The following is a 57,671-nucleotide window of genomic DNA, read 5'->3' as shown; positions in this document are numbered from 1 at the left end:
GCATTGGTATCTCCACGAACACTTGGGGCACACATACGAAGAAGGCATCGCCCTTCCCTACCGGTGCGATGCCTTCTATTTTCGAGCTGCCTAAATTTTCGAGCTGCCTAGTCGCGCTAGTTACTTTTCTTTCTTCGGCTTAGGGTGAGCCACGCGCTTGAATGCATTCTTAGTCTGTCCGGCAAGCTTCTTCGGCGCAGTGGCTGTGGCCTCGCCTGGGAAGGAGTCCCTCGCGGTCTCGCGAGGATTGTCATCATCGGAGGCTTCCTCGATTTCGGAAAGCTTCTCCAGGCGCTCATTATCCTTTTCTACGATGCGCTCGGCGTCATCCTCGGTGAATTCAACATTATCGTCGCTGACCAGTTCCTCGACGATGTCGTCGCGGACGCTCTCCTGAAGATCGACGTTGGAAATGTTGGAGTTGGCCAAAGCGCGGTCGAGCTTCTTCTGATCGGCGGTGGTGAACTTCTTGTTCGGGTGCATCTTCCGGCGTGCGAGCTTACGGATACGGCCGCGACGCTTCGACTCCTCCATCAGCTTGTTACGTCCAGCCAGGTACGCACCACACAGAATCACGATAAGAGCGATACCGACGTAGCCAAGGGCCGGGTAGATGGAGCCAACCAGGGCCTTGAACCCAAAGAAACTTAGGCCAAAACCAATCAGCACCGTCACGATGAATACCAGGCGGAAACGCTGCGGGGTATTGCGTGTTAGGCGGCGGCCCAGCGCGTAGAACATGCCAATGGCCGTGTTGAAAATCATGGCGTAGATGATGATTGCCATCACGGTACCCAGGACCGGGTGGATGTCATTGACGATTGCCAGGGTCGGCATATCTTCGTGGCCAACATCCTTGACCTTGAAGAAGAGGGCAAAGGTCACCAGCGTCAGCAGACCTGCATAGATGCTCCCGCCCATGAGACCACCGATGCCAGCTTCACGCGGGTTCAGGTAGCTACCGCCGATGACAATCGACATCGATACGGCCACCATCACACAGAAACCGACATAGTTCAGGGCAGAAATAGACCAGTGTGGCAGCGATGTCGACAGTTCATTGGTGTACTGCGCGGCCTCCGACATCGACGTGTCGGTGGTGAACAAAGTGTAGATACCGGCTCCAAGCAGGAACACGATAATGAATGGAGTGATCATGCCAATCACGCGGCTGACCTTGTCGGCATCCAGCATGCCTACACCCAAAGTCAGGGCAACCATGATGACGGCGCCAATCCACACCTCAAGTCCGAACTGCTGGTTCAAGTTCGCACCGGCACCGGCGAACATGACGAAGCCGGTACAGAACAGCGTGATCATCACGGCGATATCCAAAATCTTCGAAACCCAACTGCGGGTGATTACGTCGAAGACCTCGGAGTGCTCATCAGCCTGCAAGTAGCTGGCAATTGACAGCACTGCCAGGCCACTGGCAATCATCACGACGGAGGCAAGTACCACGCCCCACAAGCCGTTAGTGCCAAATGCCACGAAGTACTGCATCATTTCCTGGCCGGATGCGAATCCGGCACCGACAGTTAGGCCGACAAAGGCCATCGCGATTGTTGTGGCTCTTTTCCACATAACGAGAAAATCCTAAATATAAGTCTATTTTTCAAAAACCGGAACCTTACAAAGCATACTGCCCGAGCTGGTGATTGATACACCAGCTCGGGCAGTATGCCTATTTTGTTACGAAGATGTGCCTAAATGTTTAGCAACGCGTGCTTAACCGACGCGTTTAACCAAACAGCGCAGCAGCTGCGCGGTAACGGCCATCCGGCACAACCTTCAACTCAGCAACCGCATCGTCGATGTCGATACGTTCGATGTTCTCACCGTGCAGAGCGACGATCTTGCCGAAGTCCCCCTCGTGTACTGCTCGGGTGGCGTGGACACCGTAGCGGGTAGCAAGCACGCGGTCGTACGCAGTCGGCGTACCGCCACGCTGAATGTGACCCAGCACCGTGGTGCGAACGTCGTACCCGGTGCGCTTCTTAATCTCCGCACCAATAACCTGACCAATGCCGTTGAAGGTTTGGTGGCCGAACTGGTCGACACCGCCCTCTTCGTACTCCATGGTGCCCGGCTTCGGGGTGGCGCCCTCAGCGACGACGATAATGCCGTACTTCTCACCCATCTGGAAACGGCGCTCCATCGACTTCACAATCTCGTTGATGTCGAATGGCTTTTCCGGAATGACAATGTGGTGAGCACCGCCGGCCATACCCGCATGCAAAGCGATCCAGCCCACGTGTCGACCCATGACCTCAACAATCATGACGCGCTGGTGGGATTCCGCAGTGGTGTGCAGACGGTCAACCGCGTCGGTGGCAACAGCCACAGCCGTGTCGAAACCGAAGGTGTAGTCCGTACCGTTGACGTCATTATCAATAGTCTTCGGAACACCGACGACCGGCACCCCATTGTCCGAAAGCCACTTGCCGGCCTTCAGCGTACCTTCGCCACCGATTGGGATCAGGGCATCGATGCCCGCATCAGAGAGATTTTCCTTGATGCGGTCGAGGTTAGACATGAGAATGTCCGGATGCACGCGGCCGGTGCCCAGCATCGTGCCGCCACGCAGCAGCATACGGTCAATCCGCTCATCGTCGTAAAGCTGGACCCTACGGTCTTCCATAAGACCAATCCAACCGTCCTCAAAACCGACGACGGTTGAGCCGTACTCGCTCGAGCTGGTACGGACAATTGCACGGATAACGGCATTCAGACCGGGACAATCTCCACCGGAGGTAAGGGTCGCAATTCGCATGATGCCCACCTTAGTCGCGTTAGTCAGTTCGTGCTTGACGGCCTTGGTCGAAACTACTTCTGCAGGTACTCCTGCCCTGGTAGCTCAGACGGTAGCTCCATCTTCGTCGTCACCTCCGACGCCGGCACAAGACCATATTCCTCGAGCGCCTTGCGCACGTACTCTGCGGCATCGACGTTCAGCGGAGACTCCGTCCACAATGCAATCGGCAGGTTAATAAAGCGGTTCTCCTTGACCGCCTCGAGATCCTTCGTTGCCGGATTCGTGCGCAAAACCTTGGTTTTCTCTTCGAAGGTCTGACCTGGGTAGTCCACAAGCGCGATGAAGTCAGGATTCATCTCCGCGACATGCTCCCAGGAGGTCGTAGTCCAAGTGTCCTTAATCGACTCGGTCGCATTGATTGCACCGGCCTTTTCCAGGATGCCCTGCGGTGCGCCAAAGGAACCCGAGGTAATTGGTGCTTCACCGACAGAATCAAAGAGGAAGCCCACTGGCTTCTTATCTCCCTTTGGCGCGGCATCCAGGGCTTGCAGTCGGTTATCAATATCTGCAATAACCTTGTCGCCCTCACCGTCGTGTCCGGTCAAGGTAGCGATATTCTTCAAATCAATTTTGACAGCTTCCCACGGATCCACCAGACCACGAGTATGCCCCGGGTCGCCACTGCCTTCCTTGCCCGCCGAGGCTGCGTCACCAGTACGGCAAGATTCCGTCAGGGTGTAGGCACCGATACCGTGCTCGGAAAGCGATTCCGGGGTAATGCCCTTGTCTTCACTAAAGCCATAGCCCCAGCCCGCCAGCATCACATCCGGTTCGGCCGCAATGACCTGCTCCAGATTCGGGTATTCCTTCGCAACTTCTGGCTTCTGCGCAATTGCATCGCCATAAGCTGCGGTCAACACCGGCAGATGCGAGGCCATAGAGCTCACCGCTGTGATCTCATCCGCAGCACCGACAGCCAGCGCCAGCGAAGCAATATTGCCGTCATTAATCAGCAGCTTTTTAGCTACACCCGGGTAGCTGACTTCTTCACCGCAGTTGGTGAGGGTAAGGCCTGACGACGAGGCCTGCGTTCCCTCATCAGAGCCACAGGCGGCGGCTCCGAATGCCAGAGCAGCCACAGCGATACCAGCTGCTGAGGCACGAAGGGGACGTCGGAAAGCATGTGCGTTATTCAAGGGAGTACTCCTAGTTGATGGTGGCAGCATCCAGCTCGCTATCGATTGCGAGGTGGCGGCGGCCAGCGGGGGAATTGAGCTGACAGGATTCAACCTGAAAGATTTGGGCGACAAAGTCGCGGGTAAGCACTTCTGCGGGAATGCCGTCGGCCGCGATACCGCCGTCCGCGACCACGATGACGCGGTCGAAGTGGTTCATCACCAGGTCCAAGTCGTGGATCGCGGCAATGACACACGCTCCGCTGGAGCGGGCCAGACGGAGGACGGATTGTTGATGGCGCACGTCGAGGTGGTTAGTGGGCTCGTCGAGAAGCATGATTGGCGAGTCCTGGGCGATGGCACGCGCCAGACACACGCGACGACGTTGCCCACCCGAGAGTTGCCCACACAGGCGTTGCGCAACCGCTTCCAACCCCACGAGCTCCAGCGCACGGTCGACGTGGGAATTGTCCTCGGCGGTGTTGCCACCAAAAAGGCGCTGGTAGGGCAAGCGCCCCAGGGAGACAAAGTCGCGCACGCGCATTTCGGCGGGTGGAACCTCGTTTTGCGCGACGAAAGCCAGATCGCGGGCGCGGTGCTTCGAGCTGATTGAGCTCATCGATTTGCCGTTAATCTCGACCTCGCCCGTGGCCGGTTTCGTGATTCCACCGAGCGCACGCAGCAACGTGGATTTACCCGCGCCGTTAACACCAATGATGGCGGTCATGGGTTCTGCACCGAAGTTGAGGTTGACTCCGCTGACAATGGTGCGCCCAGCGATATCACAGCGCATATCTTTAGCGGCGAGTACAGATTTTGGTAGAGCGCTCATTTACTCAGCACCTCCGTAGCTGTAGTGCGAGCGGCTCATGAGGTAGAGGAAAAGTGGTGCGCCAACCAATCCCGTGACTACTCCCAGCGGCATTTCCTGGCTTCCGCCCACTACGCGCGCGATGATGTCCACCCAGATGAGAAACAGTCCACCCATGAGGGCAGCAACCGGTAGGACAACGCGGTGCGTGGCCCCTACCAAGATGCGGGTCAAGTGTGGAATCACCAGGCCGACAAACCCGATGCCGCCAGAGACCGCAACGAGCGTGCCAACGAGGACAGCCTGGAGCACAAATACCTGTGTGCGTAGCCGAGAAACATCAATACCTACGGCCGCTGCGGTGCTCTCACCAGTTGCCAGCGCATCCAGATGACGGGCTTTGACCAGGAAAAACAACAGTACTGCGATGAGGACAATGAGCGGGAAGAGCGTCTTCAGCCATGTCGCACCGGCAACAGAGCCCAGCATCCAAAACATCACGGACTGCGCGGCCCTCGGGTCTGGCCCAGCGAAGACCATGAAGCTACTCAGCGCGGAAAACGCAGCGGAGAGCACAACGCCGGAGAGCACCAAACGCAGCGGAGTCAGCCCACCGCCTGCAGTGGCGAAAGCACCGACCGCGAGGGTGGCCATTACTGCACCGAGGAGTGCACCGAATGTCAGCGGCGCGATGGGGCTACCGGAGAAAGCACCAAAGATAATCACCGCGGTCGCACCGGCACCGGCGCCGGCGGAAATACCTAGCAGATATGGGTCTGCCAACGGGTTACGGACCAATGTCTGCATAGCCACACCGGAGACAGCTAGCCCCGCCCCTACAATCGCTGCGAGAATACCCCGGGGAGCGCGGAGATTCCAGACGATGGTGTCCGAACTGGCGGGCACAGATTCATCGAGCTCAATGCCGAAGATGTGATGCGAAATGACCTGTGTCGTGGTGGACCAGGTGATATCCGCCGAGCCGAAGACCACCGCAGCGACCAGACTGACGGCAATGGCTATGACAATGACCAGCCCATAGATCCAAGGCATAAACCGCGGTGGGTTTTTAAATCTAACTCTCTCCATGTTTGCGTTCCTGCGTATGTATGAAACTCTCCCCGACACGACAACAACCGCCGCTCTCCCACTTCAGTGAGAAAACGACGGTTGCAGAAAACCGACTAAGGCTTATTGAGCGTCTTTATGCAATCGAGCCGCGAACCTTTTCGTAGGCAGCGCCGACCTTGTACAGACGATCGTCACCGTGGCGCGGAGCCATAATCTGCAGGCCTACCGGCAGGCCGGTGTCTTCAGCCAGGCCCGACGGCACGGACATGCCACACATGCCGGCCAGGTTGAGCGGCAGAGTACACAGGTCGAACATGTACATGCTCAGCGGGTCGTCAACCTTCTCGCCCAACTTAAACGCAGTGGTCGGAGTGGTCGGCGAGATCAGGACATCTACCTGTTCGAAGGCCCGCTCGAAGTCCTGCTGAATCAGGGTACGGACGCGCTGTGCCTGGATGTAGTAGGCATCGTAGTAACCGACCGATAGCGCGTAGGTACCAATGATGATGCGTCGCTTAACCTCATCGCCGAAACCAGCGGCACGGGTCATAGCCATGACCTCATCGGCCGAGTGCGAACCGTCATCACCAACACGCTGGCCGTAACGCATGCCGTCGAAACGAGCCAGGTTGGAGCTGACCTCACACGGCAGAATCAGGTAGTACGCGCTCAGTGCGTGGTCGAAGTTCGGGCAATCGACCTCGACCACCTCTGCGCCAGCTTCCTTAAGCTTGTCGACGGCCTCGTGGAAGCTGTCCAGTACGCCGGCCTGGTAACCCTCGGTGCGGTCGAACTGCTTGACGATGCCGACCTTAACCCCCGTGAGGTCACCGGTAGCACCTTCCTTGGCAGCAGCAACCACATCGGCAATCGGCTGCTCCGTGGAAGTCGAGTCATTCTCGTCGTGACCAGCAATGATTTCGTGCAGCAGCGCGGTGTCCAGAACGGTTCGCGCGGTCGGCCCACCCTGATCCAACGAGGAGGCGCAAGCGACCAGGCCGTAGCGGGATACCGTGCCATAGGTCGGCTTCACGCCGACCGTTGCGGTCAGAGCTGCTGGCTGACGAATCGAGCCACCGGTGTCAGTACCGATAGCCAGCGGAGCCATACCGGAGGCCAGCGCCGCGGAAGAGCCACCACCGGAACCGCCTGCGGTGCGCTCAACATCCCACGGGTTGTGAGTCGGGCCGTAAGCGGAGTTTTCAGTCGACGAGCCCATGGCGAACTCATCCATGTTGGTCTTACCCAGAATTGGGATGCCAGCTGCACGCAGCTTGGCAGTAACCGTTGCGTCGTAAGGGCTCATGTAGCCCTCGAGCATCTTGGAAGCGCAGGTGGTCGGCGCATCGGTGGTAGTGAAGACATCCTTCAGCGCCAGCGGAACACCGGCCAGCGCGGAGGCCGGCTCCTCGCCAGCATCCAGCGACTCATCGACCTTGCGAGCTGCAGCCAGGGCCTCTTCGGCACCGACGTGCAGGAATGCGTGAATGTCCTCATCAATTGCCGCGATACGGTCGAGGAACGCCTGGGTGACCTCTACCGAGGTCAGCTCACGAGCGTGAATCTTCTGTGCGAGCTCAAAAGCGCTCAGCCCCAGAATCGGGTCCTCAGCAACAGCGGCATGCAGGTTCGGGTTAGCTGCAATCATTTCTTCCACGTACTCCTACTCGCCGAGAATCTGGGGAACTTCGAAGCGCTGGCGGTCCTGCGACGGCGCCTGGTCCAGCGCCTGCTCCGCAGTCAGCGTCGGCTTGACGACGTCCTCGCGCATCACACCGGACAGCGAAGAGGGGTGACTCATCGGTTCAACATCATCCGCAGCCACCTTTTGAACGGCCTGGACGTGGTTAATAATGCCGTCGATCTGACCGGCGAACTCGTCGAGTTCCGCGTCAGTCAGAGCCAGACGGGACAATCGCGCTAGGTGGGCGACCTCATCGCGTGAGATAGCTGGCACGCTAGTACCCCTTTCATTTCTTCGTACGAAGCTAGTGCACAGAAGTTTAGTTGAAACTGATTTTGAACCGCGCGAGCGGGCTGTACTTGCCAACAGTAGTCGTTGTCGCCAAGTAGTTGTCCGCAGGGTCTTACATTTCAAAGGTTTACCCTGTAGCCTAAATCACTACTTCTATAGTTACACCGCAAGCATCACTATCAATTATTCGAAAGGTTGTGCACACAGCCATGAGTTACCTCCTTCGCATCCAGCTTCCCGACGAACCAGGCGCACTTGGCTACGTCGCGGCTGCCCTGGGCGAAGTAGAAGGTGATATTCGCAGTGTCGATGTCGTAGATTACGGCGCTAATGGCGTTGTTGTCGACGACATCGTGGTTGACCTGCCCATGGGCCTGCTCCCAGACACACTGATTACGGCGGCTCAGTCCATTAGCGGAGTGGAAGTCGATTCAATTAGGCCTTTTTCCGGCTCGGTCGACCGCCGCGGACAGATTGCGCTGCTGGCCAAGTTCTCACAGCACACGAAGAATTTGGATCGTGCCCTCGGAGATGTCGTCGACGGCCTGCCTCAGACTATGACTGCCGGCTGGGCTATCGTCCTCGGCGAACAGAGCGATGGCCGGTGGGTACGTCGCGCTTCCTCTACCGCTGCTCCAGAGGATAACGGCCGGACTCTGCCGGAAGCCCCGATTGACTCGCCACGAAACCTGGATCCGGACGAAGAAACGTGGCTTCCGGAGGACTGGACGGTTATGGACTCCTCCATTGCCGCTACCCCAATGGGCAAGGGCCTCGTTCTCGTTATTGGCCGGCCCGGCGGGCCAGACTTCCTGCCAAGTGAGGTTGAGCACTTGGGACGTATTGGCACGATTGTCGGTGCGATTATCGACTAGCAGCGGCTAGTGGGCTGCTCCCTTCTGTGGGCTGCTCCCTTCTGCTCGAAGCTCTTACCCTATGGCTCCTCCCCTATGGAGCGCAGTGATTCACGCTTAGCGGTAAAGTCTGGAAATGATACCAGTCAATAAGGAGCTTCTTTGATGTCGAACTTGAGTGACCTCGTCGGATCCCACGTGCGTGCCGAATCCGGCCGTGTCCCCCAGTCGTCCACTGAGATGGAATTCTGGTCCGGTCTGTCACGGGTTGTTGTCGATGACCTAGCGGACAACTGGCAGCGCACCACGGAGGCATACGCTGCTACCCGCCAGCAGCACTACTTCTCCGCCGAGTTCCTCATGGGTCGCGCCCTGCTGAATAACCTGCTCAATGCAGGTCTGGTGGATGAGGCCTCTGCTGCCGTGAAAAAGTACGGCAAGAATCTGACAGACGTGCTCGAGGCTGAACACGACGCCGCTCTCGGTAACGGTGGCCTGGGTCGTCTGGCCGCCTGCTTCCTGGATTCCTGTGCCACGCAGAATCTGCCGGTGACCGGTTATGGCATCCTCTACCGCTACGGTCTGTTCAAGCAGACCTTCGAAGATGGCTTCCAGGATGAGCACCCGGACCCGTGGATGGAAGAGGGCTACCCCTTCGTCATTCGTCGCGAGGAACTGTCCAAGATTGTCACCTTTGATGACTTGGTGGTGCGCGCTGTTCCATATGACATGCCAATTACCGGCTACGGCACCGATAACGTCGGCACGCTGCGCCTGTGGCACTCGGAGCCGATGCGTGAGTTCGACTATGACGCCTTCAACTCGCAGCGCTTCACCGACGCCATTGTCGAACGGGAGCGCGTCCATGACCTGTGCCGCGTGCTCTACCCGAATGACTCGACCTATGACGGCAAGGTCCTGCGTGTCCGCCAGCAGTACTTCTTCGTCTCCGCTTCGCTGCAGACGATGATCGATTCTTACATCGAGAATCACGGCGAGGACCTGCGCGATTTCCACAAGTACAACTCCATTCAGCTCAATGACACCCACCCGGTGCTCGCTATCCCAGAGCTGATGCGTCTGCTCCTGGATGAGCACGATATGAGCTGGGACGACGCCTGGAACGTCGTGTCCAACACCTTCGCCTACACCAACCACACCGTTCTGGCAGAAGCGTTGGAGACCTGGGAATACTCCATTTTTGACCGTCTCTTCGGCCGCGTTCTGGAGATCACCCGCGAGATTGACCGCCGCTTCCGCGAAGACCTGGCGGAGCGCGGCTTCGACCAGGGCAAGATTGACTACATGGCGCCGATTTCTCACGGTCGCATCCACATGGCGTGGATCGCCTGCTACGCCGCGTACTCCATCAACGGTGTTGCTGCCCTGCACACGGAGATTATTAAGCGCGAAACGTTGAAGGACTGGCACGATATCTGGCCGGAGCGCTTCAACAACAAGACCAATGGCGTCACCCCGCGCCGCTGGCTCAACCAGTGCAACCCGCGCCTGTCGGCACTGCTGACTCGCCTGTCGGGTTCGGACGCCTGGGTCACTGACTTGGACAAGCTCGCTGAGCTCGAAAAGTTTGCTGACGACGAGGCCGTGTTGCGTGAGATTCTCGACATCAAGCACGAGAACAAGAAGGACTTCGCCACCTGGCTGGAGCACCGCCAGGGTATTTCGGTGAACCCGGACGCCATCTTCGATACCCAGATTAAGCGTCTGCACGAGTACAAGCGCCAGCTTCTCAACGCGCTCTACATCCTCGATCTCTACTACCGCATCAAGGAAGACCCAGCGCTGGACGTGCCACCGCGCGTGTTCATCTTCGGTGCCAAGGCCGCCCCAGGCTACGTTCGCGCGAAGGCCATCATTAAGTTCATCAACGCTATCGCGGACAAGGTCAATAACGATCCGGACATGGACGGTCGCCTGCAGGTCGCTTTCGTTGAGAATTACAACGTCACCCCGGCAGAGCACATCATCCCGGCCACCGACGTCTCCGAGCAGATTTCCACTGCCGGTAAGGAGGCTTCGGGTACCTCGAACATGAAGTTCATGATGAACGGCGCACTGACGCTGGGCACCATGGACGGCGCAAACGTCGAAATCGTCGACGCCGCCGGCGAAGAGAACGCCTACATCTTCGGTGCGCTGGAAGAGGAGCTGCCGGAGCTGCGTCGCACCTACAGCCCGCGTGGCACTTACGAAACGGTGCCGGGTCTCAAGCGCGCGGTCGATTCGCTTGTCGACGGCACTTTTGCTGACGGTGGCAGCGGAATGTTCCACGACCTGCACTTCTCGCTGCTGGAGTCCAACGGGTACGAGCCAGCCGATGTCTACTACGTCCTCGGCGACTTCGCTGACTACCGCGAGACCCGCGACCGCATGGCCGAGGACTACCGCGACGAGCTGGCGTGGGCCAAGAAGTGCTTCCTGAACATCATCCGTTCGGGCCGCTTCTCCTCCGACCGCACTATCCGCGATTACGCCAATGAGGTCTGGAAGCTGGAAGAGACCAAGATTTAGGCCCGGCTGGGTCAAATCCTGGCTGGGCCAAGCCCCAGCTAGGCCTGACCAGTTTCCAGCAATCGCTTGAACCCATCCTCGTCGAGGATGGGCAAGCCCAGCTCCTCGGCCTTTGTGGCCTTGGAACCGGCGTTTTCGCCAACCACCACGTAGTCGGTCTTCTTCGACACCGACCCTGCGGCCTTACCGCCACGGGAGATAACGGCTTCCTTCGCGCTGTCGCGAGTGAAGTCCTCCAAAGAGCCGGTGACTACCACGGTCAATCCCTCTAGCACCTGATCTGGACGATCGGCGACCTCATCGGCCATACGCACACCGGCAGCTTCCCAGCGCTCGACAACCTCGCGGTGCCAGTCCACCTCGAACCAGTCAGCCACGGAATCGCCGATGATCTCGCCAATGCCATCGATGGCCGAAATCTCCTCGCGGCTCGCAGCGCGCAGCGCCTCCATCGAGCCGAACTTCTGTGCCAAGGTCCGCGCCACTGTTGGACCCACATGACGAATGGACAGGCTGACCAATACGCGCCACAGCTCTTTATCCTTAGCTGCCTCGATGTTGGCCAACAGTTTCTTACCATTGGCGTTCAGGGTTTTCCGCGAAGCCGTAGTGTAGACCTCAGTGCCGAGCAAATCTTCCTCGGTGAGGTCGAAGAGGCGGGACTCGTCGGCAAGCACGCCGCGATGAATCAAATCGGCAGCGCCCCTCTCCCCCAGGTTTTCGATATCGAACCCGGAGCGGGAGGCGAGGAATTCAATTCGACGCCGCAGCTGACCTGGACAGTAGCGGGTATTGGGGCAACGCCAATCGGCATCGCTGTCCTTTGCCGGAGCCAAACGAGTACCGCACTCGGGGCAGAGAGTCGGGTAAATGTACTTTCGCTCGCTACCATCTCGGAGATCGGCTACGGGGCCGAGTACCTCTGGAATCACGTCACCGGCCTTGCGGATGGTCACACGGTCCCCGATGAGCACACCCTTTCGGTGCACCTCGGAAGGGTTGTGTAGCGTCGCCATCTCGACAGTTGACCCGGCCACGAAGACCGGCTTCATCACGGCATATGGCGTCGCACGACCAGTTCGGCCGATGGAGACTCGAATGTCCAGCAGGTCCGTGGTGACCTCTTCTGGCGGATACTTGTAGGCAATCGCCCAGCGCGGCGCCCGCGAGGTCGCGCCCAACGCGCGCTGCTCGGAAAGGGAGTCAACCTTGACCACAAGCCCGTCCATCTCGTGGATGGCGTCGTGGCGGTGCTCGCCCCAGTACTGCATCTGCTTAACGACGTCATCCGCGGAATGAACCTGCTTTGTATACGGCGACACGTGGAAACCCCACTCGTCCAAGGCACGATATGCCTCGTGCTGGGACTGTGGACGCCAGCCCTCGATATGACCAATTCCATGGCAAATCATGGACAACCGGCGCTTGGCCACTTCTGCAACATCCTTCTGTCGCAGGGAACCGGCGGCGGCGTTACGGGGGTTGGCAAACGGCTTCTGACCCGCTTCGACGCGATCGGCGTTGATGCGTTCGAACTCTTCCAACGAGATAAAGACTTCACCACGCACCTCGAGCACGTCGGGGATGTTCTCGCCGCTGATTTCATGCGGAATATCTTCGATAGTGCGCGCATTGGCGGTGACGTTCTCCCCCACGCGGCCGTCTCCGCGGGTGGCCGCCCGGACAAGGCGGCCATTCTCATAGACCAGATCGATAGACAGGCCATCGATTTTCAGCTCGGTCAGATACGTGCTGGCCGGGGTGCGGGCCAGCCAGCCGCGCAACTCCTGCTCATCGAAAACATTGTCCAAGCTGTAAAGGCGTTCGAGGTGCTCAACAGGCTCGAACACTTCCCCGTCGGCAGGCGTGTCGACCTGCGCACCGACCTGCTGCGTGGGGCTGTCCGGCACCACCAGATCGGGCCACTGCTCCTCTAACCGCTGCAGTTGACGGAACATCTCGTCGTATTCAGCATCGGAGATAACCGGCTGCGCGGTGTAGTACAGCGCAGCGTTTTCACGAATGCGAGTTGCTAGATCTTGCCACTTCTCCCGGACGTCCGCCGGCGCTGGCTCGGAGGCGGGGGCGCTGGAAAACGAAGACAAATCGGAGGTTGACAGGTCGGAGTTCTCATCGGTCGAGGAAGTCACGTCGCTCATTCTATGTCATTGCCCGGATGCGCCGGAGGACACGGAAATTCTCTTGACCTTGTTCCTGCCCCTCAGCGAATCCGCACTCTCCGCTACAGTTGAGACATGCATAATTTCGATCCGCGACGCATGCTCGCGTTTGATCTGGAGACTACCGGCACGGATCCTCGCACCTGCAAGATTGTCACTTCCGCACTGGTCCGACTGACTGAGCAGGGCAAAGATTCCACCATCATGCTCGCTAATCCCGGTGTCGAAATTCCACAAGCTGCGTCTGATGTGCATGGCATCACCACTGAAAAAGCTCGCGCGGAGGGGCGCCCGCACGATGAAGTGCTAGCGGATACCATTGCCGGCCTTCGAGCTGCCTGGCGCGATGGTCTGACCGTAGTGGCCTATAACGCGGCTTATGATCTGACGGTACTGCGCTCGCAGGATCCCAGTTTTACTGTTGACGGCCTCGTCGTCGACCCCTTTGTGCTGGATAATTACGTCGACCCAGAACGTCGTGAAAAACGCACTTTGACTGATGTCTCCCGCCATTATCAGGTGCGCCTGGACGGGGCACATGATGCCACCGAAGATGCTCTGGCGGCTGCGCGCATCGCATGGGTGATGGCGCGCCACTACCGGGAGCTAACCGAAAAATCAGGGGAAGAGCTGATGGAGCTGCAGGCCGTCGCGTACTACCAGTACAAGAAGAACCTGCAGCAGTACCTGACCGAAAAGGGTAAGGATACGTCGGACTTCACCTTCGGGTGGCCGATGGACTGAGCAGCGACCCCTTCACCCTCCCCGGCTCTCCCAATATCCAGAGTTTTGTGATTATCCAACGGAAACCGAATATCCAAATTTCGGCGGGATATCCAAGTTATCCAAGTCGATGTGGATTATCCATTGCTATTATTGATGCGTGACCACTCGCAGCGACAAGGCCATCTCCATCCCACGCAATCCTTTCCACCCCACATTCGGCCGATCCCCGGCCATCATCGGTGGGCGCGATGTCGAGCTGGACTCGTTTGAGCTGGCTCTGGCGGAAGGCCCCGGTAATCCCTGGCGAACCGCGCTAATTTCCGGTACCCGCGGAATCGGCAAGACGGTACTTCTCAACGAGTTTGAAGCCGCAGCAAAGCAACTGGGATGGATTGTGCTGCGTGCTCACATCGGCTCTGAAATGATTTCTGAGCTCACCGATGTCACCATTCCGCGCGCTTTCAGTGCCATTGACAGTGCACCGACGGGCAAGGGCCGTCACCTCACCGGCCTGTCCATCGCCGGCATTGGCGGGTTTAAGACGGAAGTCAGCACTTCTCAGCCCGAGCCCGGCAGGAATCTGCTCAGCCAACTTCAGGATCTCTCGGCTCTCCTCATGCCACAGGGATCCGGCATCTTGCTCACTCTCGACGAGGTGCAAAGTGCAGAACCCGCACAGCTCAACGAAATTGCCCATGCAATCCAGGACCTAAATCGCGACGATGCGGAGATTGCCTTTGTCGCAGCCGGGCTGCCCAGCGGTATCGAAGACTTGCTCCAGCTAGAGGGCGCAACATTCTTACGCCGTGCCGAACGCGTGTCTCTGGGCCGATTGGACGTGGAGACCACCAAGGACATCATTCGCAGAACTGCAGAACTCGGCGAACGCGCGATGACCGAGGATGCCGTCGAGCTGGCCGCTGAACTCAGCCACGGCTACCCGTATCTCATACAGACCATTGGCTCAGTCGCTTGGGCGAAGGCCAGGTTGGCCCACTCGGACACCATTACCGCTCAGCATGTCTCGGATGCCGCAGCGGAATCCATCCGCCGCATCGGGCTGCAAGTTCATGCGCCCAGCCTGCGGAAAGTGTCACCTCGCCAGATTGATTTTCTCAAAGCGATGGCGCGCCTCTCCCCCAATGGAAAGCCCGTGGCCACGAGCGTCATCGCAGAGACCATGGGACGCAAACTCTCTGGCATCTCACAGCTTCGCCATGACCTGATTTACCGTGAGCTGATTGTGTCAGCGTCGACGGGATACGTGGAATTCACACTTCCCTACTTCGCGGACTACCTCAATACGCTGGTGGAATAAGGTCGCTATTCGTCGCGAGCCAAGTCACCGGCTGCCCGACGAAGAAGCTCCGTGGCATTGCGGCCTGCGCCGAGTTGCGCCTGTGCTTCTTCATTGGAGCTGGCAGCAAAGCCGCCCATCGGCGCCAGATTCAGGCTCTCAGCAATCTGTAGGCGCGAATAGCCCAGCTCATCCCAGAACAGCGCTGCTTGCTCAGCGAGTGCTCGAGCCGGTGTCGCCACCGGGACGCCCGTGTGCTCTTCTCGCTCCGTGACCGTCACTGGCACAATACCCAGCTCCAGGGACATATCGGCACCGACCACGGCAGCCGCAAAATCCAGTTGCTGCGTGGTGGTCAGTTCTTTGCGAGGTAGCCACACTCCGGCCGCACCGGAATCCGCCAAGGCCTGAACAGCCAGGCCATCGGGGCTCGACAGCGCGATGGTCACTTCGATTTCGTCGTCACGCAGCGGCCCTGTGACTTCGAGGAAGATCTCCGCGATCTCGCGGTGCCCCTGGGCGGGGAGATAACCCGCGTTGCCCATCAGCATGGACGGGGCCTTGATTTTGCCCTGTACGACTGCGCCGAGTGCGGGTTCTGCCAGAAGTACTTCGATGTCGCTGTCGAAACGCCGACGGACATCGGCGATGTGGGAAGCCAATCCCGCGGCCAACGACTGCGCGAAGTACTTCACGGCGCCGCGGTCAACGGCGATGAGATGGCCTGCGGCATTTTCCACCGAAGTCGCCATCGTCCATGGGCCGAGAGCGGTCAGGCGAATTTTCTGCGGGGTGCGTCCCCACGCTTCCTCGCACGCGTCGATGTCTCGGTGGAGATAATCAGTGGCCAAGGCACTCGCGCGACCACGACGGTCGGCGACTTTCCAGGAGCGCGCTCCCCTGTCGACGACGAGGTCAGCCATGAGGGCGGCCGTGCGACCGACGGCATCGGCGCCGAACCCACGGGCGGGCAACGTCGGTAGCGTGAGGTGACCTTCCAGGCATTCGCCAATGACAATCTCTGCCGCCTCGTGTGGATTGCGGCCCGGCATCGGGCCAAGGCCGACAAAGGAGGTCACGACAAGTCCTCTTCACGGGCGGTCGAGACAATCGTGCCGGAGCCCAGCACGTAGTCGCCCGCAGTGTCAGTGTGGTACAAAACAGCGGCCTGACCAGGCGCGACACCACGAAGCGGATCGCTCAGGTGCAGCCGGAAGGCGCCACCGCGTCCGGTGACGTCATCGTCAGGTCCTGCCAGCACTTCAATGCGGCAGTCGATGGGGCGACCGTGCGCACGCACCTGCACCTGCAGCTTGCCGGCCTCCGAGGCAGCGAGTACCTCATCCGGGTTGGCCAGCCAGATGGCACGGTCGGCCTCGAGCACGTTGACATTCAAGTCCGCAGCCGTGCCGATTGTCACCGTGCCGGTCTCTGCATCAATGCCGGTGACATAGCGCGGCTTGCCATCCGGCATCGGCCCCGCCAGGCCAATCCCCTTGCGCTGACCAATGGTGAAACCGTAGACACCGTCGTGCTCAGCGACGGTGTCGCCAGTTTCCTTATCCACAATGGTGCCCGGGCGACGGCCAATCTTCGCGCCCAGGAACGCCTTGGTATTGCCATCCGGGATGAAGCAGATGTCGTAAGAGTCCGGCTTGTTGGCAGTGCCTAGTCCCATCCCGCGGGCTTCTTCACGAATCTCTGGCTTCTCGGTGTTTCCTACCGGGAACATCGAGCGCTGCAGCTGCTCGCGATCCAGCACGCCCAGGACATAGGACTGGTCCTTCTTCGCATCGCGGCCGCGGCGCAACAGGCCGTCGTCGCCAAGCAAAGCGTAGTGCCCCGTGACCACAGCGTCGAAGCCGAGCGCGATGCCGCGCTCTAGTAGAGCGGCGAACTTGATGCGTTCATTGCAGCGCAGGCATGGGTTCGGCGTCTCGCCGCGCTCGTAGGAGTCGTAGAAGTCATCCATGACCTCTTCCTTGAAGCGCTCGGAGAAATCCCAGACGTAGAAAGGAATGCCCAGCTCATCGCAGACGCGGCGGGCATCGCCGGAGTCCTCTAGCGAACAGCAGCCGCGGGATCCAGCGCGAACGGACTGCGGATCTTTCGACAGCGCCAAGTGCACGCCGACGACCTCGTGACCTGCGGCCAATGCACGCGCCGCAGCCACGGAAGAATCCACACCACCGCTCATTGCTGCAAGAACTCGCATTGCGTTGCAACCTTTCCCCTCTAGATTTTGTGCACGTGTCACCGTACCACCACGGGGCAAAAACTAAGCCATGCCCGCACGCCGCGCCCGCTCGACCGTTTCCGGCAGCGCCGAAATGACGGCGTCGACATCCGCCTGCGTCGAGGTGTACCCCAGCGTAAAACGAATCGACGACCGCGCTTCCGGCTCCGAAACGCCCATCGCCATCAGCACGTGCGAGGGACGGTTAACGCCCGCGCTACATGCCGATCCCGTAGAGCAGTCAATTCCCGCCGCATCGAACAGCATGATCAAACTATCGGCCTCCGCGCCCGGGAAGCTAGCGTAGACGTGCCCCGGCAAAGCGAGCTCGCTGGTGTGGATAATCGCACCGTCGATGTGCACGATTGCCCTGATGAGCTGCTGCGTCAGACCGCGGATTCGTTCATTGTCCGTCGCCATCGCGTCCACCGCCGCGCGCAGTCCTGCCGCCATGCCCGCCGCCGACGCCACGTCCTGCGTGCCCGAACGCAGTCCGCGTTCCTGCCCGCCGCCGTTGTTATGCGGGGTAAGTTTCGCTTCACGACGAACAAGCAGCGCCCCAATCCCACGGGGACCGCCGAACTTGTGCGCGGAGATGGCCATTGTAGTGGCGCCACTTGCGTGGAAATCAATTGGCAGATGTCCGGCTGCCTGCACAGCATCGATATGGAAAGGCACGCGAGCCTCCTTCGCCCGCTTGGCAATCTCCTCCACCGGCTGGATGGTGCCGGTCTCATTGTTCGCCCACATGCACGTCACCAGCGCGGTGTTCTGCCGACTAATCTCCGGGAACTGCACCATGTCAACGCGACCATCAGCACCTACAGGAGCCTCAACAATCTTGGCCCAGTGTTCCTTTTCCAGATGGTGACATGTCTTCAACACTGCATCGTGCTCGATTGGTGGAACCACAATGTCCGAGCCAGAGGCCTTGAAGTACAGGCCTGAAATCGCTAGATTGTCGGCCTCAGTTCCACCGGAAGTAAAAACTACCTCGATGGGATCGGCACCGAGCAGCTCTGCAATTTCTTCTCGGGACTCTTCCAGAACCTTTTTCGCAATGCGTGCGGTGGCGTACTGCCCCGAGGGGTTGGCCAGACCTAGGTTCTCGACCATTGCCGTGCGCGCTTCTGGGCGCAATGGTGTAGTCGCGGCATGATCCACAAAGTGACGGGTCTTCGCAGCAGACTTCATTTCACTCTTCTCGTCCGGAGCGGCAACGATGTGGTCATTAAGCATGCAGGCAGTATAACGCTGCGTGCGCCTTATGCTCACTATCCGCCATAGTTAAACCTCACTGTCTGCACGAACAGATGAGTAGGACCAAAAAAATGCTCGGAGCGGGAACAGACAGGAAATCTGTGCCCACCCCGAGCGGGTAGTTGCTAGCCGAGTTGACTCTCGGCCAGCAGCCTTACGCAACTAGCAGCCTTAAGGCAAGTGCGTATTACTTCAGGTTCTCGATAGCCTGCGGGACAACGTCGAACAGGTCACCGACGACACCGAAGTCAGCAATCTCGAACAGCGGAGCCTCTTCGTCCTTGTTGACCACAACGATGGTCTTGGAGGTCTGCATACCTGCCTTGTGCTGGATAGCACCGGAAATACCCAGAGCAACGTAGAGGTCCGGGGAAACGGTCTTACCGGTCTGGCCAACCTGGAACTGACCCGGGTAGTAGCCAGCGTCAACAGCAGCACGGGAAGCACCAACAGCTGCGCCGAGAACGTCTGCCAGCGGCTCAACAACGTTCTTGAAGCCATCCTCGGATGCGACACCGCGGCCACCGGAAACAACCAGCTTAGCCTCGGTCAGCTCCGGACGGTCGCCGCCCTCAGCCGGCGCAAAGGAAACGATCTCGACAGCGTTGTTGCCGATCTCTGGGAATGCAATCTCGGTAACGTCAGCGGAACCGGACTTCTCCTCCGGGTCAACGGAGCCCGGACGCAGAGCGTAGACCGGGGATGCGCCGTAGCCGACACCGTCAACGATGTACTCGCCACCGAAGATGGAGTACTTAACGGAAGCGTCATCGTTGATAGCAACAACGTCGGACAGCAGACCGGAACCGGTCAGCGCAGCGACGCGGCCAGCGATTTCCTTGCCGGTTGCGGAAGCGGAAACCAGCACCGGAACCTCACGCTCGGAGGCCAGGCCGACGAGAACGTCAACCTCAGGGGTGATCAGGTACTTGTCGGCATCGTCGGACTCAGCAGCGAGAATCTCGCCAGCGCCGTAGGAGGCCAGGGTGTCTGCGAAGCCAGCAGCGGTACCCGGGGTACCCACGACAACTGCGGCCGGGGTGCCGAATGCGGAAGCAGCGGTCAGCAGTTCAGCGGTGGTGTTCTTCAGCTCGCCATTTGCGTGCTCGACGAGAACGAGGACGTCGGTCATAGTGATCTTTCTCCTACTTGTATCTCTATTTGTCTTCTATTCGCGTCAAGCGCCTTAGATGAACTTCTGGGCCTTGAGGTACTCGGCCAGCTTGGCGCCGCCGTCTCCCTCATCGTTAATGCGCTCACCAGCGGTCTTAGCCGGCTTCGGAGTGGAGCCAGTGACACCGGTAGCAGCGTTTTCGAGACCAACCTGCTCTGCCTCAGCAGCAACATCGTCCAGAGTCAGCTCGGTGACCGGCTTCTTCTTAGCGGCCATGATGCCCTTGAAGGATGCGAAGCGCGGGCTATTAGCCTTCTCAGTGACGGAGACGACTGCCGGCAGGGATGCCTTGAGCTGGTAGATACCGTCTTCGACCTCACGCTCACCGGTGATGGAGTCACCTTCGATAGCGACAGAGCGCAGGTGAGTCAGAACCGGCAGGTCGCGGTAGACACCGAGGATAGCCGGGACGGAGCCGGTGCCACCGTCAGTGGAGGCATTGCCGGTGACGATGAGGTCAACATCCTCGAGAGTGTCGATGACGTTGGACAGAGCCCATGCGGTCTGAACAGCGTCGGAACCTTCAAGTGCGTCGTCCGAAAGAATGACGGCGTCGTCTGCACCCATGGACAGAGCCTTGCGCAGTGCCTCGATGGCACGATCCGGGCCAACAGTTGCGACGGTAACGTTTCCGCCGTGCTCTTCCTTCAGCTGCAGGGCAGCCTCAACAGCGTTCTCATTAATTTCGTCGAGAACTGCGTCTGCAGACTCACGATCGAGGACAAACTTGTCATCGGTGAGCTTACGCTCGGACCAGGTGTCCGGAACCTGCTTGACCAGAACCACGATGTTCGGCATTTTTCTGTCGTCCTTACTGGTTGATTACTGGTGAACGTTTATCTGACCTTACTTCGCAAGCCGCCTCACAATAAAGTGAACCAGGCCACGCTCTAGGTCGTCTGTGTTGAAGATAACAGAACCTGTCGCCAATGCGAAGGTGATCCAGATAACAATGTCGTTATTTTTTTAAATTTTTTTCTACACCACGAGCACAGCCCGCCCGCCAACATGCTATTTCCGCATGTCAGACGTTAATAGTACGCAATCAACTGCAGCTGTCTCCGCAGTATTCGCCAACAGCAAACACCGATCCCCAACGGGCTACCCCCACCAGTTTTCCGTCGTAAAGCGGTCCTTAACCGATCTCCCGGGGCTGACAGATAAACGCCGTCGCGCTCCTTCCGATGCGCGTGACCACCACCGCCAATGCCCTGGAGCCCTTAAGTTTCCACTGCTTGCGCAACGCGTCGGGGTTGACGTCTACGCCGCGCACGAGAATTTCCACCGATCCGCAATCCAACGCTGCCAGTGCCTTGCGAACCTGCTTCAACCCCACTTGCTCAATAACTTCGAACCCGGCAATCCCCTGCGGCAAAACATCGCCACTGACGTGCGCAATCCGCTCATCGAGCTGCCACAGCCCATGCGCCGCCGCAAAATGCCGCACCAGCCCGGCGCGCACAATCGCCCCATCCGGATCAATGATGTACCGACCGGCAGCGCGCACATCGACGTCGTCAGGCATGGTGTCGTCGTAGGTCTGCACGTCCACCGCCGACAACTCTAACGGCCTGTGCTTATCGACGGTCCGGATAACCATCGCCGATCGCGTTACGGATTGCCCATCGGTAACTCCGGCCAACCCCGGCGTATATAGACATGCCTCCTTGACCGCACCGTCCACCGAAGTGACAGCCACTTCCCCGCTCCACTCGCTGAAGTCGAGGCCCGGCGCACATTTGATAGCTAGTTCTTTGTCGGGCCAGGCGGCTATGAGCGCCGGCAGCGATGGGAGCAAGTCCTCCGGGTTGGTGATCCTGCGACCACCGGAGCGGCGTGCAGGGTCAGCGACAATGACGGGTGCGTCAAAGGTCGGTTGCAAAGCATCGGCCTGCGCGAAAATGTTCTTGCCGACGTTATGCCGCGCCATGGCCAGCCGCGCAAGGTCGAGATCAGACCCGACAACGGTCAGGCCCTCGTGGTCAATTGCTGCCACCTCAGTACCAATGGAGCAGGTCACATCGGCCACTGATTCGACACCGAGATGCGCAAGCCTACGAGCGCGAGCCAGCGCGACGACAAAGGGCGTGGCCTGTTGCGCTGCTTCGGAAGAGAAGATCCAGTCCCCTGGCAGTTTGCTGACCGCAGAACGCCGAGCTGCCGCGACTTCAATGACCGCGCGACCAAACTCGCCACAGTGTTGGCGTAGATGCGCGGAGTCTGCAATCAGAGACTTTTTAGTGAGCGCGAGCTGGTCGGCCTCATCTAGCCACTCCGGGTGAGCAGCAACAGCGGCCACCTCTGCAGCGGACAGGGACACTCGTTATCTCCTTCCAACTAGGGATCAGCCGGTTAACGGGGGTTGAGTAGTCGGCTAACGGTTCATACCTTTGCGCAAATGCCCCATGTGGGTGGCAACGGCAAAGTACTCATCCATAAAAGGTTCCCCGAGGAAGTCACTACTGGTGCGTCGCACCGGAGTGTTTCTGGCCGCCTCGAGAGCCTCCGCCACAGTACTGACACCGTCCAAGCGAGTCAGTTGCGCCCAGGTCGGAGGCATGAGGCCAAGTAGCCCACGGCGCCATCCATCCAAAATCGTAGTCGGTCGGAACCAACCTGAAGATGATGCCTCAGAGGTGTCACCGTCGGCTCTTTGACCGTCGGGAAGCGCGGCGAGGAAGAAATAGGTGTCGTAACGAATGGGGTTGGATTCGGGTGTCACCCAGTTAGCCCAAGGACTGACGAGTTCGGCATCGAGCGCCAGATTTTCATTGCTAAGAAAATCCGTCAATGACAACTCGTGGGCTTCCAACTGTCGTCGCTGACGGTGGAAGCGGTGGGCATCTGCGACAATCTCACCGCCAGCATCGCGAACCAACAGAGTGCCTGTTTCCTCAAAGGTCTCACGCACGGCCGCGCAGGTGAGCGCGTGCGCCCGCACGCGGTCGACGTTAAAAGCCTGCGCGATCCGCGACTCGGGGTCGGCTTCCGACGGCTCGGTCACGGCCATGCCCTCATTCGCGACAGCGGGGAAATCACGCCGGTCTACTCCACCGCCGGGGAACACGGTCATGTTGGCCGCAAAACGCATTGAGGATACGCGTTCTTGAACGTAGACCTCGAGCCCGCAGTGGGTGTCGCGGAGCAGCAACACAGTCGCAGCCAGTTTCGGCGACGCGGGTGTATTCGGGGTTTCAGGTGTCGGAACCGCCATGAGCGTCTACTTCTTCCGGTGCTTTCCAGCAGGCCGTGCCCGGCGCGCAAAGTAGCGATCATCGATGCGATCGACGACGATTTCCTGGTGGAAAGCCTTGGTCAGGTTCTCACTGGTCAGGACGTCGTCAATAAGCCCCTGTGCGATGACATTGCCTTCGTCGAGGAGCATCGCATGGGTGAAGCCGTACGGAATTTCTTCCGGGTGGTGCGTAATCATCACCATCGCCGGCGCATCCGGGTCGAGTGCGAGTTCGCCTAAGTAACCGACGAGGTCCTCGCGACCGCCGAGGTCGAGTCCGGCTCCCGGCTCGTCGAGAAGCAGCAATTCGGGGTTGACCATCATGGCTCGTGCGATGAGTACGCGCTTGCGCTCTCCCTCACTGAGAGTGCCCCAGGTGCGGTCTGCAAGATGCTCAGCACCCATGCGCTCGAGAATCTCGGAGAGCTGTTCGAAATCCATCTCTTCATAGGTCTCACGCCAGCGCCCCAGGACGGAGTAACTGGCGGAAATAACAAGGTCCGCGACCTTTTCGTCATTGGGAATGCGGTGAGCAATCGACGATGATGTCAAACCAATCATGGTGCGCAGATCACGCATGTCGGTGCGCCCAATCTGCTCGCCCATCACATGGGCCACCCCTGAAGACGGGAACTCCTCCGCTGCAGCAATGCGCATCAAAGAAGTTTTGCCTGCACCGTTCGGCCCCATGATGACCCAGCGTTCGTCAAGTTCTACTTGCCAATCGACCGGCCCGACCAGCGTACGGCCACCACGGATGAGGTTTACGTCGCGAAAGTCGAGTAGCAAATCTTCGTTAAAGTCTTCTTCCAATTCAGCCACACATCCATGGTGCCCTAACTTTGCCCAAATGTGCGCTTGGACATTCTCATCTATCCTCGGTAGAGAGCAAATCGAGTTCACTCGAGATGGTTTTGCTTCGATTTTCACCTAGCTCGCCGACAATTAGGAGAACGTCTTTTATGACTGGTCGAATCGGTATTGATGACATCCGTCCTCAAATCAACGGTGGTGCAACTCCATCGAAGGCCGTAGTGGGTGAAGTCGTCCCAACCTTTGCCGTCATTTGGCGAGAAGGCCACGACGCGATGAACGCCACGCTCAACGTCAAGGGGCCGAAGGAATCAGCTTTTGCTTCCCGCTCACAGCGCATCCCAATGCACTTTTCTGACCATGATCCAAATCAGGTCAATGCCACCTTCGTCCCAGATGTTCCCGGGCTGTGGACCATTCGCATTGATGCCTGGTCCGACCCGATGGCAACGTGGCGCAACGCTATCACCAAGAAGTTCGAGGCCGGTCAGAGCGAAGCTGAACTCGCTAATGATCTAGAAATTGGCGCCGCTCTCTTCGACCGCGCCGCCGCTGGTGCCGCTGCTATCCACCGCAACCACCTACGCTCCATCGCCGCAGGTCTGCGCGGCGACGGCGATCTTCGCGCCCGCATTGCAGCCGCGCTTTCCGACGAGACCCGCGCCATTTTGCAGGCGCACCCGGTGCGCGACCTTTTGACCCGCGGAAAGACCCGCAAGATCAAGGTTGACCGCCGCGAAGCCCTGTACTCCTCTTGGTATGAGTTCTTCCCTCGTTCCAACGGTGGTTACGGCGAAAATGGCGAGCTGCTGCACGGCACATTCAAGACTGCGGTTGCACAGCTTGATCGCGCTCAGCGCATGGGCTTCGACACGGTCTATCTGCCCCCGATTCACCCAATCGGTGAAATCAATCGCAAGGGTCGCAACAACACCCTGACCCCGGAACCGGGCGATGTCGGATCTCCGTGGGCTATCGGCTCCGCAGAAGGTGGCCACGACGCCATCCACCCGAGCCTCGGTGACGAAAAGGACTTCAAGGAATTCATCAAGGCTGCTAAGGAGCGCGACCTCGAGGTCGCTATCGACCTAGCGCTCCAGTGTGCACCGGACCACCCCTGGGCTAAGGCTCACCCGGAGTGGTTCACCGTGCTGCCGGACGGCACCATTGCCTACGCCGAGAATCCGCCGAAGAAGTACCAGGACATCTACCCGCTGAATTTCGACAACGATGCCAAGGGCCTGTACGCAGAGGTTCTGCGTGTAGTGAAGTTTTGGGTCAAGCGTGGAGTCAAGGTCTTCCGCGTGGATAACCCCCACACCAAGCCGGGCAACTTCTGGGAATGGCTGATTGAAACCGTTCACGAAACCAACCCGGAGGTCATCTTCCTCGCCGAGGCCTTCACCGCCCCAGCCCGTCTCTACGGTCTGGCCAAGGCTGGCTTCACTCAGTCCTACATCTACTTCCCGTGGAAGACTACGAAGGAAGAGCTGACCGAATTCGGCGAGGAGATTACCCGCCATGCGGACATCGCTCGCCCATCCCTATGGGTCAATACCCCAGATATTCTGCATGACTTCCTGGTCAAGGGCGGCCGTGGAGCCTTCGCCATCCGCGCCGCGCTGGCTTCCACCCTATCTCCGCTGTGGGGCATGTACTCCGGCTTCGAGCTGTTTGAAAACGTTCCGGTCAAGGAGGGCTCCGAGGAGTACCTCGACAGCGAGAAGTACCAGCTCCGCAGCCGCGATTACGACCAGGCACTGGCCACCGGCAACTCGCTGGAGCCGTTCATTGCCACGCTGAACAAGATTCGCCGCGAGCACCCGGCTCTGCAGCAGCTGCGCAACCTGCACTTCCACGACATCGACAATGACAACCTGCTGGCTTACTCGAAGCTCGATCCGGTCACCGGCGATGCCATCCTCGTTGTTCTCAACCTCGATCCGTGGAATGCCCAGGAAGCTACCGTGCACCTCGACATGGATTGCATCGGGCTCCGCAACCACGACCGCATGGATGTCACTGACCTGATTACCGGCAACCAGTTCAACTGGGGCAAGGACAACTACGTCCGCCTGGCACCGTGGGAAAACGTCGCGCACATCATCAAGCTGCCGGAAATCGATGTCAAGCTCCGCCACAAGTTGGCTTGGCGCGACGTCCCCGACTACGAGGGCTAGAACGCTTGCTGGGAACTTTCGGGGTTAGTGGGCCGCTGACCTGACCACTGTCGCAACGATTCGTCGTTAGGCTGGCGGGTGAGTTAGCAGCCCACTGTCCCCTACCTCCCTCTATTTCTTTAGAACTGAACTCAACAACTTCACATTCACCTACCTAGAAACGCTTCGGAAGGACCTTCCATGGGAGCCCACACAGATCCCCGCCTCGCAATTGATTCCGGCGATATGGATCGCCTGCGCTACTGCACCCATCACGATCCGCACAGCATCTACGGCGCACACGTCGTGGACGGTGACACGGTTATTCGCACGAGGGTCTTCGGCGCTCAGGCAGTTACTGTCGTCAGCACGCGCGGCGAGTTTGAAGCGGAGAACCTGGGCGACGGTTTCTTCACCGCCCTCGTCCCAGGCGGCGATGACTTCGACTACCGCCTGCGCATTACGTGGGACTCCGGCGAAACCGTAGAGCGTGCCGACGGCTACCGTTTCCTCCCCACTATTGGCGCTGGTGACCTGCACCTAATCGGCGAAGGACGTCATGAGGAACTGTGGAAGGTTCTCGGTGCTCACCTTCGCAGTTACGACACAGAGCTGGGTACGGTCGAAGGCACCTCGTTTACGGTCTGGGCTCCGAACGCACGTGGCGTAGCCGTGGTCGGTGACTTCTGTATGTGGAACGGCGCGCAGTACCCAATGCGCTCTATGGGTGGTGCAGGTATCTGGGAGCTGTTCATCCCGGGTGTGGGTGAGGGCGAAGTCTACAAGTTCGCCATCACGACACCGGAGGGACAGCGCCGCGATAAGGCCGACCCGATGGCGCGTGCTGCTGAGCTCCCACCGGCTACCGGGTCGATTGTCGCGACCTCCGACTACACCTGGGGTGACCAAGCGTGGATGGAAAAGCGCGCCAACACAGACTGGACCGAAGAGCCCATCTCTATCTACGAGGTCCACTTGGGTTCCTGGAAGCAGGGCCTGAGCTACGAAGTTATGGCGGAGAAGCTGGTGCGCTACGTGGTCGACATGGGCTACACCCACGTGGAGTTCATGCCAGTATGTGAGCACCCGTTCACCGGTTCCTGGGGTTATCAGGTTTCCGGCTACTACGCTCCGACCAGTCGCTTCGGCACCCCAGACCAGTTTCGCGGTCTAGTTGATGCCTTCCACGCCGCTGGCATCGGTGTCATCATGGACTGGGTTCCGGGGCACTTCCCGAAGGACGAGTTCGCACTTGCCCGCTTCGATGGCACGGCTTGCTACGAGCACCCGGACTGGCGTCGCGGCGAGCAGCGCGACTGGGGCACCTACGTTTTCGACTTCGGCCGCAACGAGGTACGCAACTTCCTCTACGCCAACGCACTGTACTGGGCAGAAGAGTTCCACATCGACGGTCTGCGCGTCGACGCAGTGGCTTCCATGCTGTACCTGGACTACTCCCGCAATGAAGGCGAGTGGCTGCCGAACCAGTACGGTGGCCGTGAAAACCTCGATGCTGTTCAGTTCCTGCAGGAATTCAACGCCACTGTACACAAGCACAACCCGGGCTTCCTCACCGTGGCCGAAGAATCCACTTCTTGGCCGGGAGTGACCGCACCTACCGAACACGGTGGCTTGGGCTTCTCTATGAAGTGGAACATGGGCTGGATGAATGACACGCTGGAGTACTTCAGCAAGGAGCCGATTTACCGCTCCTACCACCACCATGAGCTCACTTTCGCTATGGTCTACGCCTACTCGGAAGAGTTCATTCTGCCGATTAGCCACGACGAGGTCGTGCACGGCAAGGGCTCGCTGTGGGAGCGCATGCCGGGCGGCGATTGGGATAAGGCCGCAGGCCTACGTACTTTCCTGACCTTCATGTGGGCGCACCCGGGCAAGCAGCTTCTATTCCAGGGTCAGGATCTTGGCCAGAACCACGAGTGGAACCACGATGAGTCCGTGGCTTGGGACAACCTCGAAGGTTGGAGCGGCGAATTCCACCGCGGCATTCAACTGCTGGTTAAGGACATCAACGCCATCTACAAGGAAAACCCAGCGTTCTACACCCAGGATGACCGCCCAGAGGGCTTCCAGTGGATTAACGCGGATGATTCCACAAACAATGTTGTGTCCTTTGTCCGTTACGGCACCGATGGCTCGGTCGTCGCCTGCGTCTATAACCTGTCGGGAACCACGCAGGAAATCTACAAGATTGGCGTACCGCGCGGTGGCCAATGGACGGAGATTCTGAACACAAACGCATCGCGTTACGAGGGCTCCGGCTACGGTGAAAACGGTACTGTGACCGCGGTCGAGCACGGTTGGAACGGCCAGGCTCACTCGATTGATTTGGTGCTGCCGGCCAACACCGCCGTTTGGCTGAAGTGGCAGGGCTAGTCCCGAATCCAGCCAAACAAAAGACAATCACATAGGAATTGCCCGTGCTGCACGGTTTTCAGTGATCTGAGTTTCAGCCTGAAAACCTGACTCACGGGCAATTTTGTTTTGGGGAGCGTATCCAGGTCCTATCCACGGAACGGATTGAACCAGTCAGGTTCCAAAGATTCGTTGTAATTCGCAGAATCTGAATCATCGATGTACCCGGATCCATCCATGCTGTCGGTTCCGATACGATCAGGAATGCCGTCGCCATCCTCATCCGCGCTCCACGTCGCAGCCTGCTTAGCAGTCAGTGGCTTGCCATCCTTACCAAGGCGATTGTAATCCGGCAGAAGCTGGGCTATTTGGGAACCCAGCTGGCCGAGCAGGCCGTCGGTAAGCTCATTGAGCGGCACCTCATCAAAGCGCGTCGTAATGGCGTAAGCGATGGGGCCGGCTGCGGTGTACAAAATACCGTGGTCATTAACGCCCTCGGCAGTGTCACCGGTCTTCTGGACTGCGGAGCCGACGTACATCACAAACTTCTGCGAACCACCGTAAGTGAGGTAGGTCAATGCAGTTTGTGCCGTGTCCTTGGTAATGAAGTTGTGCTTTGAGGTGCCATCGGCCACTTCCTGGAGACGTGCCATGAACAGCGCAGCTTGAGAGGGAGTAAACCAGGACCGATCACCGCTGGGATTGGGGATGTTGAACTTGTTGCCCAGGTGGTAGCGCTTGTCATCAACACCGGCTTCCTTGATGGTTTTGTTGACCTCGTCGAAACCACCGACAGCGTCAATCAACCCATTCGCCGCGGTGTTGTCCGAATACCGCATCACGTACTGCAACAGCCCGTCGAGCGTGTATTGGCCAGGGCCAATCACGCTTCCGCCAACACCATTGTCCCAATCGACCGTCACCGTCTTGTCTAGGTCATCGCCGAATTTCTTCAGCGCAGTAACCACTAACGGAGCCTTGATGGTCGATGCGGAGTACTCCTTCGTATCCTCGCCTACCGACGCCGTGAGCCCTTTGTATGGACCGTCAATGACACGCAAATAGACACCTAAATCAATGCCATAGTTGTCGGAGAAACTCTTAGCCGCAGTATCGAGGACGTCCTGTGCATCAGACCAGGTGACTTCCTCGGAAGCATCCCAACCGTTATCTGGAGCATTAGGTTTTGTGGTAGCAGTGGTGGCCTTGGACCCGGTGGTGCTTGGGACATCGATGGTGCACCCCGCCAACAGAGTCGAGGCCGAAAGCGCAACAATGACCGAGGCGGAAGTAGCGCGAAGGGCTTTGGGGCGAAGTCGCATGCAAAACTCCTGGCTGCAGAAAACTGAAGACCAAAGGCACCTAGCGCAGTATGAACTGTCTGAGGTGAACAGGTGGATGAGATGCAGTGGTAACTGCTGTAAACCACTGAGAACTGTTGGAAGATTACCACCTTCCGAAAAATCTCGTTGCACTGGGGCGCAGCTTTTGTGCAACAATGGATTAAATATAGACATGATTAAAAGAATCAATGTCCAACGGTACACCCAGGCAGTTGAGCTGCACATTTGATGCTTAATGCTTCAACGATGCCTCGTCCGAGACCGCTGCTAGAAATAGCGCACGGCACCGAAAACCGGAGGAAGTGAATCGCAATGAAGGAAAAGGTACATCGCTTGATGGACCGCATGCAGATTCGCCATGCCCATATGCGCAACACCTGGTATGGGCCGGTACTCTCCCCGGTTCTTCTCGTCGCAGGCTTCGTATTGCTCATTGTTGGCATTATCATTTTGCCAACTCCTGCTCCCGGATGGCTCTGCATCTTTGTTGCACTGGGAATTCTCTCGTTGGTGCATCCGCCGACACGTCGCCTGAACATCTGGTTGGCAGCAAAATTGGACGCCTTTTACGCCTGGTATGCGGAGCGTCATGTGGCAATGAAAGCAACACTTTTCCTGTTGCTAATGGCGTTTATGGCCGCTGTAATGGGCAGCGTCTACTACTTCATGGCTCCGGATGACTGGCCATACACCGACGCTTCAAGCTAGGAGCCTGAGCGCTTTCCAGGCTCCTAGTACAGTGCCCCTAGTCCAGTACTCCTAGTACAGTGCGCTAGCCATCCTCCGGCGTGCATCCAATGCCACTGGATCTGCGGTATCGAATAGCACAAGCAGCTCTAGTAGACGCGACTTGATGGCCTCACGGTCATCGCCAAACACCTGCGGGAGCAACTTCAACAAACGATCGAGCGCCTTCGCTGGATCGTCGACAAGCATCGTGACATCCGCGGCATCGAGGGCGAGCGCGACGTCCTTCGGCGCAGCGTCGGCCTTTGCAATTGGATCTGCGCTGCGATCGATTTTGGCAGCGCGGGCGAAGAAGGACACATTCGCGTGAGCGCGCTTCAGCCCCTGATTTGCGGGCTCGGACTGCAGCATAGCGTCATACAGCTCCAACGCTCCGTCGAAATCGCCCTCCTCGAGCAACTCTTCAGCCTGCTCCAAACGCGGGTCATCGGTGGGTACGGGATTGCCGAAGAAGTCAGTCGGCTCCGGAGCCTCCGGCCCGCTGCCCTCCCCAGCCATACGAGTTCCCGCCGGCAACCCCTTGAGACGACCCCGAGTGGCCTTCATAACCTGCGCCAGCCACTGCTCCAGCCAATCCCTGGTTTTCTCGCCGACAAACATGCCAATGGGACTGCCCATAGCCACAGCCGTGACTGTCGGCACTGCCTGCACACCGAATGCCTGGGCCAGCTGCGGATGCTCCTCAGCATCTGCCCACGCCAGGATCCAGTTCAAATTAGCCTCACGGGCCATGCCTTCTAGCTCAGCCCGAAGACGCAACGAATCAGCTGCTCCAGCCATGCCGATCAAGACAATAACCGGGACCTGCTCCGAGCGCAGAACGACTTCTGCCTCAAGGGTCTGCGGGACAATCTCAACTACAGGAGGAAGCCCATTTCCCTGATCACTGGTTGCCCGCTCGATCTCCTCTCGGCGCTTACGTTCGGCTTCGGCGCGCTGGTGGAGCTGCTCCAAATCAACCGTGCCGGGTGGTGGCGGCGGAGTCGAGCACTCGCGGTGACCGTGTGCTCCATGCGAGTGACCATGAGAATGGCCATGTGCGTGACCATGTCCAGCTGGCATCGTCAAAGGGGTTCCTCTCCAGTGTCGTCGTAAAGCCTATGTAAAGACCTATGTAGAGCCTACGTGTCCAATCCGAACAAGAGACTAGTCGGTGGCTTTCAGCGCATCCTCGACCGCATCCACTTTCGCACGCAGCTGCCCGGTGTATCCGTTGCGAATGTCCGCTTTGATGACCAGAGAAGTACGCGGACTGACACGGCTGACTGCTTCCGTGGCTCGCTTAATGACATCCATCACCTCATCCCATTCGCCTTCAACAAGGGTGAACATGGCATTGGTCTCGTTGGGCAGGCCAGATTCGCGCACAACACGCACGGCTTCAGCAACGGCCTCAGCCATTCCCTGCTCAGGATCGGAGAAAGTGGGGGCAACAGAAAATGCGACAATCATGGCGCCGATAATAGCGAGTACCCTGGAAACTATGAGTGAGACACAGATTCCCGTTCCCCATAAGTACGTAGTCGCTGTTGATCACGTCGGCGTCGCAGTCCCGGATTTTGATGCCGCTATTGAGTGGTACCGCGCAAACCTTGGTTTCATCAACTACCACGATGAAGTCAATGAAGAGCAGGGTGTCCACGAGGCCATGGTCGGCCCGGCCGACAAGGTTGAAGGTGGCACTCTGGTTCAGATTCTCGCGCCACTGAATGACCAGTCCACGATTGCAAAGTACCTGGACAAGAAGGGTCCAGGAATCCAGCAGTACGCAGTTCGTGTCACTGATCTGGAGGCGCTGATGGCGCACCTGAAGGAGCAGGGCACCCGGGTGCTGTACCCGGAGCCGAAGATCGGCACCGCAGGCTCGCGCATCAACTTCATCCACCCGAAGGATGCCGGTGGCGTCCTGCTGGAGCTCGTTGAGCCGGCTAAGTAAATCTATCCCCAGCGGCGCGTGATAGTGCGGTGAGCTCTATTGCGCCAGCAGTTGGTGTGCCAATGGCGCCGGTCATCGGCGCCTGCACCATAATCCTGCGGCCATGCCACGATGTGCGAGGTCCCGGGCATGATTTCCTGGTCGCACCCCGGACATCGATAAACCTTGTTCGACTGGCCAGCGCTGATGTTACGCACCGCAAAGTCCACGTCCTGCCAACCGGCAGGCCCAGATTCAGTGCGAGTGTTTTGGAAAGAACTGCCAAATGCGGGCAGGCTGCCGCGATTCTGGCCGTGGTTATTACGCCCGCCGCGTTGATTACCTCGTTGATTACCGCGCCGCTTGTGGTTTCGCCTAGGCATGGCTAGAACAACCGCAATTCATTGGACTCCAGGCCACGCAGGGCGTCGTAATCCACGGTCACACAGCGAATCCCACGATCCTCTGCCAGAGTCTTGGCCTGTGGCTTAATCTCCTGGGCAGCAAAAATCCCTTCCACCGGTGCCAGCAGCTCATCGCGGTTCAGCATCTCCAAGTAACGGGTTAGCTGCTCAACACCATCGATACCGCCCCGACGCTTAACCTCGACTGCAACGGTGGCGCCGTTTTCATCGCGGCCAAGCAGATCCACCGGTCCGATCGGGGTTGGGTATTCGCGCCTAATCAGGGTGTAGCCCTCGCCAAACGTTGTGAACTGATCTGCAAGGAGTTCCTGTAGATGCGCTTCTACCCCGTCCTTCTCCAGGCCAGGGTCCTCTCCCAGTTCGTACGTGCTATCAGCCAGCACCTTGCCGATAGTGATACGAAGTTGCTCGCCCTTCTTATTCTCAACGACCCAGAGCTTTTCACCAGTGTCTTCCCCCGACTCGTCGAGAATATCCTTCTCCGTCAGCGTGCACGGCGGTGTCATCCAGTTCAGAGGCTTATATGCACGGTCGTCGGCATGCACAGAAACTGACCCATCTGCTTTCACCAACAGCAAGCGCGGGGCATGAGGCAGATGGGCATTCAAGCGACCGACATAGTCAACAGTGCATTCAGCAATCACAAGGCGCATTCCCCTACCCTAACGTGACTGCCGCGCGGGAGAAAACAATACCCACTAGAGCCTTAGCAATAGCCTGTCGTAAGAGACTAGTACTGACTTCCCCGGCCACGGTTATAAGCCGAACGGAAACGTCGCTCAATATCTGTAGGAAACTCACGAGTCTGGCGTGACGACGGCTTCGACTCCACCCACGCCACCAGCGCAGTGTCCGAGGACGAGTCCACGGCAAACTCCCATTCGGTATTTTTCCCCGTTTTAATCCTGACTACCCGAAGCCCGGGCGCGAAAAAACCCGCCTCGATGTCAGTCGGATCTCGGCGATCCACAATAGTGACATCGTGACGGGCAAATTCGGCATCACAGCCAGGACGCAGCGAACGTAGCTTGTACATCTTCAACGTCGACTCTGAATAAACAATGACACCATGGCGCCAATGACTGCCATCACCTGCAGGAAGGCGACGAGCAATAACAGGAGTACCTTTTGCATGCAGGCTGGCGAAACGCCACAGGGCAAGGACCCCGCCGACGATCAACATCGCACCGATAATCATGAACATGATTGACATCATGGTTACGCTTGAAAACACTATCTGCCAGCCTCGCATCCGGGTGAATAGACGACGAACCTTGGTTCAAAAGCGCTTTAGAGGCTTTTTACAAACCCTACCCGATTGTTGCACTGACATGAAAAATAACTAAGAAAAACGGGGCGGGAAGCTGGCAAGATTTCTCTTGCGAGCTCCCCGCCCCGTTTAAAGAAGCAGGAAGAATACGGTCGTGCGACCGGATGTTCAGGCGAAAAGACTAGTTGGTGGAAGCGCGACGAGCCGCGCGGACCTCCGACTCAGCCTGTGCCTTTACTGCAGGGTCATCCGAAGTCAGGTTGGACTCGGCCTCGGAGAGGTTAACCTCGTCAGCCCAGACTGCCTTATCCGCGAGGATCGAAACCTTCGAGGTAGACACGGAAATGAACCCACCCTGTACCGAAGCGACAAGAACCTTGCCGTCTGCGGTCTTGATGGTCACCGTGCCGTTGTTGACCAGCTGGCCAAGCAACGGCTGGTGTCCGGGCAGCACGCCGATCTCACCCTCGGTGGTCTGGGCAGAGACCAAGGTGGCCTTGCCCTTCCAGAGCGGTCGCTCAACGGCAACCAGTTCAGCGGTGATTTCAGCCATGAGGATGCCCCTTACTTCTTCTGCATTTCAGCGTACTTCTTCTCGACATCGTCGAGGCCACCCAGGCCGTCGAAGGCCATCTCCGGGTAGTTGTCGAAGTCGCCCTTGCAGATGCGGTCGAAGGCAACGATGGTGTCCTTCAGCGGGACGTACGAACCAGGCAGACCCGTGAACTTCTCAGCAACGAAGAAGTTCTGACCCAAGAATCGCTGGATACGACGTGCACGCTGCACGGTCACCTTGTCCTCCTCAGACAGCTCGTCCATACCGAGGATGGCGATGATGTCCTGGAGTTCCTTGTTCTTCTGCAGGATGTTAATAACCTGCTGAGCAACGCGGTAGTGCTCCTCACCGACGATCGACGGCTCGAGGATACGAGAAGTCGAAGTCAGCGGGTTCACTGCCGGGTAAATACCCTTCGATGCAATCGAGCGGTCGAGCTCGGTGGTTGCATCGAGGTGGGCGAAGGTCGTTGCCGGAGCCGGGTCGGTGTAGTCATCGGCAGGCACGTAGACGGCCTGCAGAGAGGTAATCGAACGGCCCTTGGTGGACGTAATGCGCTCCTGCAGAACACCCATCTCGTCAGCCAGGGTCGGCTGGTAACCCACGGCGGAAGGCATACGACCCAGCAGGGTCGAAACCTCAGAACCGGCCTGGGTGAAACGGAAGATGTTGTCAATGAAGAGCAGCACGTCCTGGTGCTGAACATCGCGGAAGTACTCTGCCATGGTCAGACCCGACAGCGCGACGCGCATACGGACTCCCGGAGGCTCGTCCATCTGGCCGAAGACGAGGGCGGTGTCCTGGAGAACGCCCATCTCTTCCATTTCCAGGAAGAGGTCGGTGCCCTCACGGGTACGCTCACCAACACCGGCGAAGACCGAAGTACCGGAGAACTCGCGTGCAATACGAGTAATCATCTCCTGGATCAGAACGGTCTTACCGACACCGGCACCACCGAACAGACCAATCTTGCCGCCCTTAACGTACGGGGTCAGCAGGTCGATGACCTTAATACCGGTTTCCAGAATCTCGGTCTTGCCCTCGAGCTGGTCGAAGGCCGGCGGCTCACGGTGGATGCCCCACTGCTCACCATCGCGACCCAGGCCCGGCTCATCCAGGCAGTCGCCCATTGCGTTAAAGACGTGACCCTTGACGACGTCACCAACCGGAACCGAAATCGGCTTACCGGTGTCCTTGACCTCTGCACCGCGGACCAGGCCGTCGGTCGGAGCCATAGCAATGGTACGAACCATGTTGTCACCGAGGTGCTGTGCAGTCTCGAGGACAATGGTCTTGGCGACCGAAGGAAGGGTAACTTCCACGGTCAGCGCGTTGTAAAGTGCCGGCAGTTCGTTACGCGGGAACTCCACGTCGACGACGGCACCGATGACACGCACAACACGGCCCACAGCCGTGGTGGTGTTCTGCTCACTTAGAGCTGTGCTCATATCTAGTCACTTTCTCCGCTGTCGTCGAGCGCACCGGCGCCACCGACGATTTCTGTGATTTCCTGGGTAATCTGTGCCTGACGTGCCTGGTTAGCAACACGCGAGAGGTCCTTGACCAGCTCGGTAGCGTTGTCCGTCGCGGACTTCATAGCGTTACGACGGGCAGCGGACTCAGAGGCAGCGGCCTCGAGCATCACTGCGAACAGAGTGCGGGACACGTACTGCGGCAGAAGCTCTGCCAACAGGGTGTCTGCATCAGGCTCGAATTCATAGTCCGGCTTGAGGTCATCTGATCCATCGGACAGCATGTCCTCGCCCTGAGCAATCTCGACATCCTCGTACACAGGCTCAATCGGGAGCATCTGGTGTGCACGCGGAATCTGAGAAAGCATGGACACGAATTCCGTGTAGACAACGTGGACCTGGTCGAAGCCCTGAACGGCCTCGCCGTTGGTGCCACGCAGGCCTTCGCGGTACTTGGCAGTGCCCTCGGCCGTAGCGTTGAAACCATCAATGAGGTGACGACGCACGTCGTGGGTTGCGGCGTAGTCCGGATCCTGGGAGAAGCCCTCCCACGTACCGGCGAGCTCGACACCACGGAAGTCGTAGTAGTCGGTGCCCTTACGGCCAGTCACGTAGAGAACGACCTCATGCCCCTGCTCTTCCAGAGCGGTACGCAGTTCTGCAGCCTTCTTCAGGACGTTGTGGTTGTAGCCGCCACACATGCCGCGGTCACTGGTGACAACCAGGACTGCAACACGCTGGTTACCCTCACGCTTTACGAGCATCGGGTGATCCAACGACGAAGCCGATGCGAGACGTCCGATGACCTTCTCGATTTCGTCGGCGTACGGCTGGGAGTCTGCTACGCGACGCTGCGCCTTAGTAATGCGCGAGGTTGCGATAAGCTCCTGGGCCTTGGTGATCTTCTTGGTCGAGTTCACCGACTTGATTCGGGCTCGAAGTTCACGAAGATTCGCCATGTCCTATTCCCTCCCTTCAATTGCGAAAACGGTCATTGAGTAGCTCAACCTGCCTAGTTCTGGGCAGTCTTGCGGGAGACCGTAATCTGCTGCTTCTTGAGCTCGCCCTCGTCGAGTGCCTCGACCGGAGCCTCGGAAGCCAGCGGTGCGCCCTCAGAAGTCTGGAAGGACTTCTTGAAGTTAGCGGTAGCGGACTTCAGAGCAGCCTTGGACTCGTCAGAGAAGGCGACGCCGCCGTCAATCTGCTCGAAGACTGCAGGCTGAGTGTCCTGCAGGTGCTCAAGCAGCTCGGCCTCGAAGCGACGGACGTCCTCAACCGGGACATCGTCGAATTCGCCCTCGCCAGCGAGGTAGATGGAGGTCATCTGGTACTCGACCGGCTGCGGGTGGTTTTCCTTCTGCTTCAGCAGCTCAACCAGACGCTGACCGCGCTCCAGCTGACGCTTGGAGGCATCGTCCAGGTCGGATGCGAACATTGCGAATGCTTCCAGGTCGCGGTAGGACGCGAGGTCCAGACGCAGGTTACCGGAAACCTTCTTCATGCCCTTGGTCTGTGCGGCACCACCAACACGGGAAACCGACACACCGACGTTAATAGCCGGGCGGACACCCTGGTTGAACAGGTCGGACTCGAGGAAGACCTGGCCGTCGGTAATGGAAATGACGTTGGTCGGAATGAAGGCCGACACGTCGTTTGCCTTGGTCTCGATGATCGGCAGTGCGGTCAGCGAGCCTGCACCCATGTCGTCGGAGAGCTTCGCAGCACGCTCCAGCAGACGGGAGTGGAGGTAGAAGACGTCACCCGGGTAAGCTTCGCGTCCCGGCGGGCGACGCAGCAGCAGCGAGATGGCACGGTATGCCTCTGCCTGCTTAGTCAGATCATCGTAAATGACCAGGACGTGCTTGCCCTGGTACATCCAGTGCTGACCCAGTGCGGCGCCTGCGAATGGTGCAAGCCACTTGAAGCCTGCGGCATCCGACGCCGGGGCAGCAACGATAGTGGTGTACTCGAGTGCGCCCTGCTCCTCGAGGGTCTGGCGCACACCAGCAATGGTGGAGCCCTTCTGACCGATAGCAACGTAGATGCATCGCACCTGCTTGCTCGGGTCACCGGACTCCCAGTTAGCCTTCTGGTTCAAGATGGTGTCCAGGCAGACCGCGGTCTTACCGGTCTTACGGTCACCAATGATCAACTGACGCTGACCACGACCAATTGGGGTCATTGCGTCGATGGCCTTAATACCAGTAGCCATCGGCTCTTCAACCGGCTGACGCTGCAGCACGGTCGGTGCCTGCAGCTCGAGGACGCGGTCCTCTTCAGCCTCAATGTCGCCCAGGCCGTCAATCGGCTGGCCCAGGGGGTTAATTACGCGACCGAGGAACTTGTCCCCGACCGGAATCGAAAGGACGTCACCCGTCCGCTTTACCTCGTCACCCTCTTTAAGCGACTCGAAGTTACCCAGCACCACAACGCCGACCTTGTCGGTGTCGAGGTTCTGAGCGACGCCAATAACGCCGCCCGGGAACTCCAGAAGCTCATTCGTCATGACCGACGGCATTCCCGAAACCTGGGCGATACCATCAGCTGCACTGATAACAACGCCAACCTCCTCGCGGGAGGCCTCCGGGGAGTAGCTCGAGGTGTAGTTCGCAATCGCGCTACGGATCTCGTCGGAGGAGATCGTCAGCTCCGCCATGTTCTTCCTGCTCTCGGTAATATTCTTCCAGTGATTAATCGTCTAAACCATCCGTCAGCCGAGGCCGACGCGCAGCTTCTCAAGCTTTGTTGAAAGGCTACCGTCGATGACCTCGTCGCCAACCCGGATGACCAGTCCACCGAGAATCGACTTATCGATCACGGTGTGGATGGACATCGCCTTGCCGTAGACTCGGCCGAGCTTGTCCGCCAGTGCTCGCTCTTGCTCGTCAGAGACGGCCGTGGCACTGGTCACGCGAGCGACGACGTGGTTCCGCAGGCCGGCGGCTAGCCGGGACAGGGAGTCAATGTCGTCCGCGGGGCGCTTGGATGGGCGACCAACAGCCTGCAGTGCCAGGGTTTCGGTCACGGAAGTGACCTTGCCGTACAGCACAGAGGCGAGGAGCCCACGCTTGGCTTCGGGGGTTGCGGCCTTGTCGGCCAGCAGCTGTTCAAGCTGCGACTGCTCAGCCAGGATGTGTCCCAGTTGGAACAGCTCAGACTCAACAGTCTCAAGCTGTCCCTGGCCTTCGGCAGAGCGAAGGAGGGCTCGACGGCCCAGCTCTACCAAACCCTCACGCATTTCACGCGGGGTGGACCATACCTGCGCGGCAGCATCCACGACGAGGTTAAGAGTCGTCTCAGATACCTTGCCCGCGAACAGGCTCCGGACAAGGCCGGAACGCTGTTCCGCAGTCGCCGAGGTGTCGGCGACAGCGACACGCAGGCCGCGGTCGGAGTCCAGGACCTCGACGATGTCGAAAAGCTCGGAACCAGTCTGAGCAGCCTGAGCAACAGCGACATTGTCGCCACTGATAGCGGCGTCCAGTCGCTGGCTAAGGGCTGCCAGGGATTCGCGGCTTGCTGCGTGCATGTCGCCTACTTTCCGGCCGGGGCCACGGTGTCAAGGTTGGACAAGAAGTTGTCAATCGTCGACGAGTTACGAACGTCGTCGGAAAGCTGCTCGCCCAGAAGGCGCTCAGCGAGATTGATGGAGTTCTGGCCCATTTCCTTGCGCAGCTCTGCGACTACCTGCTCACGCTGGGCAGCGAGCTGCTTCTCACCGGACTCGATGATTCGTGCGCTCTCGTCATTAGCCTTGGTCGTAGCGTCTGCAATGATGCGCTGACCCTGTGCACGGGCTTCGTCGCGAATCTTTGCTGCTTCAGTACGGGCCTCTGCGAGCTGACTGTTGTACTTTTCCAGAGCGGCTTTGGCTTCAGCCTGTGCAGCTTCAGCGCGTTCAATGCCGCCCTCAATCCGGTCCTCCCGCTCGGTCAGGACCTCCTGGAACTTCGGAAGAACGAGCTTCCAGAAGAGAACCAGGATAACTACCAGCGGGACAACGGACCAGACGATGTCATAGGTCTTTGGCAGCAGCGGGTTAATGGACTCTCCCATCGGGAGGTCACCCGCCGCTAGCAAAAAGGTGAAATCTGTCATGGTTTACGTGTTCTCCGCTTGAAGGTCCGGACTTAGAAAACGAAGCCTGCGACCAGGCCGATCAGGGCGAGAGCCTCAGTGAAGGCGATACCCAGGAACATGGTGGTACGCAGCTGGCCGGCCATCTCAGGCTGGCGTGCCATACCCTCAACGGTCTTGCCGGCGACGATGCCGATACCGAGGCCCGGGCCCAGGGTGGACAGACCGTAACCGATGGTCTTCAGGCCAGCGTTGGTGTCGACAGCCTGGACAGCGTCCTGGGCGGAGAGGATGACGTCGTTCATTATGAACCGTTCCCTTTCTTAAAGGATGGCCCCGGATTAAAGATTGTTCTAAGTAGGCCCGGGGCTTTTGTGGGTCAAGTGGGTCTTGCTATTAAATTTGCGAGGCCTTGTTGCCGAAGTTGCGGCCTCATTAGTTATGGGTTAGTGCTCGTCTGCGTGCAGCGACAGTTCGATGTAGACGGCGCTCAGCAGGGCAAAGATGTATGCCTGCAGGAAAATCACCAGCATCTCGAACAGCGTGAATGCTACCGCAGCGACAAGGGTCAACCCGGACAGGGCGGTCCAACCATTCAGCTGCCAGAAGAAGAAGTTCGTGGCACCGAAAAGCAGGACTAGAACCATGTGGCCCGCCAGCATGTTGGCCATCAGACGGATGGTCAGCGTAACTGGGCGGAGAACGAAGTTGGAGAAAATCTCGATCGGCACCACGATGAGGTGGAGTACCGGTGGCAAGTTCGGAATAACGACTGCCGACTTCACAAACTTGAAGAAGCCCATCTTCTTCGAGCCCGCGTAAATGAAGGCAACGTATGCGAACAGGGCCAGAACCAGTGGCATACCGATTCGGGCGTTCGGCGAAATATTGAGGCCAGGAATAATAGCCGCAATATTCATCGAGATAACAAGGAAGAAGATGGTGGCCAGAACCGGAAGGAAACGACGCCCCTCCTTCTTACCCAGAATCTCCTCCGCGATGTGGATGCGGACGAAGTCCAGCATCAACTCCGCAACGTTCTGCAGACCAGTCGGCACGAGCTTCGGACGACGCATTGCGACGACGAAGAACACGGCGACGATCACGGCCATCAAAAGACGAACAATCATCAGGCGGTCCATGGCGTACCAGTCGCCACTGCCACCTAAAATGAAGTCGCCAAATTGTTCACCCGGGAAATACTCCTCCTGCAAGTTGGGTGAGTGAAACTCACCCCGCATCTCGGCAAGTGTTGTAACGCTCAGCGTTCTCTCCCGTGATTGGGCCGCTAGAACTATTGTCAAGCGGTGCGAAGGACGTCATTTAACGTGTCGCGCCGCGGATTCCATTCGCTCATCAGCACGGCGCTCACGGGGACCGTACCTGTGGAAATGATAGTTATTTCGCTACAGGCCGTCTTACCCGAAACTCAGGATAACAGTTCTGACTCATTTTCCCCACCCGGTACACCCCCGCGTTTCCGACCCCGAATCCAACAAAGAGGCCGACCCCCTCTGTGGGTTTCGGCCTCTATTTGTGGCATCTTCTGCACAAACTGGACAATATGCTTATTACCTGCGGTTTTAGAAGCGTATTGCAGCCTCTCAGCAGGTCAACAAGTTATTAACGAGCTATTCGTCCTTCATTGGTTGCACATAAGTGAGGTTAGATTGCGACATTCCCCACACTTCTGCACCGAGTGTCACCATCAGAGTGAGTACAACAGTGACGAAGAAAGTCATGTTGTCATAAAACTCAAGATTTCTAATAACAACCAGGACACCGATTAGTACGACAATCTTCAACAACCAACCACCCAGTACAACGGCAAGCGTAACGGACGGCGAAGTTCGAGCAGTAAAGAGGATGCCTAGAACGGTAAGCAATACGAAGCTTCCGCTAATGCCCGCTCCAAGGAGTACGCCCCAGACACCGGGCATACCGTTTTTGCCACCCCAGACCAGCAGCGAAAGCACGGTAATCACAGCGAGCGCGATTGCGCCCGAGCGAGCAGCAGCCAGCAGCGGTCGCCGCGAATCATCGTATTTAGACTCGGGCTCCGGAGTTGTTTTTTCAGTCACGGTCGAAGATTGTACCTTCTGCGTCCACGTCGACGTCTTATAACCTGCCGGACCCCACTTCCACTTCTGGGACGCGCTCCCCTTGAACGGTCGTCGGCAAGCGCATTGCGACGACGGAGGGTGAAGACAACCGCGATGATAAGCAGGACCCCGAAGGTGAGAGCGACGAATTCAAAGGGGAAAATGGTGGTGGCAACGGCGGCGTACGCGACGACCGACACCCATAGGTAAAGCACTAGCACCACGCGGCGATGACTGTGCCCCATCGACAAGAGGCGGTGGTGAATATGCATTTTGTCGGGTGAGAAAGGTGACTTGCCCTGACTGACGCGGCGAACGACAGCGAGAAGTAGGTCTAGCATTGGCACGCTAATTGCTGCGATGACGACCACAATCGGCGAGATTAGAGCGATGACGTCAGCGGTGCCGTACATGGAGGGCGCGATGCGTCCCGACGCCGACACCGATGCCGCTGCGAGCAGCAAGCCGATCATCATGGCACCGGAATCGCCCATGAAAATGCGTGCGGGCTCGAAGTTGTGCGGCAAGAAGCCCAGGCAAGCGCCGAGGAGGCACGCGGAAATCATCGCGGGTGGATAGGCAGACACGGTTCCGCCTTGGTCGTGAAGCATGACCATCGAATAGACAAGGATTGCAGCTGCGGCGATCATGCCGAGTCCAGCTGCGAGACCATCGATGCCGTCAACAAAGTTGAAGGCGTTAATCAATGCCACAGTAAATAGGACAGTCAAGACTGTGGACATGATTGGATCGAGAATGAGCGTGGCGCCGCCACTGAACGGGATATAGAGCAGATACCAATTGACGCCCATAAATGACATCAAAAGTGCCGCCGCGACCTGCCCCACCAACTTCGTGAGGGCATCTAAGTCAAAGAGGTCATCCCAAATACCGACGATTAGCAAGAGCGACGCGGCCGCCACAACTGCCCTCATATCTGGAGTCATGGGCGGAAAACCACGGTTGAGAGCCGGCATCACCGAGGCAAGGGCGATAGCTGCGACCACCCCGGAGTACATCGCCACGCCTCCGAGCCTGGGCTTCGGAATATCGTGGACATCGCGCGTGCGGGGCGCATCCAACCAGCCCGAGCGGACCAGCACATAACGCACCACTCCAGTGAGCAAATAACTGACAGCAGCGGAAACTAAAACGAGCATGGCGAGCTCGCGGATGGGCACACCTGCCCCACCCGACTGGGCTGCCAATAAGCTCATGTCCGCCACTAGGTACTACTCACCCACACAATCGCTGCAGATACTAAACAGGAAAAGCCTTAGGTAGACAAGACTACTGCCCCAGCAGTCGCTCGGGCGTAGTACTCAAAACCTCGGCAACCGCCGCTGCTGACACAGCGCCTTCGCGCAGAATCCGCGGCACTGGAGTCGAGATATCGACAATCGTCGATGGGGTGCCAATCGTGGCTTCGCCGCCGTCGACGTAGACAGCCGCTTCCCCACCCAACATCTGCTTGGCACGCACGGCATTGGTGGCCGGTGCCTGGCCGGAGATGTTCGCACTGGACACGGCCATCGGACCGGTGCGGCGCAGAATCTCGATAGCAATTGGGTGCAGCGGCATGCGCAGCATGACCGTACCCGCGGTATCACCAAGGTTCCACGGCAAGCTCGGCGCCTGGTTCACAACCAGCGACAGTCCGCCCGGCCAGAAAGCCTCCACCAGCGTGCGAGCAGCTGGCGAGTATTCGCGGACGAGCCCCTCAATCGTGTTCCAGGAACCCACGAGCACCGGTACCGGCATATCCGGGCCGCGGTGCTTGGCACGCAGCAAGGAGGCAACGGCCTGGTTATCAAAGGCATCGCAGCCAAGGCCGTAGACGGTATCGGTAGGCATAACGACCAGCCGTCCTGCCTTCACTGCATCTACTGCTGCTGCAATTGCGCGTTCGCGGTTTTCATCTGTGCTGCAGTCCATAATCCTGCTCATCAGATTTGTGCTCCTGCTTCAAAGTTTGCTTTTAAGATCAATTTTTGCGTCCCACCGTAAAACGGTCACGGCCCGCAAAGTCACGGTGGACCTCTACATCAGCGTAATCCCAGGTGTCCTTTAGCAGTGAACTGACATCGTCTCCTGAAGAGTCATCGTGCTCGATGCCGATGACTCCACCCGGCCGCACCAGCGCACCCACTAGGTTCATCATAGGTCGAATGACATCTAGCCCATCGTCGCCGCCGAAGACCGCAGAGTGCGGATCAGCTCTCACTTCGGGGTCAACTTCGGTGTCTTCGGGCACATATGGAGGGTTGGACACAACAATGTCGGTCTCGCCTACCCATTCTGCGAGCTCAGCGCCATCATCAATCAGCTGAACATCCGTGACATCGCCAGCAATCAGACGCACACGCCCATCGCCGTACGTCTCGATATTCTTCGCAGCCCACGCCCGTGCCCGCTCAGAGAGCTCCACAGCCACCACGTCCGCTTCGGGTACGGCATCGGCGATCGCCAACGCCAACGCACCGGATCCAGTACACAAGTCAACGATTTTCGGCTTGACGACGCCACTTGCGACCAGTTCACGGGCTCGATCGATTGCCCACTGCGCAAGCAGTTCCGTCTCCGGCCGGGGTACAAAAACACCGGGCCCAACCTGTAGTTCCAGGCTCATCATCGGCGCCGTACCGAGGATGTGCTGCAGTGGCTCACGCGCTACTCTGCGGGCCAGTACCTCGGCCAGATACTTGCGACCGTCCTCATCGGTGTACGGTTCGTCTCCGCGGAAGATGATGTCTGCCGGTCCCGCATTGATAGCAGCTGCAATTAGCGCCCGCGCGTCGGCATCCGGAGAAGCCAGCGCCGCGTCGTCAAGCGTGCGACGCGCATAGCGAAACAGCTCGCCGAGGGTACGGACGGAATCCGGTAACGTCGGCGAGCTATTTTCTGCGGGCGTGGGGCTACTCGGCTTCAAGACGCTCAGCGCGCTCCGCGTCGTGGAGGGCCTTGAGCAGGTCATCCATGTCGCCGCCCAGCACCGAGTCCAGGTTGTGAGCCTTGTAACCGATGCGGTGATCGGAAACGCGGTTCTCCGGGAAGTTGTAAGTGCGGATGCGCTCGGAGCGATCCATGTTGCGCACCTGAGACTTACGCTGGTCAGAGGCGGCCTCGGCGATCTCCTCTTCCTTCATCTGCTGCAGTCGAGCAGCAAGGACCTGCATAGCGCGGGCCTTGTTCTGAATCTGCGAGCGTTCCTTCTGACAGGTAACAACGAGACCAGTCGGCAGGTGCGTCAGGCGAACGGCGGAGTCAGTCGTGTTAACACCCTGACCGCCCTTACCGGAGGAGCGGTAGACGTCGACACGCAGATCCTTTTCATCAATCTGGATGTCTTCGACCTCGTCGGGCTCCGGGTAGACCAGCACACCAGCGGCGGACGTCTGAATACGGCCCTGAGATTCGGTAACCGGCACGCGCTGCACGCGGTGAACGCCACCTTCAAACTTGAACACGCTCCACGCACCGTCACGGGACGGAGTCTTAGCTCGGATGGACATAGTCATGTCCTTCACGCCGCCGAGATCAGACTCGGACAGCCCGAGAATCTCGGTGGTAAAGCCGTGCTTTTCTGCATAGCGCTGGTACATACGAGCGAGCTCACCTGCGAAGAGCGCTGCCTCCTCACCGCCGGCACCGGACTTGAGCTCCATAACGATGTCATCGCTGTCGTGCGGATCGCGCGGAGCCAGCAGGTCGGCGAGCTTTTCCTCGAGCTCCTCTGCCTCGACAGCGAGACGCTCAGCCTCAGCTGCGAATTCGGAGTCCTCGTATGCCATCTCGCGAGCTGCCTCCAGGTCATCCTGGACCTCAGTCAACTTCTTGTGAGTCTGAATGACCGGCTGCAACTCATTGAAGCGCTTGCCGACCTTACGGGCAGCCTTCGGGTCGTTGTGCAGCTCGGGGTCTGCCAGCTGCGCCTCAAGGCCGTGGTATTCGGAGAGGATGTCGTCAACTGCGGAAACCTGATTAGCCATTGAATATTCCTTCAGATTGTGATGGGTGAAATGCTAGTAGGTGCTGTGGTTTGCGGCTAACCCCAGCTAAAGCATGTCGTCCACATCAACGTCGGCGGCCATTGGTGCAGAAGAAGCCACCTGCATCAGGAATTCCTTATTGTTCCGGGTCTTCTTCAGCTGCTTAATCAACAGGTCAATAGCAGCCTGCGACTCTAGCGCGGAGAGGATGCGGCGCAGCTTGTGCATAATGCGAGCCTCCTCCGTGCTGAGCAGCAGCTCATCCTTACGAGTACCCGACGGGTTGACATCCACTGCCGGGAACACGCGGCGCTCGGAGATTTTACGGTCGAGCTTCAGCTCGGCGTTACCGGTGCCCTTGAACTCCTCGAAGATGACGGTATCGCCTGCGGAGCCGGTCTCCACCATCGCGGTGGCGATGATGGTGAGGCTGCCGCCTTCCTCGATGTTTCGGGCAGCACCCAAGAAGCGCTTCGGTGGGTACAGAGCGTTGGAGTCCACACCACCGGAGAGGATTCGTCCCGATGCCGGCGAAGAGTTGTTGTACGCACGGCCAAGGCGGGTAATGGAGTCCAGCAGTACGACGACGTCCTGCCCCTGTTCCACCAGACGCTTTGCACGCTCAATAGCCAACTCGGCCACTGCCGTGTGATCTGACGGCGGGCGGTCGAAGGTAGAAGCAATAACCTCGCCACGGACACTGCGCTGCATGTCGGTGACTTCCTCCGGGCGCTCGTCGACAAGCACGACCATCATGTAGCACTCGGGGTTGTTCGTCGCGATAGCGTTCGCGATGTTCTGCAGGATCGTGGTCTTACCGGCCTTCGGCGGCGAAACGATGAGCGCACGCTGACCCTTACCAATCGGCATAATCAGGTCGATGACGCGAGTGGTGAGGATCTTCTGCTCGGTCTCCAGACGCAGGCGACGGTTCGGGTACAGCGGGGTGAGCTTAGCGAAGTTCGGCCGCTGCTTTGCCTGCTCCGGATCGATGCCGTTTACAGTTTCGACCTTGACCAGCGGGTTGTACTTGCGGCGATTACGGCCGTTGCCATGAGTGACCTGGCCCGAGCCATTCTCACGCGGCATGCGGACCTGACCAGTGACGGCGTCGCCCTTGCGCAGACCGTATTTACGAACCATTTGCGCGGACACCAGCACATCGTTAGAGCCCGGCAGGTATCCGGACGTGCGCACGAATGCGGTCTTGTTATCTAGCACATCGACGATGCCAGCCACCGGCTGGAGAACGTCATCCTCGCGGATCTCGTCCTGACCGCCGTGTCCCCCACCGTTGTTATCGCGTCCGCGACGGTCGCGGCGATTGCGACGGTTGCGGCGGTTACGGTTGCCACGACCGTCATCGTCATGGTTATTGCGGTCGTTATTGCGATTGTTGTTGCGACCGCGGCGGTTGTTGCGGTTGCCGCGGCCTTCATCGTCGTTGTCTCGATCGTGGTTGTTGCGATCGTTGCGGTTATTACGGTCGTTGCGATCACCGCGGTCATTACGATCATTACGATCGTTGCGATTGTCGTTGCGATCACCGCGGTCGTTGCCGTTATCGGAATCGTCGCGGCTATCGTTGCTGCGATCGTCCTGATTCTCCTGCTCGCGCTGACGAGCACGGTTACGACGATTTCGACGCTGCTGAGAACGGGACATCTCCTCGCGACCATCCGCGTTGGCGTCGTCTCGCTTGTCGTTGCCCTTGTCGCTCTTGTCGGCGCTCTTACTGGAACCCTTATCCGCGCTTTCCGACGGCGATTCCTTGGCATCCTTCGCCTTGGAGCCGGTATCCGCAGCCCCAGCCGCAGCCTTCTTCGCGCGAGATTTCCGAGCTGGAGCGGAACCAGCAGCCGGGGCACCATTCTTAATGGCCTCAATCAGCTCATGCTTGCGCATGGCGGAGATGCCGCGAATGCCCTTGCTGGAAGCGATTTCACGCAGTTCTGCCATTCGGAGGGCCGCAAGATTCTCTGGGCCGCCTGCCGTGGCAGTGGTGTCCGTATCGGTCACGGATGTCCTTTCATCGACCTTCCCTGCAGTCACTCTCTACAGGGGGCTATGTCATTGACACTTTTTCGCTCTTACTGCCCGCCACCGCGTGTGCTCCGTCGTCGAACCTTTACCACGTGCGGAAAAGTAGCCGCAGCTGACGGGAAACTATCGAAAAAGCCAGGCAAAAGACCTCGACGTTGAAACTAAACCGAGGCATCTTGCCTACATTATTTCCGCATCTCAAACCCGAGCGTCCGGGCTGAAGATGGTTAGGAAATTTTAGGTCCACAGCACCGCAAGACTATGTAGTCGCACTACTGATTTATGTGTTTTCAATGTCACGTTGCGCCATCGCGTTGTGTGAACAACTGCGAAAGTCAACGGCATGCGGAGTACATGAAGAAGTACGTATCTAGCCGCGTATTGAAAACGACCTATTGCCCAAGGATAGTCACCAAATAGTCAGGTAGCAACACTAGTTCTCACCTGCGTTTCGCTAGGTCGCGGGGCTGTGAGTCGGTACTGTAGAGCTCATGCGCAGTACGATGCCTCATATTCCTCTCAATATCGCTCAGATTGTGGAATACGGTCGCACCATTCACGGTCGGACTCCGGTGACCTCCTGGAACAGTGACGGCCCCGAGACCACCACTTTTGCCGCCATCGCCGCACGCGCTAGTGCGCTGGCACATGCACTTCGCGATGAGCTCGGCATCGACGGGGATCAGCGCATCGCTACCCTGATGTACAACTGCGCCGAACACTTCGAGGTCTTCCTCTGCGTCGCCTCCATGGGCGCGGTATTCCAGCCGCTGAACAAGCAGCTCATGCCGGATCAGATTGTGCACATTATCAATCACGCCGATGACCAGGTCATCATCGCGGACCCGACCGAGATCGAACTGCTCGCCGAGGTTCTTCCGCACTGCCCGCGCGTCCGCGCTGTCATCATTATCGGTATCGGTGATCTGTCTGACGTGGCTGAGCAACTGCCGGATGGTATCCCGTGGTACTCCTACGAATCGCTCATCGACGGACGCCCCAGCCGCTTCGACTGGCCTGAGCTCGATGAAAACTCCGGTGCAGCCATGTGCTATTCGACGGGCACCGAGGGCGCACCTAAAGGTGTCGTCTACAGCCACCGTTCGCTGTACTTGCACAGCCTGAATATGCGCACCACTGACTCCTTTGCCATCTCGCATGGAAACCCGTGGCTTTGCTGTGTGCCCATTTATCACGTCCTGTCCTGGGGCGTGCCGCTGGCCTCCTTCATGTGCGGGGCGTCGCTAATCTTCCCCGGCGCGGACCTGTCCGCACCGCGTCTGGCAGAAATCATCGAAACCTCAATGCCGCGCGTAGCTCAGGGCGTGCCGACGCTGTGGATTAACCTCATGGCACACTACCTCAGCAATCCTCCGAAGCGCATGAGTCTGCAGGAGATTTTCTCGGGCGGTTCTCCTGTCCCACCTGCATTGATTCGGCTATGGGAAGAGCGCTACGGTGTCGATGTCATCCACTTCTGGGGCATGACCGAGACTTCGCCTATCGGTACCGTGGCACGACCTCCGTACGGCGCCTCCGGTGAGGCCCGCGAACGCTACCGTGTCAGCCAAGGACGTTTCCCGGACATCATGCAGTTCCGCATTGTTGATGACAACGACCGCGTGCTCGACCTGCATGACCGCAACCAGGGTGAGCTGCAGGTGCGCGGCAACACGGTCACCGGAGGCTACTACAGCTCTCCGGAGGCTCAAGATGGAGGCACCGCGCACTTCTTCCGCGGTGCGGAGGTCGACGAGGCTAGCGAACAGTTCACCGAGGACGGGTGGCTCCGCACTGGCGATGTCGGCTCGATTACTCACGACGGCTACCTGACTATTCATGACCGTGCTCGCGATGTCATTCGTTCCGGTGGTGAGTGGATCTACTCCGCTCAGCTGGAAAACTTCGTAATGGAAAGCCCACAGGTACTCGAGTGCGCGATTATCGGCATGCCAGATAAAAAGTGGGGTGAGCGCCCACTGGCCATTACGGTGCTGATGCCGGAAGTTGAACAGAGCAAGGAGACCGCTGAAATGCTCCGCGATGAACTGCGGCCAAAGCTGCCAAAGTGGATGCTGCCGGAGTACTGGGCCTTCGTGGACTCAATCGATAAGACCTCAGTGGGCAAGTTCGACAAGAAAGACCTGCGCTCGCACTTGAGCGCAGGTCAGTACAGCATCGTGAAACTGAAGGGGCCGGGCGAAAAGTAGGTAGCAGGCTAAGCCACTGGCCCGGCACCTGGCCGCAGCTGCGGCTTAGCCGTCGACCACGACCTTAACCGGCTCACCGATTCCCAGCTCCATGACCTTGATGCCAGCCTCGCGGGCATCGTCCAAGATCTTCTCATCTACTGCAGTAGTTCCCAGAACCATACAGGTCGGACCAGCACCCGAGAGGAATGCCGCGTAGCCACGGTTGCGCAGGCGGTTGACCCACTCTGCGGTCACCGGCAGCACGTCGGAGCGGTACGGCTGGTGCAGGCGATCTCGCGTTCCCTCCCACAGCAGTTCCGGGTGGGACTGCAGCGCTGCGGTCATAACCGCAGTACGGGAGACATTGAAACGAGCGTCGACATGCGAAACATCGCTCGGCAGCACCTGACGGACTGCATTCGTGGAGGCGTGGAATGCCGGTACGAGTGCGGTCGCCTGAATGGACTCATGCACCGGAATGCTCACTGCTCGGTACTGAGGTGCGGTGCGACCATCGACAGGCTTGTCAGTCCAGCTGACCACTGCCCCGCCGAGAACGGATGCGCCAGCGTTATCCGGGTGGCCTTCGAATACCGAGGATTCTTGGATTACCTGGTCATCGGTAAGCGGGAAGCCCGCCAGACCGTTAGCGGCAGCGACACCAGCAACGGCGGCGGCTGCGGAAGAGCCTAGACCGCGCGACTGCGGAATGGTGTTGTGGCAAATAACCTTCAGCCCCGGTGCCTCGACTCCTGCGGCGCGAAGGCCCGCGCGAATCGCGCGCAAAACCAGATTAGATTCGTTGCGCGGCAGGTCGACTTCGCCCTCGCCGTGAATTTCAACGACGACACCGGACTCGATGACCTCGACCTCGACGATGTCGTAGAGCGCAACTGCCAACCCCAGGGTGTCGAAGCCCGGGCCCAAGTTCGCTGACGAACCTGCAACCGTGACGGTGACCTTCTGACCCGGGAAAAGCTCCTGTGCCATTTAGATATCCATTCCTTCGATACGAATGACGTTGTTGACGGCCAAAACCGCGTCGTTGGCGCGCAATTCATCGACCGTTGCTTCCAAATCCTTCTCCAGTGCCTTGTGGGTCACGATGACCAGGCGAGCGCCGTTGGCGCCCTCTTCCTGGCGGACGGTGCGCAGGGAGATGTTGTGATCAGAGAAGGTACGAGCGACATCGGCAAGCACTCCGACACGATCGTCGACGTGCAGGTCGATGTGGTAGCGGGTGCGAACGTCACCGAAGTCGAGAATCGGCAGGTTAGCGTAGGTGGAATCTCCCGGTGCGCGACCACCGTGGACAATGTTGCGAGCAGCTGCAACGAGGTCACCGAGCACTGCGGAGGCGGTCGGATTACCACCAGCGCCGTTGCCGTAGAACATCAGGCGACCAGCGGCCTCGGCCTCAATGAAGACAGCGTTGAAAGACTCACGCACAGTTGCCAGCGGGTGACGACGTGGAATCAGCGCTGGGTACACGCGGGCGGAAATGGACTCCTTGCCATTTTCGTCCGTAACCCGCTCACAGGTAGCCAGCAGCTTAATGGTGCAGTCTGCGCTCTTGGCAGCTGCGATGTCGTCAGCGGTGATCTCGGTAATGCCCTCGCAGTGAACGTCATCAGCAGTCACGCGGGTGTGGAATGCCAGGCTGGCCAGAATAGCTGCCTTGGAAGCGGCATCGTGGCCCTCGACGTCTGCAGTCGGGTCGGCCTCGGCGTAACCCAGGCGGGTGGCCTCTGCCAGCATCTCGTCATAGTCCGCACCGGTGGAGTCCATCGCATCAAGGATGAAGTTGGTAGTGCCGTTGACAATGCCCATGACCTTATTGACAGTGTCACCGGCCAGCGAACGACGGAGCGGACCGACGACCGGGATAGCTGCCGCCACAGCTGCCTCAAAGAACAGGTCGACACCCGAGGAATCGGCAGCCTCAGAGAGCTCCTCACCGTGTGCGGCGACGAGTGCCTTGTTGGCGGTCACGACCGACTTGCCGGCACGCAGTGCCTCCAGCACAACGCGACGTGGGTAATCAATGCCACCGATGACCTCGATTACCAGGTCAACGTCCTCGCGCTGAACCAGCGAAAAAGCATCGTCGGTAAGAAGATCCTGATCCACATTCGGACGCGGCTTGGTCTTGTCGCTCACAGCAATACCAACGACCTCGACCGGTCCGCCGATGCGGCGCTCGAAGTCCTCAGCCTTCTCGTTGAGCAGGCGGTAAACCTCAGTACCGACTGTGCCAAGACCTAAAATAGCGACACCAACTTTGTGGCCCTCGCCCTTTCCAGGATTATTCGTTGCGGCAGTCATCGTGGCGTTTCACACTCCAGGCTTAGTAAGTCTTGTACGGTTTCTCGTCTTAATATTTGGGTCACTTGACCATCGCATACCGACACTACTGGTGGTCGCGTCAGCATGTTGTAGCGGCTGGCCATTGCGTAACAGTATGCCCCAGTAGCAGCGAGCGCGAACAGATCACCCTCGACAATGTCGTTCGGGTAGTTCGCATCGTTAATCAGAATGTCTCCCGATTCACAGTGCTTTCCGACGACGCGGGTGGGAATCCTGGAACCGGACACCTCGCGATTAACAACGCGACCATCATAGTTCGAGCCGTAAAGCGCCGGACGAATATTGTCACTCATGCCGCCATCGACCGATACGTAACGACGGGTCATGCCATCATCGATGGTCACATCCTTCAAAGTGCCCACTTCGTACACCGTGACCATGGACGGGCCAACGATGGCACGACCTGGTTCAACAGCCACTGCCGGAGTCGCAATGCCGATATGCTGCGCAAGCTTGTCCACAGCAGTGAGGATCTCGTCGGCAAGCGGAGCAACGTCGAGGGGCTGCTCGCCTGCGGTGTAGGCGATTCCGAAACCGCCACCGAGGTCGAGGGTGTTGAAGTGTTCCGAGATTTCAGTGCCGTGACGTTCGACCAGCTTTTCCACCAGTGAGAACACGCGCTCGGCGGCGAGAATGAAACCGTCGGAATCGACAATCTGGGAGCCGATGTGGCAGTGCAGACCAACTAGGCGCAGATTGTCGTCCTCTTCTACGAGGTTGGCAGCTTCCAGCGCCGAACCGGACGCGAGGGAAAAGCCGAACTTTTGATCTTCATGCGCAGTAGCAATGAACTCGTGGGTGTGCGCTTCCACACCGGGCTTCACGCGAACGAGCACGTCCTGCACCACGCCTGCTTCAGCCGCTACCTCGGACAGGCGACGTAGCTCCGAACGGGAGTCAAGCACAATCTTGCCCACGCCGGCGGAGATAGCATCACGCAGCTCAGCGGTGGACTTGTTGTTGCCGTGGAAGGTCATGTCCTTGGCTGGGAATCCCGCAGCCAGAGCGATAGCCATCTCGTTGCCCGAGGCGACATCGAGATGCAGCCCCTCCTCCATTACCCAGCGGGCGATGGTCTTCGACAGGAAAGCCTTGGATGCGTAGTGGACATTCTCCGCGCCGCGGAAGGCCTTGGCCATCGAGCGGCAGCGAGAGCGGAAGTCCTGCTCATCGACGACAAAAACCGGAGTGCCAAACTCCTTGGCAATGTCGACCAGGCTCACGCCACCAATTTCCACCGAGCCGGGATTCTCTTCGTCAGCGCCCCGACGACGGGCGGTAGTTGGCCAGACATGCGCTGGTAGTTCATTAAATTGGGTGGAGTCGGGTCGGGTGTAGCCACCCAGTTCGAAACCATTGCCGTCGATAGGCACGAAACAGCTCTCTTTCTCCGTTACCCGGGCGGAGCAACGGGGTGTAGTTTTACGGGCGCGTTCGACTACATGCGCTCAGGTGCGGTAACACCGAGCAGCTGCAGAGCATTGGCCAGCGTCTGGCGGGTAGCCTCAGCCAGGCCGAGACGAGCACGGTGTAGCTCGGATACCTCTTCGTCTGCCTTTGGCAGAATCTGGCAGGTGTCGTAGAAGCGGTGGAAGACACCGGCGAGCTGCTCAGAGTAACGGGCAATGCGGTGTGGTTCCCGCAGGTCAGCAGCAGACTTGATGATGGCCGGGAACTCACCGATAGTGCGGATGAGCTCACCTTCACGGTCCTCTACCAGCAGGGAGAAGTCAGCGCCTTCGCTGGTCACACCGGCCTCTTCGGCACGGCGGCCGATTGAGCACAGACGAGCGTGGCCGTACTGGACGTAGTAGACCGGGTTGTCGCTGGACTGCGAAGCCCACAGCCCCAGGTCGATATCCAGGCTGGAGTCCACGGAGGAACGGATTAGCGAGTAGCGAGCAGCATCGACGCCGATTGCCTCAACCAGGTCGTCCAAGGTGACCACTGTGCCCGCACGCTTGGACATCCGGACAGCCTTGCCGTCGCGAAGCAAGTTGACCATCTGACCGATGAGCACCTCGACGCCATCGGCGTTGTAGCCGAGCGCTGCAGCGGCCGCGCGCAGACGTGCGATGTAGCCGTGGTGATCGGCACCCAGCATGTAGATGCACAGGTTGTGGCCGCGGTCGAACTTGTTCTTAACGTAGGCGATGTCACCTGCGATGTAGGCTGCGTCGCCGTCGGACTTGATGACCACGCGGTCCTTGTCGTCACCGTAATCGGTGGACTTCAGCCACCATGCGCCGTCAGCTTCGTAGAGCTTGCCGTTTTCCTTCAGGGAATTGACAGCTGCTTCCACCTGACCGGACTCGAACAGCGAGTTTTCGTGGAAGTAAACGTCGAAATCGGTGCCGAACTCGTGCAGAGACTTCTTGATGTGCTCGAACATCATGTCCACGCCGATGGCGCGGAAGTGCTCCTGGACCTCTTCCTCAGAGCCCTCGAGTGCCTGCGGGTTCTTCTCCAGCACAGCAGCGGCGATGTCCTGGATGTACTCTCCGCCGTAGCCATCTTCCGGAGTCGGCTCGTTGCGAGCGGCTGCAACCAAGGAGTCGGAGAAGCGGTCAATCTGGCGACCGTGGTCATTGAAGTAGTACTCGCGGGTGACCTTGGCACCGGTGGCAGACAGGACACGACCGAGAGCGTCACCGACTGCTGCCCAGCGAGTACCACCCAGGTGAATCGGCCCGGTCGGATTTGCGGAGACAAACTCCAGGTTCACGTCGAGGTTGGAGTTGAAGTCGGCATGGCCCCACTTCTCCCCCGCTGCCAGGACGTCCTCGACGATCTTGCCCTGGGCATCGGAGGCCAGGCGGATGTTAATAAAGCCCGGGCCTGCGATGGTTGCTTCATCGATGCCCTCAGAAGCGCCGAGCGCTGTGGCAATTTCAGTTGCCAAGTCACGCGGCACCATGCCGACGCGCTTGCCCAGCTGCATGGCGATATTGGTTGCGTAGTCGCCGTGCTCAGGGTTACGCGGACGCTCGACGGTCGGGTTTTCCGGCACGATAGAGACATCGGCATCGTGGGCAGTCAAAACCTCGACGGTGACTTTTCGGACTAGTACAGCAAGATCAGCAGGATTCACGATTGCCTATCCTATTAGGTCAATCGCAGTCGTGGAAACATCAGCCACCAAAAGATTGATTTGAGGGGTATCTGCAGGCCACCGCCTCCGGCTGTCCTGCGCCCCTTTCACGATCCAGCCGAATTCAGGTTGAGAACAGATTTAATCCGGGGCTAGGCGTAGCATTCAGGTAGGAAATTATTGCCTTACCCCTCAACCCTTTTTGGAGCGACCGTGAAAGTAGCACTTTTCGCGACCTGCATCGGGGACATGATGTTTCCAGATGCAGTGAGTGCGACCGCCAGAGTTCTCACGCGCCTAGGATGCGATGTGGTCTTTCCACCACAACAAACCTGCTGCGGCCAAATGCACGTCAACACCGGGTACCAGAAGGAAGTCCTTCCTCAGCTGGACACCTACGCTGATGCTTTTGCAGATTCCTCGATTGATTACGTTGTCGCCCCGTCCGGTTCCTGCGCCGGCGCCGTTCGCCACCAGCATCCGATGATTGCGGGCCGCTACGGTACCCGTGCCCAAGTCCACGCGGCACAGGCCTGCGCGAACAAGACGCTGGATCTCTCCGAGTTCATCACCGATGTCGCTGGTGTGACTGACGTCGGTGCTTACTTCCCCCACTCAGTGACCTACCACTCCACCTGCCACAGCTTGCGGGTACTCAAGGTGGGTGACCGTCCGTGGCGGCTGCTCAGCGCGGTCGATGGAATCGATCTGCGCGAGCTGCCTGGCGCGGCGGAGTGCTGCGGTTTTGGCGGCACCTTCTCGGTGAAGAATGCGGAGACCTCCGCTGCAATGGTTGCCGACAAGACAGCCAATATTCGCGCTACGGAAGCGGAGTTCGTCACCGCTGGCGATGCTTCCTGCTTGCTCAATATCGGTGGCGCGTTGCGTCGCCAGGACTCTGGCGTGCACGCCATCCATATGGCCGAGATTCTGGCCTCCACCAAGGAGACCCCGTTTGATGTGCACAACCGCCAAGAGGCTTCCCTGCGAGGTGAACAGTAATGGTCGCAATTAACGTCGGCATGCCAGCCCTTCCTCCCCGCGCGCCGCACAACGTCGGGCATCTGCGCGGTACGCGCGGGTTCACGGCCGCAGCGCACGAGGAGCTCAAGAACACTCGCATGCGCGAAAATGTCGGTCATGCCACGCGTTCGATTCGTCAGAAGCGCGCGCATGTCGTAGCCGAGAAGAATGACTGGGAGCAGCTGCGGCTCGCGGGCAGCCACATCAAGCGCGATGTTATGGCGCGTCTGCCGGAACTGCTGGAGCAGTTTGAAGAGTCAGTTACGAATGCCGGCGGTCACGTCCACTGGGCGCGCGATGCCGCCGAGGCAAACCGCATCATCACGGACTTGGTGAAAGAGACCGGCGAAGAAAAGGTCGTCAAGATTAAGTCGATGGCCACGCAGGAAATCGGCTTGAACGAAGCACTTGCCGACGCCGGCATCACCGC

General features: G+C 58.8%; 52 protein-coding genes (2 of these 52 cut by a window edge). 12 read left to right on the top strand and 40 right to left on the bottom strand.

Translation table 11 applies throughout. The features are described from left to right. Window positions 1–94, top strand: the 3' end of a protein-coding gene (locus tag QP978_RS04900; protein ID WP_049194081.1) for a class I SAM-dependent methyltransferase. It extends 740 nt beyond the left edge of the window; only the last 94 of its 834 coding nucleotides appear in the window; its start codon lies beyond the left edge, outside the window; the stop codon is at window positions 92–94. A 26-nt stretch (window positions 95–120) separates the two neighbouring features. Here the strand turns inward: QP978_RS04900 and QP978_RS04895 are convergent, their stop codons facing one another. The 7 genes from QP978_RS04895 to gatC all read right to left on the bottom strand — a co-directional run bounded on the left by QP978_RS04895 (window position 121) and on the right by gatC (window position 7,769). Further along, entirely contained in the window at window positions 121–1,584 is a 1,464-nt protein-coding gene (locus tag QP978_RS04895) for a membrane protein (protein ID WP_049172094.1), read from the bottom strand. A gap of 157 nt (window positions 1,585–1,741) precedes the next feature. Next, entirely contained in the window at window positions 1,742–2,773 is a 1,032-nt protein-coding gene (locus tag QP978_RS04890; RefSeq protein WP_038628534.1) for an ATP-dependent 6-phosphofructokinase, read from the bottom strand. A gap of 53 nt (window positions 2,774–2,826) precedes the next feature. Then, window positions 2,827–3,951, bottom strand: a complete 1,125-nt coding sequence (locus QP978_RS04885) for an ABC transporter substrate-binding protein (RefSeq protein WP_284856903.1) — start codon at window positions 3,949–3,951, stop codon at window positions 2,827–2,829. 10 nt (window positions 3,952–3,961) lie between these two features. Then, window positions 3,962–4,762 carry an ABC transporter ATP-binding protein gene (locus QP978_RS04880; RefSeq protein WP_049172090.1) on the bottom strand — a complete coding sequence of 267 codons (801 nt, stop codon included), beginning with the start codon at window positions 4,760–4,762 and terminating at the stop codon, window positions 3,962–3,964. Continuing rightward, entirely contained in the window at window positions 4,763–5,830 is a 1,068-nt protein-coding gene (locus tag QP978_RS04875; RefSeq protein ID WP_370449368.1) for a FecCD family ABC transporter permease, read from the bottom strand. A gap of 115 nt (window positions 5,831–5,945) precedes the next feature. Next, window positions 5,946–7,460 (bottom strand): Asp-tRNA(Asn)/Glu-tRNA(Gln) amidotransferase subunit GatA, encoded by a 1,515-nt coding sequence (gene gatA, locus QP978_RS04870; protein ID WP_049172086.1) that lies wholly within the window; start codon window positions 7,458–7,460, stop codon window positions 5,946–5,948. A gap of 15 nt (window positions 7,461–7,475) precedes the next feature. Further along, window positions 7,476–7,769 (bottom strand): Asp-tRNA(Asn)/Glu-tRNA(Gln) amidotransferase subunit GatC, encoded by a 294-nt coding sequence (gene gatC, locus QP978_RS04865; protein ID WP_005509328.1) that lies wholly within the window; start codon window positions 7,767–7,769, stop codon window positions 7,476–7,478. 227 nt (window positions 7,770–7,996) lie between these two features. On the opposite strand from gatC, the gene QP978_RS04860 reads away from it, so the two are divergent. After that, a complete protein-coding gene (locus tag QP978_RS04860; protein ID WP_048735304.1) occupies window positions 7,997–8,662 on the top strand; it encodes an ACT domain-containing protein in 666 nt (221 codons plus the stop codon). 144 nt (window positions 8,663–8,806) lie between these two features. Further along, window positions 8,807–11,173 (top strand): glycogen/starch/alpha-glucan phosphorylase, encoded by a 2,367-nt coding sequence (locus tag QP978_RS04855; protein WP_069358818.1) that lies wholly within the window; start codon window positions 8,807–8,809, stop codon window positions 11,171–11,173. A gap of 38 nt (window positions 11,174–11,211) precedes the next feature. Here QP978_RS04855 and ligA read toward each other — a convergent pair whose 3' ends face one another. Next, window positions 11,212–13,332: an NAD-dependent DNA ligase LigA gene (gene ligA, locus QP978_RS04850; RefSeq protein ID WP_101738712.1), complete on the bottom strand. Its 2,121-nt coding sequence runs from the start codon at window positions 13,330–13,332 to the stop codon at window positions 11,212–11,214. Window positions 13,333–13,428: 96 nt separating this feature from the next. On the opposite strand from ligA, the gene QP978_RS04845 reads away from it, so the two are divergent. Both QP978_RS04845 and QP978_RS04840 read left to right on the top strand, forming a co-directional pair. Continuing rightward, complete coding sequence (locus QP978_RS04845) at window positions 13,429–14,097, top strand: 3'-5' exonuclease (RefSeq protein ID WP_069358819.1); 669 nt, start codon at window positions 13,429–13,431, stop codon at window positions 14,095–14,097. 139 nt (window positions 14,098–14,236) lie between these two features. After that, on the top strand, window positions 14,237–15,397 hold the full coding sequence (locus QP978_RS04840) for an ATP-binding protein (RefSeq protein ID WP_048735292.1): 1,161 nt from the start codon (window positions 14,237–14,239) through the stop codon (window positions 15,395–15,397). A 5-nt stretch (window positions 15,398–15,402) separates the two neighbouring features. Here the strand turns inward: QP978_RS04840 and QP978_RS04835 are convergent, their stop codons facing one another. From QP978_RS04835 to QP978_RS04800, 8 genes are all read right to left on the bottom strand, one after another. Then, entirely contained in the window at window positions 15,403–16,455 is a 1,053-nt protein-coding gene (locus QP978_RS04835; RefSeq protein ID WP_048735289.1) for a uroporphyrinogen decarboxylase/cobalamine-independent methonine synthase family protein, read from the bottom strand. Beyond that, the gene (gene mnmA / locus QP978_RS04830) at window positions 16,452–17,591 is read right to left on the bottom strand and encodes a tRNA 2-thiouridine(34) synthase MnmA (protein WP_048735286.1); all 1,140 of its coding nucleotides are present in this window, start codon (window positions 17,589–17,591) and stop codon (window positions 16,452–16,454) included. The genes QP978_RS04835 and mnmA overlap by 4 nt, the downstream gene beginning before the upstream one ends. 63 nt (window positions 17,592–17,654) lie before the next feature. Beyond that, the gene (locus QP978_RS04825; RefSeq protein ID WP_048735387.1) at window positions 17,655–18,806 is read right to left on the bottom strand and encodes a cysteine desulfurase family protein; all 1,152 of its coding nucleotides are present in this window, start codon (window positions 18,804–18,806) and stop codon (window positions 17,655–17,657) included. A 253-nt stretch (window positions 18,807–19,059) separates the two neighbouring features. Further along, on the bottom strand, window positions 19,060–20,004 hold the full coding sequence (locus QP978_RS04820) for an electron transfer flavoprotein subunit alpha/FixB family protein (protein WP_016422471.1): 945 nt from the start codon (window positions 20,002–20,004) through the stop codon (window positions 19,060–19,062). Between the two features lie 54 nt (window positions 20,005–20,058). Then, on the bottom strand, window positions 20,059–20,844 hold the full coding sequence (locus QP978_RS04815; RefSeq protein ID WP_048735284.1) for an electron transfer flavoprotein subunit beta/FixA family protein: 786 nt from the start codon (window positions 20,842–20,844) through the stop codon (window positions 20,059–20,061). Window positions 20,845–21,181: 337 nt separating this feature from the next. Beyond that, window positions 21,182–22,366 carry a THUMP-like domain-containing protein gene (locus QP978_RS04810; protein WP_070605070.1) on the bottom strand — a complete coding sequence of 395 codons (1,185 nt, stop codon included), beginning with the start codon at window positions 22,364–22,366 and terminating at the stop codon, window positions 21,182–21,184. Window positions 22,367–22,420: 54 nt separating this feature from the next. Beyond that, window positions 22,421–23,260, bottom strand: a complete 840-nt coding sequence (locus QP978_RS04805) for an NUDIX hydrolase (RefSeq protein WP_070546741.1) — start codon at window positions 23,258–23,260, stop codon at window positions 22,421–22,423. A gap of 6 nt (window positions 23,261–23,266) precedes the next feature. Next, window positions 23,267–24,103, bottom strand: a complete 837-nt coding sequence (locus tag QP978_RS04800) for an ABC transporter ATP-binding protein (RefSeq protein WP_048735276.1) — start codon at window positions 24,101–24,103, stop codon at window positions 23,267–23,269. 140 nt (window positions 24,104–24,243) lie between these two features. Here QP978_RS04800 and QP978_RS04795 point away from each other — a divergent pair, with 140 nt between their 5' ends. Further along, window positions 24,244–26,274, top strand: a complete 2,031-nt coding sequence (locus tag QP978_RS04795; protein ID WP_049194095.1) for an alpha-1,4-glucan--maltose-1-phosphate maltosyltransferase — start codon at window positions 24,244–24,246, stop codon at window positions 26,272–26,274. A 180-nt stretch (window positions 26,275–26,454) separates the two neighbouring features. Next, window positions 26,455–28,650 (top strand): 1,4-alpha-glucan branching protein GlgB, encoded by a 2,196-nt coding sequence (gene glgB / locus QP978_RS04790; RefSeq protein ID WP_049190093.1) that lies wholly within the window; start codon window positions 26,455–26,457, stop codon window positions 28,648–28,650. A gap of 128 nt (window positions 28,651–28,778) precedes the next feature. Here the strand turns inward: glgB and QP978_RS04785 are convergent, their stop codons facing one another. Next, window positions 28,779–29,951, bottom strand: coding sequence for a serine hydrolase (locus tag QP978_RS04785; protein ID WP_049190092.1), 1,173 nt, complete (start codon window positions 29,949–29,951; stop codon window positions 28,779–28,781). 333 nt (window positions 29,952–30,284) lie between these two features. Between QP978_RS04785 and QP978_RS04780 the strand changes: the two genes are divergently transcribed. Then, a complete protein-coding gene (locus tag QP978_RS04780) occupies window positions 30,285–30,680 on the top strand; it encodes a TIGR02611 family protein (protein WP_016422463.1) in 396 nt (131 codons plus the stop codon). 51 nt (window positions 30,681–30,731) lie between these two features. Here QP978_RS04780 and QP978_RS04775 read toward each other — a convergent pair whose 3' ends face one another. Together QP978_RS04775 and QP978_RS04770 are read right to left on the bottom strand one after the other, a co-directional pair. After that, the gene (locus tag QP978_RS04775) at window positions 30,732–31,781 is read right to left on the bottom strand and encodes a co-chaperone YbbN (RefSeq protein WP_049172058.1); all 1,050 of its coding nucleotides are present in this window, start codon (window positions 31,779–31,781) and stop codon (window positions 30,732–30,734) included. An 84-nt stretch (window positions 31,782–31,865) separates the two neighbouring features. Next, window positions 31,866–32,171 (bottom strand): thiamine-binding protein, encoded by a 306-nt coding sequence (locus QP978_RS04770; protein ID WP_049172056.1) that lies wholly within the window; start codon window positions 32,169–32,171, stop codon window positions 31,866–31,868. Window positions 32,172–32,202: 31 nt separating this feature from the next. Here QP978_RS04770 and mce point away from each other — a divergent pair, with 31 nt between their 5' ends. Then, window positions 32,203–32,655, top strand: a complete 453-nt coding sequence (gene mce, locus QP978_RS04765) for a methylmalonyl-CoA epimerase (RefSeq protein ID WP_005509354.1) — start codon at window positions 32,203–32,205, stop codon at window positions 32,653–32,655. 2 nt (window positions 32,656–32,657) lie between these two features. Here mce and QP978_RS10890 read toward each other — a convergent pair whose 3' ends face one another. From QP978_RS10890 to rho, 17 genes are all read right to left on the bottom strand, one after another. Next, complete coding sequence (locus QP978_RS10890; RefSeq protein ID WP_088611476.1) at window positions 32,658–33,017, bottom strand: Rv1322 family protein; 360 nt, start codon at window positions 33,015–33,017, stop codon at window positions 32,658–32,660. A gap of 2 nt (window positions 33,018–33,019) precedes the next feature. Beyond that, on the bottom strand, window positions 33,020–33,712 hold the full coding sequence (nucS, locus tag QP978_RS04755; protein ID WP_005509457.1) for an endonuclease NucS: 693 nt from the start codon (window positions 33,710–33,712) through the stop codon (window positions 33,020–33,022). 77 nt (window positions 33,713–33,789) lie between these two features. Next, entirely contained in the window at window positions 33,790–34,275 is a 486-nt protein-coding gene (locus QP978_RS04750) for a DUF2550 domain-containing protein (protein ID WP_240593322.1), read from the bottom strand. 235 nt (window positions 34,276–34,510) lie between these two features. Next, window positions 34,511–34,882 carry a F0F1 ATP synthase subunit epsilon gene (locus tag QP978_RS04745; protein WP_049172054.1) on the bottom strand — a complete coding sequence of 124 codons (372 nt, stop codon included), beginning with the start codon at window positions 34,880–34,882 and terminating at the stop codon, window positions 34,511–34,513. Between the two features lie 11 nt (window positions 34,883–34,893). Continuing rightward, the gene (atpD, locus tag QP978_RS04740; protein ID WP_005509621.1) at window positions 34,894–36,333 is read right to left on the bottom strand and encodes a F0F1 ATP synthase subunit beta; all 1,440 of its coding nucleotides are present in this window, start codon (window positions 36,331–36,333) and stop codon (window positions 34,894–34,896) included. Window positions 36,334–36,335: 2 nt separating this feature from the next. Beyond that, entirely contained in the window at window positions 36,336–37,316 is a 981-nt protein-coding gene (locus tag QP978_RS04735; RefSeq protein ID WP_005509705.1) for a F0F1 ATP synthase subunit gamma, read from the bottom strand. 53 nt (window positions 37,317–37,369) lie between these two features. Then, complete coding sequence (atpA, locus tag QP978_RS04730; RefSeq protein WP_005509387.1) at window positions 37,370–39,013, bottom strand: F0F1 ATP synthase subunit alpha; 1,644 nt, start codon at window positions 39,011–39,013, stop codon at window positions 37,370–37,372. Between the two features lie 54 nt (window positions 39,014–39,067). Next, window positions 39,068–39,886 (bottom strand): F0F1 ATP synthase subunit delta, encoded by an 819-nt coding sequence (locus tag QP978_RS04725; protein WP_070429330.1) that lies wholly within the window; start codon window positions 39,884–39,886, stop codon window positions 39,068–39,070. Between the two features lie 5 nt (window positions 39,887–39,891). After that, entirely contained in the window at window positions 39,892–40,455 is a 564-nt protein-coding gene (locus QP978_RS04720; protein ID WP_005509352.1) for a F0F1 ATP synthase subunit B, read from the bottom strand. 32 nt (window positions 40,456–40,487) lie between these two features. Beyond that, window positions 40,488–40,739 carry an ATP synthase F0 subunit C gene (locus QP978_RS04715; RefSeq protein WP_016422456.1) on the bottom strand — a complete coding sequence of 84 codons (252 nt, stop codon included), beginning with the start codon at window positions 40,737–40,739 and terminating at the stop codon, window positions 40,488–40,490. A gap of 141 nt (window positions 40,740–40,880) precedes the next feature. Next, window positions 40,881–41,675: a F0F1 ATP synthase subunit A gene (atpB, locus tag QP978_RS04710; RefSeq protein ID WP_016422455.1), complete on the bottom strand. Its 795-nt coding sequence runs from the start codon at window positions 41,673–41,675 to the stop codon at window positions 40,881–40,883. 390 nt (window positions 41,676–42,065) lie between these two features. Beyond that, window positions 42,066–42,515: a Cg1360 family ATP-synthase-associated protein gene (locus tag QP978_RS04705; RefSeq protein WP_005509564.1), complete on the bottom strand. Its 450-nt coding sequence runs from the start codon at window positions 42,513–42,515 to the stop codon at window positions 42,066–42,068. Beyond that, complete coding sequence (locus QP978_RS04700) at window positions 42,512–43,744, bottom strand: MraY family glycosyltransferase (RefSeq protein ID WP_284856910.1); 1,233 nt, start codon at window positions 43,742–43,744, stop codon at window positions 42,512–42,514. Before QP978_RS04700 ends, QP978_RS04705 begins: the two co-directional genes overlap by 4 nt. 82 nt (window positions 43,745–43,826) lie before the next feature. Beyond that, window positions 43,827–44,483 (bottom strand): L-threonylcarbamoyladenylate synthase, encoded by a 657-nt coding sequence (locus QP978_RS04695; protein WP_005509411.1) that lies wholly within the window; start codon window positions 44,481–44,483, stop codon window positions 43,827–43,829. Window positions 44,484–44,520: 37 nt separating this feature from the next. Continuing rightward, window positions 44,521–45,465, bottom strand: a complete 945-nt coding sequence (prmC, locus tag QP978_RS04690; RefSeq protein WP_284856902.1) for a peptide chain release factor N(5)-glutamine methyltransferase — start codon at window positions 45,463–45,465, stop codon at window positions 44,521–44,523. After that, the gene (prfA, locus tag QP978_RS04685; RefSeq protein WP_016422451.1) at window positions 45,452–46,525 is read right to left on the bottom strand and encodes a peptide chain release factor 1; all 1,074 of its coding nucleotides are present in this window, start codon (window positions 46,523–46,525) and stop codon (window positions 45,452–45,454) included. The genes prmC and prfA overlap by 14 nt, the downstream gene beginning before the upstream one ends. Window positions 46,526–46,591: 66 nt before the next feature. Then, window positions 46,592–48,544 (bottom strand): transcription termination factor Rho, encoded by a 1,953-nt coding sequence (gene rho / locus QP978_RS04680; protein ID WP_049172046.1) that lies wholly within the window; start codon window positions 48,542–48,544, stop codon window positions 46,592–46,594. 515 nt (window positions 48,545–49,059) lie between these two features. Between rho and QP978_RS04675 the strand changes: the two genes are divergently transcribed. After that, window positions 49,060–50,778, top strand: coding sequence for a long-chain fatty-acid--CoA ligase (locus tag QP978_RS04675; protein ID WP_284856901.1), 1,719 nt, complete (start codon window positions 49,060–49,062; stop codon window positions 50,776–50,778). Window positions 50,779–50,823: 45 nt separating this feature from the next. On the opposite strand, the gene thrB is transcribed toward QP978_RS04675, so the two are convergent. The 4 genes from thrB to argS form a co-directional block, all read right to left on the bottom strand. Continuing rightward, a complete protein-coding gene (gene thrB / locus QP978_RS04670; RefSeq protein WP_049190091.1) occupies window positions 50,824–51,750 on the bottom strand; it encodes a homoserine kinase in 927 nt (308 codons plus the stop codon). After that, window positions 51,751–53,085 carry a homoserine dehydrogenase gene (locus tag QP978_RS04665; RefSeq protein ID WP_101738701.1) on the bottom strand — a complete coding sequence of 445 codons (1,335 nt, stop codon included), beginning with the start codon at window positions 53,083–53,085 and terminating at the stop codon, window positions 51,751–51,753. Continuing rightward, a complete protein-coding gene (gene lysA / locus QP978_RS04660) occupies window positions 53,082–54,500 on the bottom strand; it encodes a diaminopimelate decarboxylase (RefSeq protein WP_284837302.1) in 1,419 nt (472 codons plus the stop codon). Before lysA ends, QP978_RS04665 begins: the two co-directional genes overlap by 4 nt. A gap of 65 nt (window positions 54,501–54,565) precedes the next feature. Continuing rightward, window positions 54,566–56,218: an arginine--tRNA ligase gene (gene argS, locus QP978_RS04655; protein WP_049172039.1), complete on the bottom strand. Its 1,653-nt coding sequence runs from the start codon at window positions 56,216–56,218 to the stop codon at window positions 54,566–54,568. A 213-nt stretch (window positions 56,219–56,431) separates the two neighbouring features. On the opposite strand from argS, the gene QP978_RS04650 reads away from it, so the two are divergent. Together QP978_RS04650 and QP978_RS04645 are read left to right on the top strand one after the other, a co-directional pair. Continuing rightward, on the top strand, window positions 56,432–57,220 hold the full coding sequence (locus tag QP978_RS04650; RefSeq protein ID WP_042388597.1) for a (Fe-S)-binding protein: 789 nt from the start codon (window positions 56,432–56,434) through the stop codon (window positions 57,218–57,220). Next, window positions 57,220–57,671, top strand: the 5' portion of a protein-coding gene (locus QP978_RS04645; RefSeq protein ID WP_049172036.1) for a LutB/LldF family L-lactate oxidation iron-sulfur protein. It continues 1,096 nt past the right edge of the window; 452 of the gene's 1,548 nt are visible here — the first part of the coding sequence; it begins with the start codon at window positions 57,220–57,222; its stop codon lies beyond the right edge, outside the window. The genes QP978_RS04650 and QP978_RS04645 overlap by 1 nt, the downstream gene beginning before the upstream one ends.

The organism is Corynebacterium sp. MSK035 (genome assembly GCF_030232615.1).
GTDB lineage: Bacteria > Actinomycetota > Actinomycetes > Mycobacteriales > Mycobacteriaceae > Corynebacterium > Corynebacterium jeikeium_D.
The sequence above is the reverse complement of the archived record's forward strand: the minus strand, read 5'-3'. Positions and strand labels throughout refer to the sequence as shown.

Coding starts and splice junctions, on each gene's coding strand:
- QP978_RS04895 (WP_049172094.1), bottom strand. CDS start 1,584: ATGTGGAAAAGAGCCACAACAATCGCGATGGCCTTTGTCGGCCTAACT.
- QP978_RS04890 (WP_038628534.1), bottom strand. CDS start 2,773: ATGCGAATTGCGACCCTTACCTCCGGTGGAGATTGTCCCGGTCTGAAT.
- QP978_RS04880 (WP_049172090.1), bottom strand. CDS start 4,762: ATGAGCGCTCTACCAAAATCTGTACTCGCCGCTAAAGATATGCGCTGT.
- QP978_RS04875 (WP_370449368.1), bottom strand. CDS start 5,830: ATGGAGAGAGTTAGATTTAAAAACCCACCGCGGTTTATGCCTTGGATC.
- gatA (WP_049172086.1), bottom strand. CDS start 7,460: ATGATTGCAGCTAACCCGAACCTGCATGCCGCTGTTGCTGAGGACCCG.
- QP978_RS04860 (WP_048735304.1), top strand. CDS start 7,997: ATGAGTTACCTCCTTCGCATCCAGCTTCCCGACGAACCAGGCGCACTT.
- QP978_RS04855 (WP_069358818.1), top strand. CDS start 8,807: ATGTCGAACTTGAGTGACCTCGTCGGATCCCACGTGCGTGCCGAATCC.
- ligA (WP_101738712.1), bottom strand. CDS start 13,332: ATGAGCGACGTGACTTCCTCGACCGATGAGAACTCCGACCTGTCAACC.
- QP978_RS04845 (WP_069358819.1), top strand. CDS start 13,429: ATGCATAATTTCGATCCGCGACGCATGCTCGCGTTTGATCTGGAGACT.
- mnmA (WP_048735286.1), bottom strand. CDS start 17,591: ATGCGAGTTCTTGCAGCAATGAGCGGTGGTGTGGATTCTTCCGTGGCT.
- QP978_RS04825 (WP_048735387.1), bottom strand. CDS start 18,806: ATGAAGTCTGCTGCGAAGACCCGTCACTTTGTGGATCATGCCGCGACT.
- QP978_RS04820 (WP_016422471.1), bottom strand. CDS start 20,004: ATGACCGACGTCCTCGTTCTCGTCGAGCACGCAAATGGCGAGCTGAAG.
- QP978_RS04815 (WP_048735284.1), bottom strand. CDS start 20,844: ATGCCGAACATCGTGGTTCTGGTCAAGCAGGTTCCGGACACCTGGTCC.
- QP978_RS04805 (WP_070546741.1), bottom strand. CDS start 23,260: ATGGCGGTTCCGACACCTGAAACCCCGAATACACCCGCGTCGCCGAAA.
- QP978_RS04795 (WP_049194095.1), top strand. CDS start 24,244: ATGACTGGTCGAATCGGTATTGATGACATCCGTCCTCAAATCAACGGT.
- glgB (WP_049190093.1), top strand. CDS start 26,455: ATGGGAGCCCACACAGATCCCCGCCTCGCAATTGATTCCGGCGATATG.
- QP978_RS04785 (WP_049190092.1), bottom strand. CDS start 29,951: ATGCGACTTCGCCCCAAAGCCCTTCGCGCTACTTCCGCCTCGGTCATT.
- QP978_RS04780 (WP_016422463.1), top strand. CDS start 30,285: ATGAAGGAAAAGGTACATCGCTTGATGGACCGCATGCAGATTCGCCAT.
- QP978_RS04775 (WP_049172058.1), bottom strand. CDS start 31,781: ATGCCAGCTGGACATGGTCACGCACATGGCCATTCTCATGGTCACTCG.
- QP978_RS04770 (WP_049172056.1), bottom strand. CDS start 32,171: ATGATTGTCGCATTTTCTGTTGCCCCCACTTTCTCCGATCCTGAGCAG.
- mce (WP_005509354.1), top strand. CDS start 32,203: ATGAGTGAGACACAGATTCCCGTTCCCCATAAGTACGTAGTCGCTGTT.
- QP978_RS10890 (WP_088611476.1), bottom strand. CDS start 33,017: ATGCCTAGGCGAAACCACAAGCGGCGCGGTAATCAACGAGGTAATCAA.
- nucS (WP_005509457.1), bottom strand. CDS start 33,712: ATGCGCCTTGTGATTGCTGAATGCACTGTTGACTATGTCGGTCGCTTG.
- QP978_RS04750 (WP_240593322.1), bottom strand. CDS start 34,275: ATGATGTCAATCATGTTCATGATTATCGGTGCGATGTTGATCGTCGGC.
- QP978_RS04745 (WP_049172054.1), bottom strand. CDS start 34,882: ATGGCTGAAATCACCGCTGAACTGGTTGCCGTTGAGCGACCGCTCTGG.
- atpD (WP_005509621.1), bottom strand. CDS start 36,333: ATGAGCACAGCTCTAAGTGAGCAGAACACCACCACGGCTGTGGGCCGT.
- QP978_RS04735 (WP_005509705.1), bottom strand. CDS start 37,316: ATGGCGAATCTTCGTGAACTTCGAGCCCGAATCAAGTCGGTGAACTCG.
- atpA (WP_005509387.1), bottom strand. CDS start 39,013: ATGGCGGAGCTGACGATCTCCTCCGACGAGATCCGTAGCGCGATTGCG.
- QP978_RS04725 (WP_070429330.1), bottom strand. CDS start 39,886: ATGCACGCAGCAAGCCGCGAATCCCTGGCAGCCCTTAGCCAGCGACTG.
- QP978_RS04720 (WP_005509352.1), bottom strand. CDS start 40,455: ATGACAGATTTCACCTTTTTGCTAGCGGCGGGTGACCTCCCGATGGGA.
- QP978_RS04715 (WP_016422456.1), bottom strand. CDS start 40,739: ATGAACGACGTCATCCTCTCCGCCCAGGACGCTGTCCAGGCTGTCGAC.
- atpB (WP_016422455.1), bottom strand. CDS start 41,675: ATGCGGGGTGAGTTTCACTCACCCAACTTGCAGGAGGAGTATTTCCCG.
- QP978_RS04695 (WP_005509411.1), bottom strand. CDS start 44,483: ATGAGCAGGATTATGGACTGCAGCACAGATGAAAACCGCGAACGCGCA.
- prfA (WP_016422451.1), bottom strand. CDS start 46,525: ATGGCTAATCAGGTTTCCGCAGTTGACGACATCCTCTCCGAATACCAC.
- QP978_RS04675 (WP_284856901.1), top strand. CDS start 49,060: ATGCGCAGTACGATGCCTCATATTCCTCTCAATATCGCTCAGATTGTG.
- thrB (WP_049190091.1), bottom strand. CDS start 51,750: ATGGCACAGGAGCTTTTCCCGGGTCAGAAGGTCACCGTCACGGTTGCA.
- QP978_RS04665 (WP_101738701.1), bottom strand. CDS start 53,085: ATGACTGCCGCAACGAATAATCCTGGAAAGGGCGAGGGCCACAAAGTT.